Here is a 57,454-nt window from a genome sequence, read left to right on the forward strand (position 1 = left end):
GAATTGGGGGAGAGGTCCGTGGCCGCATGGGCAACCGGGCCGCTGCGCGGCAGGCCGCGGCCGGGACCGGGCCGGACGCTGGCGCGCGTTACACGCCGTGCCCGGCCTTCTCTACTGGATTACAGGTCCAGCAGCAGGCGCTGCGGATCTTCCAGCGCTTCCTTCATGGCGACCAGGCCCAGCACGGCTTCGCGGCCGTCGATGATGCGGTGGTCGTAGGACATGGCCAGGTAGTTGATCGGACGGATCACGATCTGGCCGTTTTCGACGACCGGGCGCTCCTTGGTGGCGTGGATGCCCAGGATGGCCGCTTGCGGCGGGTTGATGATCGGGGTCGAGAGCATCGAGCCGAACACGCCGCCGTTGGAGATCGAGAACGTGCCGCCGGTCATTTCCTCGATGCCCAGCTTGCCTTCGCCTGCGCGCTTGCCGAAATCACCGATGGTCTTCTCGATCTCGGCGATCGACAACTGGTCGGCGTTGCGCAGGATCGGCACGACCAGGCCGCGCGGCGAGCCCACGGCGATACCGATGTCGAAGTAGCCGTGATAGATGATGTCCTTGCCGTCGACCGAAGCGTTCAGCACGGGGTACTTCTTCAGGGCGGCCACGGCGGCCTTCACGAAGAACGACATGAAGCCCAGCTTGACGCCGTGCTCCTTCTCGAACTTCTCCTTGTACTTGTTGCGCAGGTCGATGACGGCCTGCATGTTGACCTCGTTGAACGTGGTCAGGATGGCGTTTTCCGATTGCGACTGCAGCAGGCGCTCGGCGATGCGGGCGCGCAGGCGGCTCATCGGCACGCGCTGTTCCGGACGGCCGTCCAGCGACAGCGTCGGAGGCGCGGCCGGGGCGGCGGCAGCCTTGGCCGGCGCGGCGCCGGCGTTCAGGGCGTCGCCCTTGGTGACGCGGCCATCACGGCCCGAACCCTGCACGTTCGAGGCATCCACGCCCTTCTCGGCCAGGATCTTGGCGGCGGCGGGCGAAGCCACGCCGGCGGCCGAGGTGCTGGCCGGCGCGGCGGCAGCGGCCGGGGCGGCGGCAGCGGGAGCCGAGGCGGCCGGCGTGGCGGCGGGCGCCGTGGCCGGGGCGGCGGCGGCCTTGCCGGCCGTGTCGATGCGGGCGATCAGCTCGCCCGAGGCGACGGTGCTGCCATCGCCCTTGACGATTTCGGACAGCACGCCCGACGCCGGGGCGGGCACTTCCAGCACGACCTTGTCGGTTTCGACCTCGATCAGGATCTCGTCGGCTTCGACCGCGGAGCCAGGCTGCTTCTTCCAGGTCAGCAGGGTGGCTTCCGAAACGGATTCGGACAGTTGGGGAACGACGACGTCAGTGATTGCCATGATGATGAATTCCGTAGATTGAGAGTGTTCTGTGCGCGAGGCTTACTTGGTCAGCATGAAGCCCTTGAACCGGGGAGCGAAGGCCTGCTCGATGAGGGCCTTCTGCTGCTCCTGGTGCTTGGCCAGGTAGCCGACGGCCGGCGAGGCCGAGGCCGCGCGGCCCGCGTAGCCCAGCTTCTGGCCTTCGTTCATGTTCTCGTACAGATGGTGCTGCACGTAGAACCAAGGGCCCTGGTTCTGCGGCTCGTCCTGCACCCAGACCACTTCGGTGGCCTTCGGGTACTTGCGCAGCTCGGTCTCGAAGGACTTGTGCGCGAAGGGATAGAGCTGCTCGACGCGGACGATGGCCACGTTGCTGGCTTCGCGCTCCTTGCGGGCGTTGATCAGGTCGTAGTAGACCTTGCCCGAGCACACCAGCACGCGCTTGACCGAAGCGGCCTTGATCGACTCGTCGACCTCGCCGATGATCGGCTGGAAGCGGCCGCCGGCCAGGTCGGACAGCGGCGAACCGGCGTCCTTGTTGCGCAGCAGCGACTTCGGCGTCAGGATGACCAGCGGCTTGCGGAAGGCGCGGATCATCTGGCGGCGCAGCACGTGGAAGATCTGCGAGGCCGAGGTGGGCTGAACCACCTGCATGTTGTTGTCGGCGCACAGTTGCAGGAAGCGCTCGATGCGGGCCGACGAGTGCTCGGGGCCTTGGCCTTCGTAGCCGTGCGGCAGCATCAGGGTCAGGCCCGACTGGCGGCCCCACTTGGCTTCACCGGCGCTGATGAACTGGTCGATCACGACCTGGGCGCCGTTGACGAAGTCGCCGAACTGGGCTTCCCAGATGGTAAGCGTGTTCGGTTCGGCGCTGGAGTAGCCGTATTCGAAGGCCAGCACGGCCTCTTCGGACAGCACCGAGTCGATCACCGTGAAGGGCGCCTGGCCATCGGAGACGTTCTGCAGCGGGATGTACGTGCCGTCGTTCCAGCGCTCGCGGTTCTGGTCGTGCAGCACGGCGTGGCGGTGCGTGAACGTGCCACGGCCCGAATCCTGGCCGGTGATGCGGATGGCGTAGCCGGACGCCACCAGCGTGGCGAAGGCCAGATGCTCGCCCATGCCCCAATCCAGGTTGAGGTCGCCCTTGGCCATGGCGCGGCGGTCGTTCAGCAGCTTGTTGACCAGCGGGTGCACCGTGAAGCCTTCCGGCACCGTGGTGATGCGCTCGCCGATGCGCTTGAGTTCGGCCAGCGGCACGGCGGTGTCGGCCTGGTCGGTCCACTTGGCGCCCAGGAAGGGCGACCAGTCGATGGCGTACTTGCTCTTGTAGTCGGTCAGCACCGGCTCGATGGTGCGGTGGCCGTCTTCCATCAGCTGGCGGTAGTCCTTCACCAGTTGATCGGCTTCGCCTTCAGCCAGCACGCCCTGCGTGGCCAGCTTGTCGGCGTACAGCTTGCGCGTGCCGCCGTGGTGGCCGATGCGCTTGTACATCAGCGGCTGCGTCAGCGACGGGGTGTCCTGTTCGTTGTGGCCCAGCTTGCGGAAGCACACGATGTCGATCACGACGTCGTGGCGGAACTGCATGCGGTAGTCCAGCGCCAGCTTGGTGGCGTACACGACGGCTTCGGGATCGTCGCCGTTGACGTGGAACACCGGGGCTTCGATCATCTTGACCACGTCGGTGCAATACAGCGTCGAACGCGAGTCGCGCGGGTCCGACGTGGTGAAGCCGATCTGGTTGTTGATGACGATGTGCAGCGTGCCGCCCGTGCCGTAGCCGCGGGTCTGGGCCAGGTTCAGGGTTTCCATCACCACGCCCTGGCCGGCGAAGGCCGCGTCGCCGTGCACCAGCACCGGCAGCACCTGGCGCCCGTCCTGGTCGCCGCGGCGTTCCTGGCGCGCGCGCACGCTGCCTTCGACCACGGGGTTGACGATTTCGAGGTGGGACGGGTTGAACGCCAGCGACAGGTGCACCGGACCGCCACGGCCCGAGATGTCGCTGGAGAAGCCGTTGTGGTACTTCACGTCGCCGTCGGTCAGGCCTTCGGCGTGCTTGCCTTCGAACTCGGCGAACAGGTCGCCGGGCATCTTGCCCATGATGTTGACCAGCAGGTTCAGGCGGCCGCGGTGAGCCATGCCCACCACGATTTCCTGGACGCCGTTCTCGCTGGCGTGATGGATCGTTTCGTCCATCGAGGCGATGAAGCTTTCGCCGCCTTCCAGAGAGAAGCGCTTCTGGCCGACGTACTTGGTGTGCAGGAATCGCTCGAGGCCCTCGGCTTCGGTCAGTTGCTGCAGGATGTGGCGCTTCTGGTCGTTGTTGAACGACGGGGCGCCCAGCGTGCTTTCCAGGCGCTCCTGGATCCAGCGCTTGGCGGCGGGATCGGAGATGTGGGTGTACTCGGCGCCGATCGAGCGGCAGTACGTGTCGCGCAGGGCCTTCAGGATGTCGCGCAGCGTCATGGTGCTGGCGGTCGTGAAGTACGTGTTGGTGGCCGAGTAGGTCTGGTCGAGGTCGGACTCGGTCAGGCCGTAGAACGCGGGATCCAGCTCGGGGATCGCCGGGCGTTCCTGGCGCTTGAGCGGGTCGAGGTCGGCCCAGCGCGAACCCAGCGAACGGTACGAACCGATGAGGGTCTGCACCGACACCTGCTTGCTGGCCACGGACAGGTCGGGCTCGGCCGACCGATGCACGAAGGCATTGGCGCGGGCGCGCTCGGCGAACGACTGGACGATGGGAGCATGGGCCTGGTCTCGCGTGGAGTCCTGGCCGTCGGTGGCGGGGGAGTGCTGCAGCTGGTCGAAGTATTCGCGCCAGTTGTCCGGAACCGAACCGGGATTGTCGAGATAGGCTTCGTAAAGCTCTTCGACGTACGGGGCATTACCCCCGAATAGATAGGAGGTGGAAAGGGACTCTGATTCCGTAGACATAATGACGCTTCACCTAGACGAGTGCTTCACTCGATACGATGCAGGAAAACCTTCCGCGACTCGGGCTTCCCGGTTGGCGGATAGCAGGGGCAGAAGGCAGATGACAGACAAGCCTCGAAAGCCGTATTGGGCAGTATAGCGCCATGAGTGTGGGCAAGTCGTGCGACAGACCGATGACCGCGCTGCGCACAAAATGCGGGCGGCACGAGCTTGGCTGCAACGGCTGCGATGTCGCCGGCTACACGCGGCTAACTGTCTCTATCGGATGTTGCAAAATTTTTATGCGGGATTTGTTGCTGCGGCGCACTAATACGGAATTCGCGGCGCCCGTGCCCGCCCTCCTGCAAAACCGCCTCCCGCAGACCGGTGTTTTTTCAGTTGCGGCTCAGCCCAGCGGCAAGGCGGTCTGGTATTTGACCTGTTTCAGGGCAAAGCCCGAGCGGATATTCTTGACTCCGGGAATGCGCGACAGCCGGCTGACCACGAATTGCTCCAGCCCCTGCATGTCGGGCACCACCACGCGCAGCAGGTAGTCGGCGTCGCCTGTCATCAGGTAGCACTCCATCACCTCGGGGCACTCGGCCATGGCATTCTGGAAGCGTTCGAGCTCGGATTCGATCTGCTTCTCCAGGCTGACCTGGATGAACACGTTCAGGCTCAGGCCCAGTTGCAGCGGGTCTGCCAGCGCCACGTAGCCGCGGATCACGCCGGCGGCCTCCAGCGCCTTCACCCGCGCCAGGCAGGGCGATGGCGACAGGTTCACGCGGCGCGCCAGCTCGACGTTGGTCAGGCTGGCATCGGTCTGCAATTGCTCCAGGATGCGGCGATCGATGGCATCCTGCGGCGCCTTCGGCATGTCGTGCTCCTCATTATGTCTTTCGCAGAATTTTGCACCGTTTCGGGGGCCTTCTGCACGCGGTTTCGAACACTCATGCGCCGGCAACGGCGATAGGATGGAAGGAACGATACCCATGACGACAGCGAGACCACCCATGCGCGACGCCCCCTTCCATCCGGCCGACCCGCCCGCCGCCGACCGCGACCCCGCCGAGACGGCGGAATGGCGCGAGGCCCTGCAATCGCTGGTCCAGGCCGACGGCCCGGCGCGGGCGGCGTATGTGCTGGAACGCCTGCTGGCCCATGCCACGCAGTTGGGCGTGCGCGCCCCGGGCCTGACGCGCACGGCCTACCTGAACACCATTGCGGCGGATGAAGAGCCCCCCTTCCCCGGCAATCTGGCGCTTGAGGAACGCATCGCCTCGATCAACCGCTGGAACGCGCTGGCCATGGTGGTGCGCGCCAACCAGGCGCACGGCGAGCTGGGCGGCCACATCGCCAGCTATGCCTCGGCGGCCGACCTGTTCGAGGTCGGCTTCAACCACTTCTTCCGCGCACGCAACGGCGCGCAAGGCGGCGACCTGGTCTACATGCAGCCGCACTCGGCGCCGGGCGTGTATGCCCGCGCCTTTCTCGAAGGCTTCCTGGACGAATCCGAACTGGCGCTGTTCCGCCAGGAGATCACCGCGCAGGCGGGCGGATTGCGCGGGCTGTCGTCCTATCCGCATCCCTGGCTGATGCCCGACTTCTGGCAGTTTCCCACCGGCTCGATGGGCCTGGGGCCGATCAACGCCATCTACCAGGCGCGCTTCATGCGCTACCTGGAACACCGCTCGCTGGCCGCGCCGTCCGACCGCAAGGTGTGGGGCATCTTCGGCGACGGCGAGATGGACGAACCCGAATCCATCGCCGCGCTGACGCTGGCCGCGCGCGAACGGCTGGACAACCTGATCTTCGTCGTCAATTGCAACCTGCAGCGTCTGGACGGGCCGGTGCGCGGCAACGGCCGCATCATCGACGAGCTGGAAACCCTGTACGCCGGGGCCGGCTGGAACGTGATCAAGCTGGTGTGGGGCAGCGACTGGGACACCCTGCTGCGCCGCGACGCCAACGGCGCGCTGGCCCGCGCCTTCTCGCGGACGGTCGACGGCCAGTTCCAGACTTTCGCCGCCAATGACGGCGCCTACAACCGCGAACACTTCTTCGGCAACGATCCCGAACTGGCGGCGCTGGTGGCCGACTGGTCGGACGAGGCCATCGACCGGCTGCGCCGCGGCGGCCACGACATGGCCAAGATCCATGCGGCCTACCACCGCGCGGTGCGGCATCGCGGCCAGCCCACCGTCATCCTGGCGCAGACCAAGAAAGGGTTCGGCATGGGGTCGGCCGGCCAGGGCAAGATGACCACGCACCAGCAGAAGAAGCTGGACGGCGATGCGCTGCTGGCCTTCCGCGACCGCTTCGCGCTGCCCCTCTCGGATGCCGACTGCCTGGCCTTGAAGTTCTACCGTCCGGCCGCCGACAGCGCGGAGATGCGCCATCTGCAGGCGCGCCGAGCGGCCCTGGGCGGCCACGTGCCGCGCCGCACCGCCCCCGCCATCGCCCTGCGCACCCCGCCCGCCGGGCAATGGGCGCAGTTCGCGCTGGCGGCCGGCGGCAAGGAGATGTCGTCCACCATGGCGCTGGTGCGCATGCTGACCGCGCTGCTGAAGGACGCGGAGGTGGGCCCGCGCATCGTGCCCATCGTGGCCGACGAGGCGCGCACCTTCGGCATGGCCAACCTGTTCCGCCAGATCGGCATCTATTCGGCGCAGGGCCAGTTGTACGAGCCCGAGGACATCGGCTCGGTGCTGTATTACCGCGAGGCGCGCGACGGGCAGATCCTGGAGGAAGGCATCACCGAGGCCGGCGCCATCTCGTCCTGGACGGCGGCGGGCACCAGCTATTCGGTCAACGGCCTGCCCATGCTGCCGTTCTACATCTACTACTCGATGTTCGGCTTCCAGCGCATCGGCGACCTGATCTGGGCCGCGGCCGACCAGCGCACGCGCGGCTTCCTGATCGGCGCCACGTCGGGCCGCACCACGCTGGGCGGCGAAGGCCTGCAGCACCAGGACGGCGCCAGCCACCTGGCCGCGGCCACCGTGCCGAACTGCCGCGCCTACGACCCGGCCTTCGCCTATGAAGTGGCCGTGCTGGTCGAACACGGCATGCGGCGCATGCTGCACGAACAGCGCGACGAGTTCTATTACCTGACCGTCACCAACGAGAACCTGCCGCAGCCCGACCTGCCCGGCGAGGCGGCGCGGCAAGGCATCGTGCGCGGCATGCATCGCGTGCACGCGCCGGCGGGCGCCGCGCAGTTGCGCCTGCTGGCGGCGGGACCGATGGTGGGCGAAGCCCTGAAGGCGGCCGGACGGCTGCTGGCCGACCACGAGATCGCCGCCGAGGTCTGGAGCGTCACCAGCTATTCCGAGCTGGCGCGCGACGCGCGCTATGCGGACCGTGCGCGGCTGCTGGGCTCGGACGGCGCGGAGCCCGCCTGGATCACGCAATGCCTGGGCGACGCGGCGCTGCCCGTGGTGGCCGCCAGCGACTACGTGCGCGCCGTGCCCGAACAGATCCGCGCCTGGATCGATGCGCCGTGCCGCGTGCTGGGCACCGATGGCTTCGGCCGCAGCGACACGCGGGCCAGGCTGCGGGACTTCTTCGAGGTCAGCGCCGACTGGATGGTGCTGCAGGCGCTGGACCTGCTGGCCGACCAGGACCCGCGCCACGCGGCGGCCCGCACGATCGTGCGCGACCGGCTGCTGAACGTGGCGCCGCGCGGCGTGCCGCCCTGGGAGGGGTAACACACGCGGCTATCGGTAATAGTCGTCTTCTCGCTGATGACGCACGGCCAGAACCGTCACGATCTCAGGCGACTCGATCTCGAACAATGCCAGGTAGCCCGTGTTGCCAAACGGGATGATCAGCTCTCTCAGGAAAGGAGAGCCTCCCGTGGTTCTGCGGCAGGTAAAGGGAGAAATACGGAGGATCTGCAGACTGTCCTCGATGGCGGCCAAGGCTCGATCAGCCACGGCCCCAACCGATGATGAATCGCGATCGATGATGAAATCGTAGAGACCTTGCAGATCGCGCTCGGCATGCCACGTGAATCGAACTCGACAGCTCACGCCCGGCGCCGTTTGCCTGAGCGCGCATCCGCCAGCCGTCTGCGCAGCCCATCCACGACATCTTCTGCCGAAACATAGTCGCCAGAAGCGCGAGCACTGTCCCGCGAGGCCAGCGCACGGGCCAGGAACTCGGTTTGGGCCTGGCGGCGCTCGACGGCCTCGCGCACGGATGACTCCACGAAACTCGACAGGCTTTCGTCCGGCCTCAGCACGTCCTGCGCGGCATCCCGTAAAGCGGGTTCAACGCGCAGGGGTGGGATCGTCGCGGTTTTCACCGGCATGGCTCCATGCATTGCATTTGCTATGCATTATTGACTGACGTGCGTAGCCTTGCGTACGCCTGCGGGAAAGCAGGGACTGAAATGTCTCGCTGCGGTGCAGCAAGCACAATGCCCCGCTTTCTGTTGAAATACGCCTTCCTCATATGCTGTCGCGGCGCGTTCCGCGCGCCGCCCGCCTGCTGAACCCTCGCGCGTTCGCGCGCCCGACTTTCTCCGTCACCCTCCCCTGCACCCCATGGACGATAACTTCACCAAGCTGGCGCTGGATTACCACGCCTATCCGACTCCCGGCAAAATCTCCGTCACGCCCACCAAGCCGCTGGCCAACCAGGACGACCTGTCGCTGGCCTACTCGCCCGGCGTGGCCCACGCGTGCATGGCGATCCACGCCGAGGGCACCGATGCCGCGTCGAAGTACACCTCGCGCGGCAATCTGGTCGGCGTGATCACCAACGGCACGGCCGTGCTGGGCCTGGGCAACATCGGCCCGCTGGCCGCCAAGCCGGTCATGGAGGGCAAGGGCTGCCTGTTCAAGAAGTTCGCCGGCATCGACGTGTTCGACATCGAACTGGCCGAGAACGACCCCGACAAGCTGGTCGACATCATCGCGGCGCTCGAACCCACGCTGGGCGGCGTCAACCTGGAAGACATCAAGGCGCCCGAGTGCTTCTACATCGAGAAGAAGCTGCGCGAGCGCATGAAGATCCCCGTCTTCCATGACGACCAGCACGGCACCGCCATCATCTCGTCCGCCGCCATCCTGAACGGCCTGAAGGTCGTCGACAAGAACATCGGCGAAATCAAGCTGGCGTGCTCGGGCGCCGGCGCCGCCGCCATCGCCTGCCTGGACCTGCTGGTGCACCTGGGCGTCAAGCGCGAGAACATCTACGTGGTGGACTCCCGTGGCGTCATCTGGGAAGGCCGCGACGAGAACATGGAGCCCAACAAGAAGCGCTATGCGCAGCGCACCGACGCGCGCACGCTGGCCGACGTGGTCAATGGCGCCGACGTGTTCCTGGGCTGCTCCACCGCCGGCGTGCTGACCGGCGACATGGTCAAGACCATGGCGCGCCAGCCCCTGATCCTGGCCCTGGCCAACCCCGATCCCGAGATCCGTCCGGAAGAGGCCCGCGCGGCCCGTCCCGACTGCATCATCGCCACCGGCCGTTCGGACTACCCGAACCAGGTCAACAACGTGCTGTGCTTCCCCTTCATCTTCCGCGGCGCCATGGATGCCGGCGCCACGCGCATCACCGAAGAGATGAAGCTGGCTTGCGTGAAGGCCATCGCCGAGCTGGCCGAAGCCGAGCAGAACGATGAAGTGGCCCGCGCCTACGCCGGCCAGGAACTGAGCTTCGGTCCGGAATACATCATTCCGAAGCCCTTCGATCCGCGCCTGATCGTGCAGATCGCCCCGGCCGTGGCCCAGGCCGCCGCCGACTCGGGCGTGGCCCTGCGTCCCATCGAGGACATCGAGGCCTACCGCCAGAAGCTGATGGGCTTCGTCTACCACTCGGGCCAACTGATGCGCCCGCTGTTCGCCCAGGCCAAGAAGGCGCCCAAGCGCGTCATCTACGCCGACGGCGAAGACGAGCGCGTGCTGCGCGCCGTGCAGACCGTGGTCGACGAGCGCCTGGCGCAGCCCATCCTGGTGGGCCGCCCGTCCGTCATCGAGATGCGCATCAAGAAATTCGGCCTGCGCCTGGTGGCCGGCCGCGACATCGAGATCGTGGATCCCGAGGACGACAGCCGCTTCAACGAAACCTGGAACGGCTACTACCAGTTGCGCGGCCGCGAGGGCGTGACGCCCGAGATCGCCAAGGCGATGATCCGCAAGCACAACACGCTGATCGCCGCCATGCTGCTGCGCCGCGGCGACGCCGATGCGCTGCTGTGCGGCGTGGCCAGCAAGTACGACAACCAACTGTCCTACATCGACCAGGTCATCGGCCGCAAGGAAGGCCAGACGTACGCCGCGCTGAACGTGCTGATGCTGCCCGAGCAGACCCTGTTCGTGGCCGACACGCACGTCAACGAAAACCCGTCGGCCGAGGAAATCGCCAACATCACCATCCAGGCCGCCGAAGAGATGGTGCGTTTCGGCGTGATCCCGAAGGTGGCGCTGCTGTCGCACTCCAACTTCGGCAGCCGCCCCACGGCGTCGTCGCGCAAGATGGCCGAGGCGCGCGACATCGTGCAGAAGCGCGTCCCGGCCCTGGAGGTCGACGGCGAGATGCACGCCGATGCCGCCCTGTCCGAGAAGATCCGCAAACTGGCCTACCCGGACAGCACGCTGAACGGCCCCGCCAACCTGCTGGTCATGCCGAACCTGGACACCGGCAACATCACGTACAACATGCTGAAGATGACGGGCAGCAACGGCGTGGCCATGGGCCCGATCCTGCTGGGCGCCGCCCGCCCGGTGCACATCCTCACCACCAGCGCCACCGTGCGCCGCATCATCAACATGACTGCCCTGGCGGTAGTCGACGCGCAGCAGGAAAGCGCGCAGGGATGATGGCGGGATAGTCCGCGGCTTGGCCGCGGACTGCCTTGGCAACAGAGGCGGCCTTCGGGCCGTCTTTTTTTATGCCTTGGAAACCGATCAGGCGCCCGTTGCGGCGTGCCTCAGCGCCTCTGCTGTGCGGGGCCAACCGCAGGCATTGTCCATTCTTGCGCTTATTCGCGCGGCGCGGCGCGATCGCCCGCACGCTCCGGTAAAGTAATCCCGCCCCCCTCATCGGGCCCAAGCACCAGGAGAATGCTTTGCAGGACGCCAAACTACGGCTCTACGTCGACGCGCAATACGCCAGCCCCTACGCCATGTCGGCCTTCGTGGCTCTGAAAGAGAAAGCGCTGCCCTTCGATCTCGTGACTCTCGATCTGGGCAAGCAGGAGAACCTGCGCCCCGACTACGCGGACACGTCGCTCACGCGCCGCGTGCCCACCCTGCTGCATGGCGGCTTCTCGCTGTCCGAGTCCTCGGCCATCACCGAATACCTGGAAGACGTCTTCCCCGGCGCCAATCCCGTGTACCCCGCGGACGCGCAGCAGAAGGCCCGCGCCCGCCAGGTGCAGGCCTGGCTGCGCAGCGACCTGATGCCGATCCGCGAGGAACGCACCACCGTGGTCGTGTTCTATCGTCCCGAGAAGAAACCGCTGTCCAGCGCCGCATTGGCCGCCGCGCAGAAGCTGTTCGCCGCCGCGGAATCGCTGCTGGCGCACGGCCAGCCGAACCTGTTTGGGAAGTGGAGCATCGCCGACGCGGATCTGGCGTTGATGCTGAACCGTCTGGTGCTCAATGGCGACACGGTGCCGCAGCGGCTGGTCGAATACGCCAATCGCCAATGGCAGCGTCCGTCCGTGCAGGAATGGGTGGGGATGAAGCGGCCGCCGCTCTGATCAGCCGACGCAATCGCGTTGTCCAAAAACGGGCATGCCTCGCCCGTCAGCGTCCAACTGCCCGAGCTAATCAATCCCCCTCTTGAGCGGCCCGGACTACGTACCGAGGCGGGTTGCAGCCCAAGGCATACCGTACAAGTGGCAGATAGCGAAAAACACTATGCGGGGCGCAGCCGTGCGAGGTCGATGTGGGCGCGCAATTGATCACGAACGGCGAGCAGCCACGCCCTCGCTTCGGCATCGTTCTGGCCAATGATGTACATCGGAACAAATTCCGCATCGAAGGACGCCAGCAGATTTACTGGGTGTTCGCTCACATAGCGATTGATCTGCTCTATTGACCGTTCAACATCATCTCGCCAACTGGTTCGAATGTATTGGTCGACAACTTCGGCCTCCGTACCGTAATCGTCTTCCCAGTATGGGTAAAAATACGCATTAATCAATTTATTCAAGCGGTCGTATTCGGCATTTTTCATGGGTAAACATCAAAAAATAGTCGGATATGCCGAGAAAACATAATAAATCTTGCCATCAATGGCTTTTTTCATCAAAACGATACGAACCTTTGACATAGGTACGTACTCGCCCGTCGCTCGGACAACACCCATTCCTATACGGCTTGGCGCAGCCCATAAAAAATCTTGTGTATCGCCAGGAGTCGCAGTCCGAGCCCATTTAGCAATCACAGAGCGATTGGCTCTCAAGCCCAACGCCACAGCTTTTTCTGCCTCTGCCAACGATGCGAAGGAGGATGCCGCAGGCAAGTTGGGGTACTGGCCAAGTCGGGCCCTAAGTTGTTCTTCAGTAAGTCCGACGTGACGTGCGATCGTATGGCCTCCATAGGCTTCATGTGTGGCCAAGCTGATCCTGCCGGCTCGTATTGTCGCAATCCTTGCCGCCGCCAAGCCGCTAGCAACGACCAATGGGACCACCAGGTCGACGCCGCGTCCGATACGTTCAGCTGTGGCTCGATCCACACCGAGAAGTTCCGCAAGCGCGGTAGCGCCATCGTTCGTCAGCGTATTTGTTTCGAGTCCGGTCCACGCTTGGCGAACCCCGGCCTGAAAAGTGTCGGTACCATGAGCAGTCAACAAGCCCCCGCCGAATTTGGTTAGCGTAGTGGGCTCGGGCATCAGGAGCAATGCGCCACCGCCAAGCACTTCCAACGCCCCGAAGATGGCTCCAGCCGATCCCCAGGCGCGATTGGAGAAAGTCGGTTCTTCGAAAGTTCCATTCGAAAGAACCATAGCCAATTGCGGCGGCGTCAAAACGATAGTCAAGCCATCCTCTTCCACGAGCGCTCCTATGAATCCGAATAGAATCGCTGGAGAAAGTAGCATCTACCGCTATTAAACCAACAGCAACAAACGTATTACATTAATAATTTTTGCAAGAAAATGAACGATATGAGGTTAGCCCGTCCACGCAACAAATCGTAGCGTCTGAAAGGATAACGGGCTGCAACTCCGGAATATGATTACGCCATCATCGACTGGAAATCGGATCAATAAACATACTGCTCCGAGCAAACCCAGAGAGGTTTTCACCCCGCCGACCGCCAGGGCCAATCCAGAGAGGTACCCACGCCTTCCAGGGACGCCCGCCGATACAGCATCCGCGCCACTGTCAAATCCTGTAGCGCGATACCCGTCATGTCGAACACGGTGATCTCGGCCGGGTCCTCGGAACGCCCCGCCTCGGCGCCATCCAGCACCGCGCCGATCTCGACACACGCCGTCTCCGGCGCCCATTGCAGCTCGCCGATCTGGCGCGACTGCACGGCGTCATCCACGAACACCCGTGCACGCGGCAGCAGGCCCTCGGGCAGCTCCCGCTTGCCCTTGGTGTCCGAGCCCACGGCCGTCACGTGCGTGCCTAGCCGCACAGACTCGGCGCGGAACAGCACGCGGGCGCCCGGCGTAGCCGTGATCACCACGTCGCTTTCGGCCACCGCGGCATCGCCATCGACGGCATGCCGCAGATCGACCTGCCCGTCGAAGCGCCGCTCGAACGCCGCGTCCGGCTTGCCGTCGAAGGTCATGTAGCGCACGCGCTTCAGATGCGGCAGCGTGCGCAGCGCAAAGCGCAGCTGGATCGCCGCCTGCACGCCCGCGCCGAACAAGGCCAGCGAGGCGCTGTCCTGCCGCGCCAGCCGGGCCAGGCCCAGGCCGCCGGCAGCTCCGGTGCGCAGCGTGGTGATGGCGTTGCCATCCAGCAGGCAGTACGGCCGGCCCGTCGCGGGATCGAACAGCATCACCGTGGCCTGGTGCGGCTCGCCGCCCTGCTGCCGGTTGCCGGGCCAGAAGCCGGCGGCCTTGTAGCCCAGCAGGTCCTGGCTGGCCACGTCGCCCGCCTTGATGCCGAACACGCCGCCCGTATGCAGCGGCTCGCGGATAACCGGAAACACCCGGCCCTGCGCGCGGCTGTGCAGCACGAAGGCCTCGGTCACGGCCTCGGACACCTCGTCCATGCCCAGCAGCCTGTCCACGGCGTGCATGTCCAGGACCCGCAGCGTGTCTTGCTTGTGCGTCGTCATCACGGCCTCCTTTGCGCTTACCAGCCGCGGAACCGCGTCCAGGTGGCCACGACCTCGGGCGAGTCGCCGCGCACCACCTGATAGGCGTCGTGCTGCGCGCCGGTGGCGCAGGCGTGGTTGGGCAGGATGCGCAGGCGCGTGCCCAGCGGCAGGTCGGTCGGCGCCGCCTTGCTGCCGGGGCGCAGCGTGATGATGCCCTGCTCCTGGTTGGTCTCTTTCAGCACCAGGTCGCCCAGCGGCTGGCCGGCCAGGTCGCAGACCACGCCGTAGTACTGGTCCACCGCCTGCCTGGCCGTGCCGCGGTCGCGCGACATGGCCATCCAGCCGGCGTCCACCAGGATCCAGCCCTTCTCGGCCTGGTGCCCGATCACGGTGGTCAGCACCGAGAGCGCCACGTCCTGCTGCGCGCACACGTTTAGCCCGGCCATCACCAGGTCGAAGAACACGAACACGCCCGCGCGCACTTCCGTCACGCCGTCCAGGTTCTCGGCATACATGGCCGTGGGCGTCGAGCCTACGCTGACCACCGGGCACGGCAGGCCGGCGGCGCGCAGCGCCTCGGCCGCGTCCACGGCGGCGCGGCGTTCCTGCTCGGCCATGGCGCGGATGCCATCCACGTCGGCCGCGTTGTACGACTCGCCCGCGTGCGTCATCACGCCGCGCAGTTCGGCGCCGCCTTCGTGCAGCGCGCGGCCGATGGCCCGCAATGGCTCCGTTTGGTCGGGACGCACGCCGGCGCGGTGGCCGTCGCAGTCGATCTCGATCAGCGCGGGAATGGCCGTGCCCTCGGCACGCGAACGCTCGGCCACGGCCTGCGCGCCGGCCAGGCTGTCGACCACCACCGTCAGGTCCGTGCCGCGCGCCCGCAGCGCCAGCACGCGATCCAGCTTGGATGCCGAGATGCCCACCGCATACAGGATGTCGCGCACGCCCGCCTGCGCGAACTGCTCGGCTTCCTGCAGCGTGGAGACAGTGGCCGGGCCCTGCGGCGACGCCATCACGCGCAGCGCCACCTCGATGGACTTGGGCGTCTTCAGGTGCGGCCGCAGCGTCACGCCCAGGCGCGCCATGCGCGCCTTCAGGCGGTCGATGTTGGCGGCCATGCGCGGCTCGTCCAGCACCAGGCAGGGCGTGTCCAGGGTGTCCAGGGTGGCGGCGCCGGGCGCCTTGGGGGTGGTCATGGTCTATCTCCCGTTCAGTTGGCCGAGTATGCCCCGGCACGATCCGCCTGGTGTTTAATTGAAACTACACCTCCTGTTAAGGCCAGACTAATCATGCTGAACAGCGACGACCTGGGCTTCTTCCTGGTCCTGGCATCGGCCTCCACGCTGGCCGATGCGGCACGCAAACTGGACGTGACGCCCTCGGCCGTCACGCAGCGGCTCGGCGGCCTGGAAAAGCGCCTGGGCATCGGCCTGATCGACCGCTGCGGCCGCCGCATGGCGCTGACCGATGAAGGCGAGTTGCTGGCCGAGCACGCCCGCCGCATCTGCGGCGACATCGGTGGCTTGGCCGACATGCTGGCCAGCCGGCGCGGCCAGGTCTCGGGCCACCTGAAAGTGGTGGCGCCGCTGGGCTTCGGGCAGCATCACGTGGCGCCCGTCATCGCGCGCTTTCGCAAGCAGCATCCGGAAATCACCGCCACCCTGCTGCTGTCCGACCGGCCGGCCAGCCTGGCCGCCGACACCTGGGACGTGATGATCCACATCGGCGAACTGCGCGATTCGGCGCTCGTCATGCACCGCCTGGCGCGCAACCGGCGCATCCTGTGCGCCGCGCCGTCCTATCTGAAGCGGCGCGGCACGCCGCGCCACCCGGACGACCTGCGCCAGCACGACTGTATCGCCCTGCGCGAGAACGACGAGGACGTCACGCTCTGGCGCTTCCATCACGATGAGGGCGGCACGGCGGCGCTGCGCATCGCGCCCGCGCTGGCCTGCAACGACGGCGGCACCGCGCGGCAATGGGCACAGGCGGGCATGGGCCTGCTGGTGCGCTCGGAGTGGGACGTGGCCGACCTGCTGCGGCAGGGCCGGCTGGTGGCGCTGCTGCCGGGCTGGCGGCTGCCCGATGCCGACATCGTCGCCCTGGTGGCGTCGCGCAAGGCGCGTTCGGCGCGCACCGAGCAGTTCCTGAAGCTGCTGCGCGAGATGGGCGACGGCGCGCCCTGGCGATAGGCTGGCCAGACGCGGATGCCGCCTGAGGCACGCAGTTGTGCCGTCGTGAATTGCGCCATCTGGCCTGCGCTGCCGATACCCTCGTGTGGTACAAATCCCCGGCGTGCCGCGCTGGCCGCCAATACACCCGGAGCCCCCATGTTGCTGGACGCCCTGCTCGCCTGGTTTCACTTCCTGACTCTGTTCGTGCTGGTGGTGGTGCTGACCGCCGAAGCAGTGCTGCTGCGGCCCGGCATATCCTCCGACGCCGTGGCCCGCCTGGTGCGATACGACCGCCTGTACGCCATCTCCGCCATCGCCGTGCTGATCACCGGCCTGCTGCGCCTGACGCTGGGCGCGAAAGGCATCGCCTTCTATACGGCCAATCCGTGGTTCCATGCCAAGATGGGCCTGTTCGTGGTGATCGGCCTCTGTTCGATCCCACCGACGCGGCGCTTCCTGCGCTGGCGCAGGCACGCGCAACGGGACCCGGCCTTCGTGCCGGCCCGCGACGACATCCTCGGCGCGCGCCGCTGGGTGATGATCGAATCGCACTTGTTCGTGCTGCTGCCGCTGTGCGCGGTGATGATGGCGCGCGGCGTGGGCCTGTAGGCGCTATCCATCCGCAGACAGGCATGACCGAGCGGCAACGGCTCGCCGACCCCGGGCGGCGGCGCGGCCCCGCGCCCGCGGGCCGCTACCTGGCCGCTTGCGGGCAGTCGACCGGCCCCGGCGTCACCACGCCATCCACTTCCAGCTTGGGATACAGCTCGATCATGAGCTCCTCGTTGGCCACGATGTCCAGGACCGTGCCGTCCAGCCGCTGCAGCACCGACGAACCTGCCTGCACGGCCGCGCCGTCGTCGCGCGTGGCGCTCATGCCGAGATACGGGGTGAAGACCCAGGCGCCAGGCATCCGCCGGTTCAAGGGATAGCGCGGCATCCGCACCTCGGTTTCCGGCGGATAGTGCATCGGTCCCAGGCGTGTCGCGCAGGCCAGCACGCCGTACTCGACGCGCACCAGGCGCCGCCGGGCGTCCAGGTGCAAGGCCGGATGGCCCAGCAGCAGTCCCTGCACCGCCAGCGGCTCGGGACCGTCCACGCTGACTGCCCAGCGCACGGGTTCGGTCTGCATGTCCCCGCCGGCGGAGTCCGAGCGGGCATGCAGTTCCGCGCCCGCCGGCAACACGATGTCGCCCACGCGGTTGCCGTCGGCCAGCAGGCATTTGTCGAAGTCGATGTGCGCGCCCTTGTCCCGGGTGTCGAAATCCATTTTCTTCGAGGCGTCACATCGCCAGCCCGACACGTCCTGCGCGCCCTGGCCCCAGACCGTCACGCTGCTGGGATAACGGTTGGTCTCCTTGTAGTCCTCGTCGTAGTCGGAGGACAGCGTGCGCCGGATGCGCGTGGCCTGCACGCCATAGGCCGATACCGGCGCGTCGAACTCGGCCAGCACGAACGTGTCCAGGCGACCTTCGCGATCCAGCTCCAGGCGCGTGCCCGCCGGCATCTCCACCCCGCCCAGCGTCTGCGCCCGCGGCAAGGTCACGCGCAGCGCCGCCTCGCGCCGCGCGCTTTCGCGGCCGCTGGCGATCAGGATGTACTCGATCGAATAGCCCGGCAACGACAGCACGGCCAGCGCCACCAGGATGCCGATGTTGCGCCGGGGGTTTTTCATCAGCCTCTGGCGCGCGCCCTTGCTGAATGCCAGCCGCACCAGCCAGGAAAACAGCCACAGCCCCAGCACGAAGGACAGCAGGAACAGAAGGATGCCCGTGGCGGATGGAACGGCGATGGGAATCATGCCGGCGATGATATCGCCAATCGGCGCGCCCGCGACGAGCGGACCGTGGCCACGCCAGCGCGGGCTCGCCCGATGTCGTGCCATTGCCGACGCCGCGCAGGGCGTCTGCCTTGGAACAAGCCGACAAAATATAATGCGTCTCGATTCTCTTCCAGGCCCCTCCATGCACGACCCGGCATCCCACGCTCCGTTGCGACAATTGTCCGTCAGCGACCTGCTGGGTTTCGGCGACCGTTTCGGCATCGACTACCACTTTCCCCGGTTGTGCCCCGCCAGCAGCCGCGAGGTGCTGCGCGGCAGCGTGCACGAAGTGACATTCCCGTCGGCGCTGAACTTCACGCACTCCTGCCTGGAAGTGCTGCAGCCCTACGAGTCGCTGTCCACGCGCGCCACCTCGTTCTTCCTGCTGGTGGTGTTGCAAGGCCGGGTCGGGTTGGACATCGCGGGCCGGCACTACGACCTGCAGCCGGGCGTCGCCCTGGTGGCCGACCTGGGCCCGGACAGCGTGCTGCACGCCGTGCACGCGCAGCAGCAGCAATTGGAGACCATCACCCTGGCCCTGGACACGCAGGATGCCGTTGCTCCCGACTCGCTGTCGGGCCTGCTGGCCGGCTGGCAGGAACAGCACGGCGGGCTGCCGCGCCTGTGGCGCCTGCCCGCGGCCTTGTCGCAATCGCTGCGGCAATTGCAGCAGTTGCCCGGCATGAACCCACTGCAGCGGCGCCTGCTGACCGAGGGACTGGCCCTGCAACTGCTGGCGCATGGCATCGGCGAGGCCGGCGGCGCCCGCGCCATGCCCCTGTCGCCCGGTGAACGGAAGCGGATCGAGGCCGTGCGCCGCCAACTGGACCTGGCGCCCCAGCAGGACTACACCGTGGACCAGCTGGCGGCCCAGGCCGCCATGAGTCCCAGCACCTTTCGCAGCAAATTCCGGCTGTGGGTCGGCACGCCGGTCTTCGACTATCTGCGCGATCGCCGCCTGGCGCTGGCGCGCCAATACCTGCTGCAGGGCTATTCCGTGCAGCAGGCCGCGCACATGAGCGGCTACCGCCACGCCACCAATTTCGCCACCGCCTTTCGCAAGCACTACGGCACGCCGCCCCGCGACCTGTGCTGAGCCGCGCCGATCGGCGCGCATACGGAACTGAGCGGGCCGCATAGCTCGCCTGAACCGCAAATAAGAATAATTCCGATTATTTCCAGATCAGAGGGCGTGACGATGTTCCGCAAGACCAAGCTATCCCTGGCGATATCCCTGCTGGCCGCCGTCCCCTGGGCGCAGGCCCAGGCCCAGGCCACTGGCAATGCCGGCACGCAGACGCTGGAGGCCGTCACGGTGACCGCCCAGCAAGGCGCGACCAAATCGCTGACGCCCGTGGTCGAGACGCCGCAGGCCGTGACCGTGATCGACCGCGAACAGATGCAGGCGCAGGGCGCCACCAGCGTACAGCGCGCCACGGCCTATACCGCCGGCGTCTTCAGCAACCAGGTGGGCGCCTCGAACCGTTTCGACTACATCGTGCTGCGCGGCTTCTCCGACGGCAGCCTGGGCAACACCTATCTGAATGGACTGAAGATCCTGGGCGACACCAACTCGCACAGCTCGCTGGTGGTCGATCCGTGGTTCCTGGACAGCGTGGAAGTGATCCGTGGCCCGGCCTCGGTGCTGTACGGCCAGTCCTCGCCCGGCGGCATCGTCGCCCTGCAGACCCGCAAGCCGGCTTTCGACGCCAGCCGCGAGATCGAGCTGGGCTTCGGCGACAAGCACCAGGCATATGCGGCGTTCGACATCAACCAGCCGCTGGAAAGCGGTGATGTGGCCTTCCGCCTGGCCGGCAAGGCGCGCCGCACCGACACGCAGGTCGATCACGTGAAGGAAGAACGCTACGCGCTGATGCCCTCGCTGACCTGGAGGATCACGCCCGACACCATCCTGGACGTGATGGCCTATCTGCATCGCGACCCCGAGGGCGGCTACCACTCGGGCCTGCCGTACGAAGGCACGGTCGTGCCCTACAACGGCCGCAAGCTCTCGCGCGGGTTCTTCGAAGGCGAACCCGATGCGGACAAGTACAAGCGCGACCAGAACCTGGTGGGCTACGGCCTGGAGCATCGCTTCAATGACAGGCTGAGCTTCCGGCAGAATCTGCAGTACCTGGAGTCCGAGGTCGAACTCGGCCAGGTATATGCCTATGGCTGGGCCTCGCCCACCACGCTCAACCGCTATTTCTCGGGCAGCACGGAGAAACTCAACGCCCTGTCGGTGGACAACCAGTTCGAGCTGCGTCTTGCCACCGGCCCGGTCGCGCATACGCTGCTGGCCGGCGTGGACTACCAGTGGCGCGAGAACGACGTCCGTTGGCCCTCGGGCGCCTATCCCGCCATCGATGCCTTCGATCCGTCGTATGGCGCGTCGGCCACGGCCATGTATCCGCCCACGCGCGAGGCGCACAAGCTGAAGCAGACCGGCTTCTACGTGCAGGACATCATGGCATGGGAGAACTGGCGCCTGTCGCTGGGCGGCCGCTACGACGAGGTCGACATCCGCAGCAAGAACCTGGACTCCGGCCTGACCAGCCGGTTGAACGACTCGCAGGTCAGCAGCCGCGCCGGCCTGCTCTACCACTTCGACAGCGGCTTCGCGCCGTACGTCAGCTATTCCACGGCCTTCACGCCGACCAACTTCGTGGACGCGCAGGGCAATCTGCTCGAGCCCATGGAGGGCAGGCAGGTCGAGGCCGGCGTGAAGTACCAGGCGCCGGGCGCCCGCAGCACCTACGCCATCGCCGTGTTCAATATCCGGCAGAAGAACGTGGCCACCAAGAACCAGCCCACGGATCCGTACCGCGCCATCGGCGAGATCGAATCCGAGGGCGTGGAGCTTGAAGCCAATACGTGGCTGACGAGCCAGTTCAATGTGCTGGCCAGCTACACGTACAACGACGCGCGCTACCGCAAGAGCGACGACGGCAACCAGGGCAATCGCGCGGTCTACGCGCCGAAGCACCTGGCCAGCGTGTGGGCCGACTATCACCACACCGGCGCCCTGCAAGGGCTGAACACGGCGTTGGGCGTGCGCTACGCCAACGGCATCGTGTCGGACCGCGCCAATACCCACGTGCTGCCGTCGTACACGCTGCTGGACCTGGCGGTGGGCTACGACTTCAAGGCCCTGGGCGTGCAGGGCCTGAGCGCCCGCCTGAACGTGCAGAACCTGCTGGACAAGAAGTACGTGGCGGCGTGCAACTCGCTGGAGTTCTGCTATTACGGCGCCGAACGCACGGTGACGCTCAGCATGAACTACAAGTTCTGAGCGCGCCAGGCCGTCCCGAAAGCGCAAAGCCCCCGGACATCGGACGCGCGTCCGGCATGCGGGGGCTTTGTTCCACTGCCGGGCCGGACTGAAGCAGCCCGTTCCGGCAGCGCGGCGTCTTAGCGCTGCGTGGGCACGTCGCGGGTGACGTGGCCGGTGAACAGCTGACGCGGGCGGCCGATCTTGTAGTCGGGATCGGACAGCATTTCGTTCCACTGGGCGATCCAGCCCACCGTGCGGGCCAGCGCGAAGATGGCCGTGAACAGCGAGGTGGGAATGCCGATGGCGCGTTGCACGATACCCGAGTAGAAGTCGACGTTCGGGTACAGCTTGCGCTGCACGAAGTACGGATCTTCCAGGGCGATGCGCTCCAGTTCCATGGCCAGCTTGAACAGCGGGTCGTTTTCCAGGCCCAGGGCGGCCAGCACTTCCTTGCAGGTTTCCTGCATCAGCTTGGCGCGCGGGTCGTAGTTCTTGTAGACACGGTGGCCAAAGCCCATCAGGCGCACGCCCGAGTTCTTGTCCTTGACCTTCTCCATGAACTCGCCGACCTTGTCGATGCCGCCGTTGGCTTGCAGCTCTTCGAGCATCTGCAGGCAAGCCTCGTTGGCGCCGCCGTGGGCCGGGCCCCACAGGCAAGCCACGCCGGCCGAGATGGCGGCGAAGGGGTTGGTGCCCGACGAACCGCACAGGCGCACGGTCGAGGTGGAGGCGTTCTGCTCGTGGTCGGCGTGCAGCACGAAGATGCGGTCCAGCGCGCGCTCGACCACTTCATTGACCTTGTAGTCCTCGCACGGCGTGGCGAACATCATGCGCAGGAAGTTGCCGGTGTACGACAGGTCGTTGCGCGGGTAGATGAACGGCTGGCCTTGCGAGTACTTGTACGCCATCGCGACCAGGGTCGGCATCTTGGCGATCAGGCGGATCGCCGAGATGTGACGGTGCTCGGGGTTCGTGATGTCGGTGGAGTCGTGATAGAAGGCCGACAGGGCGCCCACCAGGCCGGTCAGCACGGCCATCGGGTGCGCGTCGCGGCGGAAGCCGCGCAGGAAGAAGTGCAGTTGTTCGTTGACCAGCGTGTGGTGCGTGACCTGCGTGTCGAAGTCCTTCTTCTGCTCGCCGTCGGGCAGTTCGCCGTTCAGGATCAGGTAGCAGATGTCCAGGAAGTCGCAGTTGACGGCCAGTTGCTCGATCGGGTAACCGCGGTACAGCAGTTCGCCCTTGTCGCCATCGATATAGGTGATGCCCGATTCGCACGCCGCGGTCGACATGAAGCCCGGGTCGAACGTGAACATGCCGGTCTGGCCGTACAGCTTGCGGATGTCGACCACATCGGGACCGACAGTGCCCTTGTACACGGGGAACTCGACGGAGGGGCTACCGTCCGAGAAGGACAGGGTGGCTTTTTTGTCAGACAGGTTCATCACAAATATCCTCAAGTTGGATCAGAGCTCGCGCATCCGGCCAATGATGACGCGCAACGCGGGCGTGTCGTACGCGCCCTCGAGTTCCTTGCGCGCCAGCAGCACGTCGAGCAGGTCGTTGTCGCCCATCTCGAAGAGCTGCGTCAGCTCGGTTACGTCTTGGTCGGTAAGCTGGTCCTCGTAGGCATCCAGATACCGGGTAATGATGAGGTCGTTCTCAAGCAGACCGCGACGCGCCCGCCAACGCAGGCGCGCCCTTTGCAACTCGGTCAGGCCGCTCATTTCAATTTCCTCACCTTGTAAAGCATCCTCGGACTAGACCGTCCGGCGAACCATCAGTTCCTTGATCTTGCCGATGGCCTTCGTCGGGTTCAGCCCCTTCGGACAGACGTCCACGCAGTTCATGATGGTGTGGCAGCGGAACAGGCGGTACGGGTCTTCGAGGTTGTCCAGACGCGAACCGGTGGCTTCGTCGCGGCTGTCGGCGATGAAGCGGTAGGCTTGCAGCAGGCCGGCCGGGCCGACGAACTTGTCCGGATTCCACCAGAACGACGGGCAGGACGTCGAGCAGCAGGCGCACAGGATGCACTCGTACAGGCCGTCGAGCTCTTCGCGGGCCTCGGGCGACTGCAGGCGCTCGCGTTCGGGCGGCGGCGTGTCGTTGATGAGGTACGGACGGATCGAGTGGTATTGGTTGAAGAAGTGCGTCATGTCCACGATCAGGTCGCGGATCACGGGCAGGCCGGGCAGCGGCTTCAGGACGATGGGTTCCTTCAGCTCGCGCAGGTTGGTCGTGCAGGCCAGGCCGTTCTTGCCGTTGATGTTCATGGCGTCGGAACCGCACACGCCTTCACGGCACGAGCGGCGCAGGGCCAGGCTGTCATCGACGTCGTTCTTGATGCGCACCAGCGCATCGAGCAGCATCTTGTCGGTAGGCTGGAGTTCGACGTCCAGCTTCTGCATGTACGGACGCTCGTCCTTGTCAGGATCGTAGCGGTAGATTTCGAACTTGACGATACGCTTGTTGCTCATGGTTTTGCTCGGATCCGGACTTTAGAAGGTACGCGCCTTGGGCGGGAAGGACTCGACCGTCATCGGCTTCATCTGCACCGGCTTGTAGTCGAGGCGGCTGCCTTCCGAATACCACAGCGTGTGCTTGAGCCAGTTCTCGTCGTCGCGAGTCGGGTGATCGTCCAGGGCATGGGCGCCACGGCTTTCGGTGCGGGCGGCCGCCGACTTGATGGTGGCGCGAGCCACTTCGGTCATGTTGGCCAGTTCCAGCGCCTCGACGCGGGCGGTGTTGAACACCTTCGACTTGTCCTTGAAGGCGATGTGCTTGGCCTGCTCGGCCAGTTCCTCGATCTGGCCCACGCCTTCGTTCAGCAGTTCCAGCGTGCGGAACACGCCGCAGTGGCGCTGCATCGAGAAGCGGATGGCGTTGGCCACGTCCTGGGTCTTTTCACCCGTGGCGCGGCTTTCCAGTTCGTTGACGCGGTTCAGCGAGAAGTCGAGGGACTCCTTGGGCACCGGCTGGTGCGAGCGCACGCGCTCGGGATGCGAGTTCACGATGTGGTTGCCGGTGGCGCGGCCGAACACGATCAGGTCCAGCAGCGAGTTGGTGCCCAGGCGGTTGGCGCCGTGCACCGACACCGCGGCGCATTCGCCGATGGCGTACAGGCCGTTGACCACGCGGTTCTCGCCGTTGACGTTCTCGAGCACCTGGCCATGGTAGTTGGCCGGAATGCCGCCCATCTGGTAGTGGATGGTGGGAACGACGGGGATCGGTTCCTTGATCGGATCGACGTTGCCGAACTTGATGGCGATCTCGCGGATCGACGGCAGGCGCTTGTTGATCACGTCGGCGCCGAGGTGGTCGAGCTTGAGCACGACGTAGCTGCCGTCCGGACCGCAGCCGCGGCCTTCCTTGATTTCCTGGTCCATCGAGCGCGACACGAAGTCGCGCGGCGCCAGATCCTTCAGCGTGGGCGCGTAGCGCTCCATGAAGCGTTCGCCATCCTTGTTCAGCAGGATGCCGCCTTCGCCGCGCACGCCTTCGGTGATCAGCACGCCCGCGCCGGCCACGCCGGTCGGGTGGAATTGCCAGAATTCCATGTCCTGCAGCGGGATGCCGGCGCGCGCCGCCATGCCCAGGCCGTCGCCGGTGTTGATGAAGGCGTTGGTGGAGGCGGCCCAGATACGGCCCGCGCCGCCGGTGGCCATCACGGTGGTCTTGGCTTCGAGGATGTAGATCTCGCCCGTTTCCATTTCGAGGGCGGTCACGCCCACGACGTCGCCGGCTTCGTTGCGCAGCAGGTCCAGCGCCATCCATTCGACGAAGAACTGGGTGCGGGCCGAGACGTTGCGCTGGTAGAGCGTGTGCAGCAGCGCGTGGCCGGTACGGTCGGCGGCGGCACAGGCGCGCTGCACCGGTTTTTCACCGAAATTCGCGGTGTGTCCACCGAACGGACGCTGGTAGATGGTGCCGTCCGGATTGCGGTCGAACGGCATGCCGAAGTGTTCCATCTCGTACACGGCGCTGGGCGCTTCGCGGCACATGAACTCGATGGCGTCCTGGTCGCCCAGCCAGTCCGACCCCTTGACGGTGTCGTACATGTGCCAGTACCAGTTGTCTTCGCTCATGTTGCCCAGCGAGGCGCTCACGCCGCCCTGCGCCGCGACGGTGTGCGAGCGGGTGGGGAAGACCTTGGACAGGACGGCGACGGACAGGCCGGCCTGGGCCAGTTGCAGCGAACAGCGCATGCCGGCTCCGCCGGCGCCCACGACCACCACATCAAACTGGCGGCGCGGCAGGGATTTGGTGACAGCGACCACGGCTTAGATTCTCCAGAGGATTTGCGCGAAATAGACGACGGAACCGATCAGCCACAGAAGGGTCAGCACCTGCAGCAGCAGACGCACGCCGACCGGCTGCACATAGTCCATCCAGATGTCCCGCACGCCGATCCAGGCGTGATAGGCCAGCGCAAGGAAAGCGAGCGTCGCCAGGATCTGGCCGACGGGCAGCGCGAACACGTGGAACGTGAACAGGGCTTGCCAGTGTTCGAAGGTGAAGGCCGGCATGGCGAGCACACCGACGATCAGCACCAGCGTGTACACGGCCATGATGACCGCGGTGATGCGCTGGACGATGAAATCCTTGGTGCCGTAGTGGGCGCCGACGACCAGGCGCTTGGGGCCGTAATTATTGGCAGCCATTAGAACGCTCCGAACAGTTTGAGGGCGAACACGGCGGTCAGGGCCAGGCTGACGCCGAAGACCACGCCCGCGCTTTTCCTGGCCGACGCTTTGTCGATGCCGATGTGCAGGTCGAGCGCCAGGTAGCGGATGCCGGCACAGAAGTGATGAAGGTAACCCCACACCAGCGCCAGCACGATCAGCTTGACCAGGACGTTGTCGAAATACTGGGCAACCTGCGCGAAGCCCTCGGCCGAAGTCACGCTGGCCGCGAACAGCGGCACGATGACCAACGGAAGACAGAGGAACAACAGCGCGCCACTGACGCGGTGCAGGATGGACAGCTTGCCGGCCAGGGGCAGGCGATAGCTGAGGATTTGCGGAACGCTGATATTGCGAAACTGCGGACGCGGCTTAGCAGCTGAGTCGGACATTGACGGCCTCGATGTTTCGGAACTAGGGAAATCGTGACGGCGAAAGAACGTGGGGGTCGGGTTGGACGCCCCGTCAAGGGCAAACCCCGCTATTTTCGCCCAGAGATAGGCTTGGTATCAAATGGTACGGAAAATAATCATCAATTAAGGCTATTGCGATAGTGATAGTGATCGGTGAGATACAGGCCCCGCCGCACCTCCATGGGGCGGTCCCCATAGGTGTAAGAGATGCGATCGACCTGCAGCAGCGGCATGCCCGCCTGAACCTGCAGCAGTTCCGCGACTTCGGGGGTGGCGGCCACGGCGCGCAGCTTTTCGTCGGCGCGGACCATGCTCACGCCGAACTCGGATTCGAACAGGCCGTACAGGGGCGCCCTGTTGGCCGCCAGCAATTCGAAGGTCAGGCCGCGGAAGGCGCCGCCCGGCACCCAGATGTCGTCCACCAGGATGGGCGACTGGTTCATACAGAGCAGGCGGCGGATGGTGACCACGGTTTCGCCGGCCCGCACGTCCAGGGCGCGGGCGATCTCGGCCGGGGCGCGCACGCGGCGGCATTCCAGCACGCGGCTTTCCGCGCGGCGGGCATCCGCGCGGCCGGCTTCAACGGGTTCGTCGGGGGCCAGGCGCAGGAAGCGGTAGCGCACGCGCGCTTCGTGGTGGGTGGCGACGAACGTGCCCTTGCCCTGGCGGCGCAGCAGCAGGTGTTCGGCGGCCAGTTCATCGACCGCCTTGCGCACCGTGCCCTGGCTGACCTGGAAACGGGCCGCCAGGTCGATTTCGCTGGGGATGAGCTCGCCGGGCTTCCATTCGCCGCGATCCAGGCTTTGCACCAGCAAGGCCTTGATCTGGCGATAAAGCGGACTGAATGCGGCGCCCTCGGCCGCCGGTCGGGCGGCGCGCAAGAGAGGTTGGGGCCGGGAGTCTGCCATGGATATTCGCGTGGATTTCGTGTTCGTCCGCCGGAGGGATGCCAGGCTTCCGAACAAACAGCGCATTGTCGCACAGGCGGCGAACCCCTGTCCAACGTCTTATGTCTTATATAAGATATAAGAGAGATTGACGCTTACGTAAATCCGATCTAGCATGCCGTCCATTCAGAGGCCCCGCGCGCCACGCGCAGGCAGGTCCAGGGATTACACTCATAGGCGCGATTTTTCGCCCTACCCCTTACCGGAGATATGTTCATGTCTAAGCCCGCCATGCGAGTCGCCGTCACCGGCGCCGCCGGCCAGATTGGTTACGCCCTGCTGTTCCGCATCGCCTCCGGCGAGATGCTTGGCAAAGACCAGCCGGTCATCCTGCAACTGCTCGAGATCCCCGACGAAAAGGCCCAGAAGGCGCTCAAGGGCGTCATCATGGAACTGGACGACTGCGCCTTCCCGCTGCTGCAGGAAGTCACCGCGCACAGCGACCCGCGCACCGCGTTCAAGGACGCCGACGTGGCCCTGCTGGTGGGCGCCCGCCCCCGCGGCCCCGGCATGGAGCGCAAGGACCTGCTGACCGTCAACGCCCAGATCTTCACCGCCCAGGGCCGCGCCCTGAACGAAGTCGCCAGCCGCGACGTCAAGGTGCTGGTGGTCGGCAACCCGGCCAACACCAACGCCTACATCGCCATGAAGTCGGCGCCGGACCTGCCGGCCAAGAACTTCACCGCCATGCTGCGCCTGGACCACAACCGCGCCCTGTCGCAACTGGCCGCCAAGTCGGGCAAGGCCGTCGGCGACATCGAGAAGCTGATCGTGTGGGGCAACCACTCGCCCACGATGTACCCGGACACCCGTTTCGCCACCGTCGCCGGCGAAAACCTGGACAAGCTGATCAACGACCAGCAGTGGAACCGCGACACGTTCATCCCCACCGTGGGCAAGCGCGGCGCCGCCATCATCGACGCGCGCGGCCTGTCGTCGGCCGCCTCGGCCGCCAACGCCGCCATCGACCACGTCCGTGACTGGGTCCTGGGCAGCAACGGCAAGTGGGTCACCATGGGCGTGCCCTCGGATGGTTCCTACGGCATCCCCGAAGGCATCGTCTACGGCGTGCCGGTCACCACCGAGAACGGCGAGTACAAGCGTGTCGAGGGCCTGGAAATCGACGCCTTCTCGCGCGAGCGCATGGACTTCACGCTGAAAGAGCTGCTCGAAGAGCGCGACGGCATCAAGGACCTGCTGAAGTAATCAAGTCCGCCGCGGCGGCTCGAAGGCACCTGCCTCACGGGCCCGCCCGGCAACCGGTGGACCGGGACGCACGTCCCGGCACACCGCGCGGATGCCCCGATCCGCGCCGCCCTGGCCGCCTCTCGCGGCGGCAATAAACCTGCCCCTTCGTCCCCAGCGGACCCTGCAAGAGGCAGATTTATTGCCGGCACCGGGAATGCTTCCCGTGCCCGCGACGACCGCGCGCCCTCCCCGCGACGCGCGGCGCACCAAGCGGAGACCCACGCATGTCCAGACCCGAATCCCCCGGCGCCCTGTTCCGCCGCGCGCTTGCCGAAGAAAAGCCCCTGCAGGTCATCGGCGCCATCAACGCCAACCACGCGCTGCTGGCCAGGCGCGCCGGCTACCGCGCCATCTACCTGTCGGGCGGCGGCGTGGCCGCGGGCTCGCTGGGCCTGCCCGACCTGGGCATCAACACGCTGGACGACGTACTGACCGACGTGCGCCGCATCACCGACGTGTGCGACCTGCCCCTGATGGTCGACATCGACACCGGCTTCGGCCCCTCGGCGTTCAACATCGCCCGCACCGTCAAGAGCCTGATCAAGTTCGGCGCGGCCGCCTGCCACATCGAGGACCAGGTCGGCGCCAAGCGCTGCGGCCATCGCCCCGGCAAGGAAATCGTCTCCACCGAAGAGATGGCCGACCGCGTGAAGGCCGCCGCGGACGCGCGCACCGATTCCGACTTCTTCCTGATCGCCCGCACCGACGCCATCGCCTCGCACGGCGTGGATGCCGCCATCGAGCGCGCCCTGGCGTGTGTCGAGGCCGGCGCCGACGCGATCTTCGCCGAAGCCGCCTACGACCTGCCCACCTACGAACGCTTCGTGAAGGAAGTGAACGTGCCGGTGCTGGCCAACATCACCGAATTCGGCAAGACGCCGCTGTTCTCGGTCGAGGAACTGGGCAGCGTGGGCGTGGGCATCGTGCTGTATCCGCTGTCGGCCTTCCGCGCCATGAACAAGGCGGCCGAGGCGGTCTATACCGCCATCCGCCGCGACGGCCACCAGAAGAACGTGGTCGACCTGATGCAGACGCGCGACGAACTGTACGACCGCATCGGCTACCACGCCTTCGAATCGCAGTTGGACAACCTGTTCCAGCAGGGCAAGGCCAAGTAAGGCCGCTTGAAACCGGTCCGGCCCACGCCCCGTGCGGCCGGACCATGACACGTACGCCCCCCGCGTCCAGCCTGCCGCCAGGCCCGCGGGGCCCTGCAAGACCCGCCTGCCCTTACTCCGGGTCCGCCATCGGATACGGCACGAAGCCGGTCCGGTCCTCACGGGTTCCCAATTCCCGGCCGATGTACGGAAACGCGCGCTGCGGACACGCCGGACGTTCGCATACGCGGCATCCCATGCCGATCGGCGTGGGCACGTCGGGATCGCCCAGGTCCAATCCCCTTGCATACACCAGTTGGTGCGCGTGCTCGACGTCGCAGCCCAGCGCCACGGCGAAGTGCTTGCCCGGTTGCCCGAAGCCCGCGGGCTGGCGGGACACCGTGCGCGCGACCCACAGATAGACCCGTCCGTCCGGCATGCGCGCCAGTTGGCGGCGCACGCGGCCCGGATGCGAGAACGCCTCGTAGACGGCCCAGAGCGGACAGGTTCCGCCCACCCGCGAGAAATGGAATTGCGCGGCCGACTGCCGCTTCGAGACATTGCCCGCCCGGTCGACCCGGATGAAGAAGAACGGCACGCCGCGGTCATGCGGCCGCTGCATGGTGCTCAGGCGATGGCAGACGGTCTCGAAACTGACGCCGAAGCGCTGTCCCAGCAATTCGATGTCGTAGCGCAGCGCCTGCGCCGCATCGCGGAACCGCCCGTACGGCAGGATCAGCGCCGCCGCGAAATGGTTGGCCAGCCCGATGCGCACCAGCTTGCGCACGGCCTCGGCGGAGAAGCGCGGCGCGTCGGCCATGCGGTCCAGCGTGGGACGCAATTCCAGGAAGGCCAGTTGCACGGCCATCTGGAAGGCCCGCTGGCCGGGTTCCAGCTGCGGCGACAGGCTCAGCGTCCGGCCGGCGGCATCGTAGCGGCGCTGCCAGGCGGTGCGCTCGGCGGGCGTCTGGACGGTGACGCCATGCTGCGCATGCAGGCGCCGCGCCAGGAGGCCCGGCAGGTCCGCCGGCGCGGCATCGTCCAGGCCCCACGCGGCGTGGCATTGCTCCGCCCGGATATCCAGTTCGGCGAAGTGGCTGTGATGCGTGAAGAAGAAGTCGCGGGCCTCTTCGTAGGGCTGGGCCGGCAGGGCGATGCCGACGCTGCGCGGCGACCGGCTGTCCTGCTCGGGGTACGACACCTCGGCCGCCGCCTCCAGGCGCTCCAGCGCCTCGCGGTGACGCCGGTGCAGCTGGATCAGCGCCCGCCCCACGGCCGGCATGTTGGCCGCGATCTCCTGCATTTCCGCGTGCGAGATGCGGGCCTCCTCGCGCCCGCCCACCGACGAGGCCGGCATGGTGTCGGCCACTTCGCGCAGCGCGGCCACCATGCGGGCCTGCTCGTCGTCGGAGAACGAGCGGGCATCCACGCCCAGCACTTCGCTCATCAGCAGCAGCACGCGCATGGTCAGCGGGCGCTGGTTCTGCTCGATCTGGTTCAGGTAACTGGCCGACAGGCCCAGCATCTTGGCCAGCGCCGCCTGCGTCAGGTTGCGCTCTTCGCGCAGGCGCCGCAGCCGGACGCCCATGAAAATCTTGCGCATCGCCCGGGGCCGCCGTGTTTCATAGGGAAGCCACCATGTTATTCGCAAACTTCGCAAATCAAAAACCCGGCCTTTACCAACCTTCACCGCATTCCGAGTGACAGCCCCTGCACCGTTGCGTAGACTGCGAAGGCATCCTGCCGCCCAGGCGGGCGCCCGCGTACACCTGTTCACAACCGGCGCCTGCGCCGGGCCGCCCGTGACCCGATCATCGCCAAGGAGACTGCACCACCATGAGCACCGCCCCCAAGAAGCCATCGGCCAAGCAAGCAGAGAAGTCCACCGCGAAACCCCAGGCGGCGGACGCCACGGTGGCGGCAGGCGCCGCGCCGGCCGCTGCCGACGCCGCGCCCTCCGGCTTCAAGCCCAAGAAATCCGTGGCGCTGTCCGGCGTGGTCGCGGGCAACACCGCGCTGTGTACCGTCGGCCGCACCGGCAACGACCTGCACTACCGCGGCTACGACATCCTGGACTTCGCCGACGTGGCCGAATTCGAGGAAATCGCTCACCTGCTGGTGCACGGCAAGCTGCCCAACAAGGCCGAACTGAAGGCCTACAAGGAAAAGCTGCGCGCGCTGCGCGGCCTGCCCGCCCAGTTGCAGAACGCGCTGGAAGCCCTGCCCGCCGCCAGCCACCCCATGGACGTGATGCGCACCGCCGTCTCCGTGCTGGGCTGCGTGCTGCCCGAGAAGGACGACCACAACCTGCCCGGCGCGCGCGACATCGCCGACCGCCTGATGGCCAACCTGGGTTCCGCCCTGCTGTACTGGTACCACTACAGCCACAATGGCCGCATCATCGACGTGCAGACCGACGACGACAGCATCGGCGGCCACTTCCTGCACCTGCTGCACGGCAAGAAGCCGTCGGATGACTGGGTGCGCGCCATGCACACCTCGCTGATCCTGTACGCCGAGCACGAATTCAACGCGTCCACGTTCACCAGCCGCGTCATCGCCGGCACGGGCTCGGACATGTATTCGGCCATCACCGGCGGCATCGGCGCGCTGCGCGGCCCCAAGCACGGCGGCGCCAACGAAGTGGCGTTCGAAGTGCAAAGCCGCTACGAGACGCCGGACGAGGCCGAGGCCGACATCCGCCGCCGCGTGGAAAACAAGGAAGTCATCATCGGCTTCGGCCACCCGGTCTACACGATCTCGGATCCGCGCAACAAGGTCATCAAGGAAGTCGCTCGCAAGCTGTCCAAGCAGGCCGGCAGCACCAAGCTGTTCGACATCGCCGAGCGCCTGGAAACCGTGATGTGGGACATCAAGAAGATGTTCCCCAACCTGGACTGGTTCTCGGCCGTCAGCTACCACGTGATGGGCGTGCCCACCGCGATGTTCACGCCGCTGTTCGTCATCGCGCGCACCGCCGGCTGGTCCGCCCACATCATCGAGCAACGCATCGACAACAAGATCATCCGCCCCACGGCCAACTACACCGGCCCGGACGACCTGAAGTACGTGCCCATCGGCAAGCGCCCGTAATCCCGCGCGATTGGGGATTGCAAGCCCCGCCGGCAGGAGATGCCGGCGGGGGCCTTCGATACGCCCGCATCCCATGCATTCCGGCCCGCCGACGGCCCCGGAGACACGCCCGCCATGAACACGAACTACCGCAAACCGCTGCCCGGCACCCCGCTGGACTACTTCGATGCCCGCCAGGCCGTCGAGGACATCCAGGCCGGCGCCTGGGACCGCCTGCCCTACACCTCGCGCGTGCTCGCCGAGAACCTGGTGCGCCGCTGCGATCCCGCCACGCTGACGGACTCGCTGCGCCAGTTGATCGAACGCCGCCGCGACATGGACTTCCCCTGGTATCCGGCGCGCGTGGTCTGCCACGACATCCTGGGCCAGACCGCGCTGGTCGACCTGGCCGGCCTGCGCGACGCCATCGCGGATGCCGGCGGCGATCCCGCGCAGATCAACCCCGTGGTGCCCACGCAGTTGATCGTCGACCACTCGCTGGCCGTGGAATACCCGGGTTTCGACCGCGACGCGTTCGAGAAGAACCGCGCCGTGGAAGACCGCCGCAACGAGGACCGCTTCCACTTCATCAACTGGACCAAGCAGGCCTTCCGGAACGTCGACGTGATCCCGCCGGGCAACGGGATCATGCACCAGATCAATCTGGAGAAGATGTCGCCGGTCGTGCAGGTGCGCGACGGCGTGGCCTTCCCGGACACCTGTGTGGGCACCGACAGCCACACGCCGCACGTGGACGCGCTGGGCGTGATCGCGGTCGGCGTGGGCGGCCTGGAAGCCGAGAACGTGATGCTGGGCCGCGCCTCGTGGATGCGGCTGCCGGACATCGTCGGCGTCGAGCTCACCGGTCGCCCGCAACCCGGCATCACCTGCACGGACATCGTGCTGGCCCTGACCGAATTCCTGCGCCGCGAGAAAGTGGTGGGCGCCTACATCGAGTTCCTGGGCGAAGGCGCAAGCGCGTTGACCATCGGCGACCGCGCCACCATCTCGAACATGACGCCGGAATTCGGCGCCACTGCCGCGATGTTCTACATCGACGGCCAGACCATCGACTACCTGCGCCTGACCGGCCGCGACGACCAGCAGGTCAAGCTGGTCGAGACCTATGCGAAGCAGGCCGGCCTGTGGGCCGGCAGCCTGGCGCACGCCGAGTACGAGCGCATGCTGGGCTTCGACCTGTCCACCGTGGTGCGCAACATGGCCGGCCCGTCCAACCCGCACAAGCGCGTGGCGACCACCGACCTGGCCGAGCGCGGCATTGCCGGCCCCTGGGAAGCGACCCCGGGCCAGATGCCCGACGGCGCGGTCATCATCGCCGCCATCACCAGTTGCACCAACACCAGCAACCCGCGCAACGTCATCGCCGCCGCCCTGCTGGCGCGCAATGCCAACCGCGCGGGCCTTTCGCGCAAGCCCTGGGTGAAGACCTCGCTGGCCCCCGGATCGAAAGCCGTGCAGCTGTACCTGGAGGAATCCGGCCTGCTGCCCGAGCTGGAGCAACTGGGCTTCGGCATCGTGGCCTTCGCCTGCACCACCTGCAACGGCATGAGCGGCGCGCTCGATCCCGCGATCCAGCAGGAGATCATCGACCGCAACCTGTACGCCACCGCCGTGCTGTCGGGCAACCGCAACTTCGACGGACGCATCCATCCGTATGCCAGGCAGGCCTTCCTGGCCTCGCCCCCGCTGGTGATCGCCTACGCCATCGCCGGCACCGTGCGCGTGGACATCGAACGCGACGCGCTGGGCGTCGGCGCGTCGGGCAAACCCGTCACGCTCAAGGACATCTGGCCCAGCGACGCGGAGATCGACGCGGTGGTGGCCGCCAGCGTCAAGCCCGAGCAGTTCCGCAAGGTGTACGAGCCGATGTTCACCTTCGCCACCGAGAACACCACGAAGATCAGCCCGCTTTACGAATGGCGCGCGCAGAGCACCTACATCCGCCGCCCGCCCTACTGGGAAGGCGCGCTGGCGGGCGAGCGCACGCTGTCCGCCATGCGTCCGCTGGCGGTGCTGGGCGACAACATCACCACCGACCACCTGTCGCCGTCCAACGCCATCATGGCCGACAGCGCCGCGGGCGAATACCTGGCGAAGATGGGCCTGCCGGAAGAAGACTTCAACTCGTACGCCACCCATCGCGGCGATCACCTGACCGCGCAGCGCGCCACCTTCGCCAACCCGAAGCTGATCAACGAAATGGCCGTGGTCGATGGCCAGGTCAGGCAGGGGTCGCTGGCGCGCGTGGAGCCCGAAGGCCGGGTCACGCGCATGTGGGAGGCCATCGAGACCTACATGGACCGCAAGCAGCCGCTGATCATCATCGCGGGCGCGGACTACGGGCAGGGTTCGTCGCGCGACTGGGCGGCCAAGGGCGTGCGCCTGGCGGGCGTGGAGGCCATCGTGGCCGAGGGCTTCGAGCGCATCCACCGCACCAACCTGATCGGCATGGGCGTGCTGCCGCTGGAATTCCAGCCCGGCACCGACCGCAAGACGCTGGCCATCGACGGCACCGAGACCTTCGACGTGATCGGCGAGCGCGTGCCGCGCGCCACGCTGGAACTGGTCATCCACCGCCGCGACGGGCAGGACGTGCACGTGCCCGTCACCTGTCGCCTGGACACGGCCGAGGAAGTCTCGATCTACGAGGCCGGCGGCGTGCTGCAGCGGTTTGCCCAGGACTTCCTGGAATCCACGCAGGCGGCTTGAACCTACCTGGCGGCGCCCGCATGGCGCCGCCACAGTCCGCAAGGAATCGACGACATGACATCCCTTCCCCAACTTCGGATCCGCGCCACCTACATGCGCGGCGGCACCAGCAAGGGCGTGTTCTTCCGCCTGCAGGATCTGCCCCCCGCGGCCCGGACCCCCGGCCCCGCGCGCGACGCGCTGCTGCTGCGCGTGATCGGCAGCCCCGATCCGTACGGCAAGCAGATCGACGGCATGGGCGGCGCGACCTCCAGCACCAGCAAGACCGTCATCCTGGACCGCAGCCAGCGGCCCGACCACGACGTCGACTACCTGTTCGGCCAGGTCTCCATCGACAGCGCCTTCGTCGACTGGAGCGGCAACTGCGGCAACCTCAGCGCGGCCGTCGGCGCCTTCGCCATCGAGAACGGCCTGGTCGACAAGTCCCGCGTGCCCGACAACGGCACGGCCATCGTGCGCATCTGGCAGGCCAACATCGGCAAGACCATCCTGGGCCACATCCCCATGGCGAACGGCCAGGTGCAGGAAACCGGCGACTTCGAACTGGACGGCGTGACCTTCCCGGCCGCCGAGGTGCAACTGGAATTCCTGGATCCCGCCGATGAAGGCGAAGGAGACGGCGGCGGCGCGATGTTTCCCACCGGCAACGTGGTGGACACGCTGGAGGTACCCGGCATCGGCGCGCTGCAGGCCACGCTGATCAACGCCGGCATCCCCACCATCTTCGTCAATGCCGAGGCCATCGGCTACACCGGCAGCGAGCTGCAGGACGCCATCAACGGCGATCCCGAGGCGCTGGCCATGTTCGAGACGCTGCGCGCGCACGGCGCGGTGCGCATGGGCCTGATCGCCGACGTTTCCGAAGCCGCGAAACGCCAGCACACGCCCAAGATCGCCTTCGTGGCGCCGCCAGCCGCCTACACCGCCTCCAGCGGCAAGGCGATCGGCGCGGACGACATCGACGTGCGCGTGCGCGCCATGTCCATGGGGAAGCTGCACCACGCCATGATGGGCACGGCGGCGGTCGCCATCGGCACCGCGGCCGCCATCCCGGGCACCCTGGTCAATCTGGCCGCCGGCGGCGGCGAGCGCGAGTCGGTGCGCTTCGGCCACCCCTCGGGCACGCTGCGCGTGGGCGCGCAGGCCCGCCTGGAAGACGGCCAATGGAAGGTCACCAAGGCCATCATGAGCCGCAGCGCGCGCGTGCTGATGGAGGGCCAGGTCCGCGTGCCGGCGGACACGCTTTAAAGGAAACGCCGTCATGTCTCGCGCCGATGCCTCCTCTGCCCAGCGCCCGGCCTGGGACACAGTGCTGACCGACATCGCAGACTACGTCTTCGACTATCGGATCGCCAGCCCGCTGGCCTACGAAACCGCCCGCAACTGCCTGATCGACACGCTGGGCTGCGGGCTGGAAGCGCTGGCGTATCCGGCGTGCCGCAAGCTGCTGGGCCCCCTCGTGCCGGGCACCGTGGTGCCCAACGGCGCCAGGGTGCCCGGCACGCAGTTCCAGCTCGATCCCGTGCAGGCCGCCTTCAACATCGGCGCCATGATCCGCTGGCTGGATTTCAACGACACCTGGCTGGCCGCCGAATGGGGCCATCCCTCCGACAACCTGGGGGGCATCCTGGCCGTGGCCGACTGGCTGTCGCGCACCGCCGTGGCCGCCGGCAAGCCGCCGCTGGCCATGCGCGACGTGCTCACCGGCATGATCAAGGCGCATGAGATCCAGGGCTGCATCGCCCTGGAGAATTCTTTCAACGAGGTCGGCCTGGATCACGTGGTGCTGGTGAAGGTCGCGTCCACCGCCGTGGTGGCGCAACTGCTGGGCCTGACGCGCGAAGAAACCCTCAATGCGATCTCGCTGGCCTGGGTGGACGGACAGAGCCTGCGCACCTACCGCCACGCGCCCAACACCGGCAGCAGGAAAAGCTGGGCCGCGGGCGACGCCACCAGCCGCGCCGTCCGCCTGGCCCTGATCGCGCGTACCGGCGAAATGGGCTATCCCACCGTGCTGACGGCCAGGACGTGGGGCTTCTACGACGTGCTGTTCGAGGGACGACCGTTCGCTTTCCAGCGCCCCTACGGCAGCTACGTGATGGAGAACGTGCTGTTCAAGATCTCGTATCCGGCCGAATTCCATGCGCAGACCGCCGTGGAATGCGCCATGGACCTGCACGGCAGGCTGGCGGCCGCCGGCAAGGGCGCGCACGACATCGAGCGCATCACCATCCGCACGCACGCGGCCTGCATCCGCATCATCGACAAGCAGGGACCGCTGAACAACCCGGCCGACCGCGATCACTGCATCCAGTACATGGTGGCCGTGCCGGTGCTGTTCGGGCGACTGACTGCGGCGGACTACGAAGACGGCATCGCCGGCGATCCGCGCATCGACGCGCTGCGCGGCCGCATCGTGTGTGAAGAAGATCCGGCCTTCACTAAGGACTATCACGATCCGGACAAGCGCTCGATCGCCAACGCCCTGACCGTGCGCTTCAAGGACGGCACGCAATGGGACGAGATCGTGTGCGAATATCCCATCGGCCACAAGCGCCGGCGCGCCGACGGCATCCCGCTGCTGGAAGCCAAGTTCCGCACCAACCTGGCCCGCGTGTTTCCGGCGCGCCAGCAGCAGCGCATCCTGGACGTCTCGCTGAACCTGCAAATGCTGGAAGCGATGCCGGTGCACGAGTACGTGGATCTGTACGTGATCTGACGCCCGCGCGGACAGCGGGACCGGCGCCGTTACAATGACAGATTCTTTACGGAGCGCGCGCCATGCTGTGGGTCAAGGCCTTTCACATCGTCTTCATCGCGTCCTGGTTCGCCGGGCTGTTCTACCTGCCCCGCATCTACGTGAACCTGGCCCAGCAAACCGATCCTGCGGCCCAGTCCTGTCTGCTGGGCATGGCCAGGCGGCTCTACCGCTTCATGACGATCCTGGCCGTCCCCGCCGTGCTGCTGGGCCTGTGGCTGTACGTGGGCTACGGCATCGGCATGGGCCCCGGCAACGGCTGGATGCACGGCAAGCTGCTGCTGGTCCTGCTGATCGTCGGCTACCATCACGCCTGCGGCGTCATGCTGCGCAAATTCGAACAGGGCCGCAACACGCGCCCGCATACCTTCTATCGCTGGTTCAACGAAGTTCCTGTCCTGCTGCTTGTGCTGGTAGTCGTGCTGGTCGTCGTCAAACCCTTTTAATTCCCAGCCTCTGCTAACTCGCATGTCATCCGACGATCAAGACCGTCCGCGCCGAACGCTATCGGTTACCAAGACCGCCCGCCCCGACGCGGACGACGACTCGCCGCGCCGCAAGCGCAGCGGCGCGCGCGCGCGCCAGGCCACCCAGCTGGAACGCGGCCGCGACAAGGATGACCGCCTGCGGCGGGCGCACTCCATGCCCGCGCAGCCGCGCCCAGAACCCAAGCGCTACACGGACCGCGAGATGCGGGACACGCGCCGCGACGAACCGTCCCACCCGCCCGCTGGCGCCGCCTGGGACGACCTGCCCGCCACCGGCGCGGCCTGGGACGATTTGCCTGCCGACGCGCCGCAATGGGACGACGACGATGCGCCCGCGCGCGACACCGAGGCGCACGATGTCTCCGTGCACGTCGCCCCGCGCGAACGCGATCGCCCCGGCCGCGGCCGGGGCCGCTCGCAGCCCGCCGAGATCTTCCAGATCTTCGCGCCCTGCCCCCAGGGCCTGGAAGAAGCCCTGACCGCCGAAATGCAGGCGCTGGGCTTCGAAGACGCCAGGACGGGCCGGGCCGGCTGCAGCTTTTCCGCCGACTGGTCGGGCGTGCAGCGCGCCAATCTGTATTCGCGCCTGGCCACGCGCATCCTGGCCCAGGTGGGACAGGGCGAGATCTCGCACGAGGACGACATCCTCGACCTGGCCTACGGCGTGCCCTGGGAACGCTGGTTCGGCGCGGAACAGACCCTGCGCGTGGACACGTCGGCCATCAAGAGCCCGGTGCGCAGCCTGCAGTACTGCAACCTGCGCGCCAAGGACGGCATCTGCGACCGCCTGCGCGACCGCGAAGGCGCCCGGCCCGACATCGACACCGTGCGTCCCGACGCGCGCGTGCACCTGTTCCTGCTGGGCACCATGGCCACGCTGTACCTGGACACGTCCGGCGAATCCCTGTTCAAGCGCGGCTGGCGCCTGGACAAGGGCGAAGCCCCGCTGCGCGAGAACCTGGCGGCGGGCATGCTGGCGCTGGCCGGCTGGGATCCGGCGGCCCCGCTGCTGGACCCCTTCTGCGGCAGCGGCACCATCCTGATCGAAGCCGCCTGGATCGCCCTGGGCGTGCCGGCCGGCGTGTCCCGGCCCTTCGGCTTCGAGCGGCTGCGCGACTTCGACCAGCGCCGCTGGCGCGACCTGAAGGACGATGCCCGCACCCGCATCCTGACCAGGCTGGACGCCCCGCTGGTGGGCTACGACCTCGATCCGCGCGCCATCGATTTCGCGCGCGCCAACGCCGAGCGCGCCTGGCTGACCGACGAAACCATCCGCTTCGAGATCGGCGACGCGCGCGACATCGACGCGCCCGCCGAGTCCGGCTGGATCGTCACCAATCCGCCTTACGGCGAGCGCATGGAAGAGCACGACGAGACGCTGTGGCGCGACTGGTCGGCCTGCCTGAAGCGCCGTTTCGCCGGCTGGCAGTTGCACGTCATCACCAGCGACATGACCCTGCCACAGCGCCTGCGCCTGAAGCCCCAGCGCCGCATCCCGCTGCACAACGGCTCGCTCGACTGCCGCCTGTTCGGTTTCGAGCTGGCCGCGGGCAGCTACCGCGACGCTTCCTGAGCCCGAGCCCCGTCCTGGTGCCCCTGGCGCCAGGACGAACACCGGCATCGTTGTAAAAGGGCAGCAATCTCGGCTCGCTATCGTGCCTCTATCCGCCACAAGCGCGCTGAATTGGGGCATCATCAGCACCAGGATCGCGCGTCGTGCACCAGGCACTTGCACAATTCCAGGGTTAACCCTAAAATCCGGGTTAACCCTAAACAAAAGACCGCCGTGGGATAAGAACTCCGGCGTGAAGCAAGTGATCAAGATCCCGCACGGCGTCGTCATGAGCGACGAACTCGAACGCCAACTGATGGTGCAAGCCATGCAAGAGCAATTCCGCCCGCACCCGTTGCGCGCCCTGCTCGCCGGCCTGCGCAAACTGATGGCCCGCGCCCAACGTCCGGCGCAGATCAAGACCGCCGCGGCTTCCGCCGCCTGATTCCGCGGCGCTGTAACGATTTCCCCTTGGGGGCTGCATAGCCCCTTTTCCAACCCGCCCTTATCGGCGGGTTTTTTTTGCCGCCGGCCGTCCCAAGATAAAAAATCCCCCTCGGGAGGCAGCAAGCCGAAGGCGCGGCGTGGGGGCATTTCACCGCCGGCCCGCCTGGCAATTCAGGCCGCCGGACAGCGAAACCATCCCGCCGGGTACTGCTCGCACATGAACGCCACGAAGGCCTGCACTTTGGGACTTTGCAACCGGCGGGACGTGTGCAGCACCCAGAGTTCGACGTCGCCACCGGCAACCCCCCAGGAAACCAGTTCGCCGGTCTCCAACTGACGCTCGATCACCGAGCGCGGCAGCATGGCCACGCCCGCCCCGGCACGCGCGGCATCGCGCACCGCCAGCAGCGACGACAGGCGCAGTACCGGCCGCGGCTCGACCACGAGCGCGCCCTCGTCCACCGGCCAGACCTCCGCGTCGCGATGGGTCTGCATGACGACGGCCGGCGCCTCGACAGGCTGGCCGCGCGCGCCCTTCGGCGCCGGCAGGGATGGCGCGGCGGCAAGCACCAGCCTGTCCCGGGCAAAGCATCGGCCCACCAGGGCGCTGTCCTTGCGCGGATTGGCGCGGATGGCGACGTCGAAATGCTCGTCGACCAGGTCGACGAAGCGATCCTCCGCCACCGCCTCGATCCGCACCTCGGGATAACGCGCCAGGAAACGCGCCGCCAATCCGCCCAGGGCCACCTGCGAGAACAGGATGGGCGCGGCGATGCGCAACGTGCCTCGCGGCGTCTCCTGGCCCTCCCGCGCCGCCGTGATCGCATCGGCGACCTCGTGCATCGGTCCCTCCATGCGGGCCAGCAGCAACTGTCCGGCATCGGTCAGCGCCAGGCCGAGGCCCCCGCGCTCGATGAGCCGTACACCCAGCGACGCCTCCAGGTCGGCGACCCGGCGAGACAACGTCGCCTTGGACCGGCCGCTGGCGCGGCTGGCCTTGCCGAAACCGCCGTGTGCGGCCACCAACTGGAAATCCGCCAATGCGTTGAGATCCATGCCGTCTCATTTTCAATACAGGATGTCTATATTTTATGGACTGTGTTTTGAATATGAAACCGCCTATCGTTTGTTCCTGCCCACTCGAAACCCAACCCCAAGGAGCAAACACCATGATCTACTCGACCGCCACCGTCGCCGTGAATCCCGCTGGCGAAACCCCGCTGACCCGTGCCCAGGTCTGGCAGGGCCTGGTCCTGAAGGCCCGCGACGCCCGGCTGTTCCTGCCGCCCGGCCTGTGCACCCAATGCGATGTCCTGCAGGATGATCGGACGCATATCGTGCGCGAGGCCACCATCGCCGGCGCCACACTGCGCGAGCTCATCACGTTCGAGCCGGAGAGCAAAGTCACCTTCTTCCAGGCCACCGGCCCGCGCGAAGGCGCGATCATCAACGAACTGTCCGAGGATGCCGACGGCACGCTGTGGCTGCGCTTCTACTGCTACCTGGGCCTGCGCGGCAAGACGCCGAACGGTCCCGAGGAACAGGCCGAGCAGCAGTGGATGGACGGCGACAAGGGCTACCGCAGCGCGCTGCTCTCGACGCTTGCGCGCACCCGCGAACTGGTGGCGCAAGGCCGGCTCTGATCACCGGGCGAAAGGTGGCGGATGCCTCGCCGCCTTTCAGCGTATTCCCTCGCTTTTGCCGGCGGGCCGCTCATCCGCGCCCGAGCCGCGCCATAATAGGCGCCCATGATCACCGCCCAGGACCTTTCCGCCACGCCCAGCCGCGCCCGGCGCTTCGCCTGCATGATGTATGAAGGCGTGCTGCTGTTCGGCGTCGTGTTCCTGGCCGACTATCTGCTGGATACGCTGACGCAAAGCCGCCACGCCCTGGCGCTGCGGCCGCAACGGCAGGCCTGGCTGTTCGTGGTGATCGGCATCTATCTGGTCCTGTGCTGGCGGCGCGGCGGCCAGACCCTGCCGATGAAGACCTGGCACATCCGCCTGGTCGACCGCGACGGACAGCGGCCCGGGCTGGGCCGCCTGGTCTGGCGCTATGTGCTGATCTGGCCGCCCATGCTGGCCGTCATCGGCCTGATCTCGCTCGGTTCGGGCGCCACGGGTTGGCGCTCGATCGACATGCTGGTCGTCGCCGCGCCCTTCGTATCGTTCCTGTGGACCTGGGTGGATGCCGACGGCCAGTTCCTGCACGACCGCCTGGCCGGCACCCGCCTGCGCAACGCCCCGCCCCGCCAGCGGGCCGTGACCCTGAAGCAAGGATAGGGACACATCCGTCACATAGCAGTCACCGATCTTTCATGCTGACGTCATGCCCGGCTGGTCTCATGCCAAGGCAAGACGGGCTGAACGGAAGACCACGGTGAACGACATCCATCCGACGCGTTGGCGCACATTATGGCTATCCGACATTCATTTGGGTACCAGTGGATGCAAGGCGCAATTCCTGCTTGATTTCCTCGACCACAACGACGCCGATACGCTTTATCTGGTGGGTGACATCGTCGACGGCTGGCAACTGCGCAAGCACTGGCACTGGCCCCGCGCGCACAACGACGTGGTCCAGCGCATCCTGCGCAAGGCCCGCAACGGCACCCGCGTGGTGTTCATCCCCGGCAATCACGACGAATTCGCCCGCGAGTTCATCGGCTACGCCTTCGGCGACATCGAGATCCTCGACGAAGAAGTGCACGTCACCGCAAAGGGCCAGAAGCTGCTGGTGCTGCACGGCGACCAGTTCGACGGGGTCATCCAGCACAGCAAGTGGCTGGCCCACCTGGGCGACTCGCTCTACCAGTTCGCGCTGTGGCTGAACAACCACTACAACCGCCTGCGCCACCGCATGGGCCTGAACTACTGGTCCCTGTCGCAGTACCTGAAGCACAAGGTGAAGAACGCGGTCTCGTTCATCACCAACTTCGAGGAAGCGCTGGCCGGCGAGGCCCGCCGCCGGGGCCTGGACGGCGTGGTCTGCGGCCACATCCACAAGCCCGAACTGCGCGACATCGACGGCGTGCTGTACTGCAACGACGGCGACTGGGTGGAAAGCCTGTCGGCCCTGGCCGAATCCCAGGACGGCGCCCTGCACCTGCTGGATTGGGCCAGCGTGCTGGCGCAACGTGAAAACCCCGCGCGGACGCGCCGCTCGCTGGCGCTGCCCGACCTGCCTTCGGCAGTCGGCCGCACCAGCAAGTAGATACGAGCAAAGCGTCCGTTCGGGGCGCTTTGCCTTGGGGGCGCCGGCTCGCCAAAGAAGTAAGCGTCCGTAAAAACCCGTATATGTCCCCTGTTTGGGACCCGGGCATGTTGCAGTTCACGGCCCTCTAGGTCATGCTTGCGGTTGGGGAGACCGGCGGTCCCCCCCTTTCGTAGCAACCGCGCGCTTACTACATAGGGCCATGAACGACCATTATCAGGCGCTCTACCAATCATTCCGCTGGCTGGTTCCTCCCCAGTTCAATATCGCGGAAGCGTGCTGCCATCGCTGGGCAGCCAGCGCGCCGGAATCGCGTCGCATCGCCATCTACTACGAAGACGAAGCCGGCAACCGCGAGGTATGGACCTACGCCCGCCTGGCCGAGGCCGCCAATCAGTTGGCCAATGGCCTGATCAAGATGGGCGTCGAGCCCGGCGACCGCGTCGGTGTGGTATTGGGACAACGCCCCGAGACCGTCGTGGCCCATATGGCCATCTACAGCGTGGGCGCCGTGGTGCTGCCGCTGTCGTCGCTGTTCGGCCCCGAGGCCCTGCAATCCCGGCTGTGCGATGCCGAGGCCCGCGTGGCCATCGTCGACTATGCTTCCAGCGCGCATCTGCTGGCCGTCAGCGACGACTGTCCGCAATTGCAGCAGATCATCGGCATCGGTTTCGCCGACGAGCGCGTACTGCCCTGGCGCAGCCTGCTGGCCCGCCAGCCATCCGAATTCAAGCGCGTGATGACGCGCGCGTCCGATCCCGCCATCCTGCTCTATACGTCCGGCACCACCGGCGCGCCCAAGGGCGCCCTGCTGCCCCACAGCGTGCTCATCGGCAACCTGCCCGGCTTCGTGGCCTCGCAGGACTGGTTTCCACGCGTGGGCGACGTCTTCTGGTCGCCGGCGGACTGGGCCTGGACCGGCGGCATGATGGACGCCCTGCTGCCCACCCTGTATTTCGGCCATCCCATCGTGGGCACGCGGAGCCGTTTCTCGCCCGAACGCGCCTTCGAGCTGATGGAGCGTTACCAGGTCACCAACACCTTCCTGTTCCCCACCGCCCTCAAGATGATGATGAAGACGGTGCCGCAACCGCGCGAGCGCTATCGGCTGGCGCTGCGCGCCCTGATGAGCGCCGGCGAAAGCGTGGGCGAAACCGTGTTCGCCTGGTGCGAATCCGCGCTGGGCGTGACGCCCAACGAGATGTTCGGCCAGACCGAAATGAACTACGTGGTGGGCAACAGCAGCAAGCGTTGGCCCGCCCGGCCCGGCAGCATGGGCCGTCCCTATCCGGGCCATCGCGTGGCCGTCATCGACGAACTGGGCCAGGAAGCGCCCGTGGGCGAGATCGGCGAGGTCGCGGTCAACCGCACCGACATCGCCGGGCACCCCGACCCCGTCATGTTCCTGGGCTACTGGCGCAACCCCATCGCCACCGAGGGCAAGTTCACGGGCGACTGGTGCCGCACCGGCGACCTGGCCAGCCAGGACGCCGATGGCTACCTCTGGTACGCCGGGCGCGCCGACGACGTCTTCAAGTCGGCCGGCTACCGCATCGGGCCGGGCGAGATCGAGAACTGCCTGCTCGGCCACCCGGCCGTGGCCAACGCCGCCGTGGTGCCCAAGCCCGACGCCGAGCGCGGCGCGCTGGTCAAGGCCTACGTGGTGCTGACCGCCGACTACCTCGGCCGCCCCCCCGAGGAAATCACGCAGGCCTTGCAGGACCACGTGCGCGAGCGCCTGGCGCCGTACGAGTATCCCAAGGAAATCGAATACCTGGACGAACTGCCGATGACCACCACCGGCAAGGTACAGCGCGCGGTGCTGCGGCGCCGCGAAGAAGAGCGCGCAGCGCGCACCGCCCCCGGCGCGGCCTGACCGCCTGCGGCGCGCACCGACGGAGACACCCCCGCATGCCCATCTATCAACTGGACGGCCTCGTCCCGTCCATCGATCCGGACACCTACGTGTCCGACAGCGCCGACCTGATCGGCAACGTCACGCTGCAAGCCGGCGTCAGCATCTGGTCGCACGTTTCCATCCGCGCCGACAACGCACCCATCGTGATCCGCCGCAACAGCAACATCCAGGAATCCACCGTCATGCACGTGGACGAAGGCTGTCCGCTGACGGTTCATGAGAACGTCACGGTCGGCCACCAGGCCATGCTGCACGGCTGCACCATCCTGGAGGGCGCGCTGATCGGCATGCAGGCCATCGTGCTGAACAATGCCGTGGTGGGACGCAACTGCCTGATTGGCGCCGGCGCCATCGTGCCCGAGGGCCGGGTCATTCCCGACAATTCGCTGGTGATCGGCATCGGCAAGATCGTGCGCGAACTGACCGCCGAAGAAATCGCCGGCATGCATGCCGGCAGCGCCCGCTACGCCGAGCGCGGACGGCAGTACAGGACCTCGCTCAAGCGCATCGGCTAGCCCTGTCCCGGGCGGCGGGGCCACCGGAATCGGCTAAGATGCCTGCATGACCGATTCGCTGAAAAAATACCTGCTCGAAGACCGTACGGTGCGCGTGCAGGCTGTGCGTCTGCACGACACCTGGCAGCAGGCCCAGGCGCATCACCAGTACCCGCCGACCGTCAAGCGCCTGCTCGGCGAACTGGTGGCGGCCTCGACCCTGCTGGCCGCCAATATCAAGTTCGAAGGTTCGCTGCTGCTGCAGATCCAGGGCGACGGCCCGATCGCACTGGTGGTGGTCGAGTGCCGCTCCGACCTCAGCCTGCGCGCCACCGTCAAGGTGCGCGATGGCCACGAGGTGCCCGAGGACGGCACCCTGCAGAGCCTGCTGAACACCCGCGGCGAAGGCCGTTTCATGGTCATCCTCGACCCCAAGCGCAAGGTGCCCGGCCAGCAGGCCTACCAGGGCATCGTCCCGCTGGAGGGCGACACGGTGGCCGAGGTCCTGCAGCACTACATGAAGGCGTCCGAGCAACTGGACACGCGCCTGTGGCTGGCCGCCGACGACGCGCACGTCGCGGGCCTGCTGGTGCAGCGCCTGCCCGACCAGGGCGGCCTGCCCCAGGGCAACGCCGATTCCGATACCTGGACGCGCGCCACGCACCTGGCCGGCACGCTGTCCGGCGAGGAACTGCTGCAGACCGACGTGGACACGCTCATCCACCGCCTGTACTGGGAAGAGACCCTCACCGCGTTCGACCCCCTGCCGGTACGCTGGTTCTGCCCGTGCACGCGTGATCGCGTGGCCGGCATGCTGCGTTCACTGGGCGCCGCCGAAGTGCAGGAAATCCTGGCTGAACAGGGCCAGGTCGAAGTCTCCTGCGACTTCTGCGGCAAGCCCTATCTGTTCGATCCCGTCGACTGCGCGGGGCTGTTCGCCGAAAGTACGCCGATGCCGGAACAGGATCCGCCGACGATGCATTGAACCGGTGCGGGGGTAGCGGTCCCGTTGCCTCCCCTCACTGGGCCGAGAACTAGATCAAGCAGAAAATCAATCGGATGCGTCCTACGCGGCTTAGCGTAGATTCCACAATCGACGCATTCGAGAGTGCCGGGCAAACTGCCTGGCACCATGTCCGACCCGCACAGTCTCTCCTACAGCCTTGCTCGCCGCCAACGCGGTGCGGCGCTGATCGAATCCGCCGTTGCGCTGGGTGCGGTGCTGCTGGTCGCGCTGACTGCCGTCGAGGTCATGCACTGGCAGTTGATGCGGCAACTGGCCTACGTCGCGCTGACCGAAGCCGCGCGAGCCGGCGCCACCGGCCACGCCCGCCCCGGCCTCATCGCGCAGGCATTCGAAGCCGCCTTGCTGCCCCGCCATGCCTCGCCCGGCGGGCAGCCGGAAGCCGTGCTGATGATGCAGGCCGCCTTGGCGCGCACGGCGCGGCGCGTGGGCATGCCGGCGTGGCACATCACGATATTGCGGCCAGGCACGGCCGCCTATGCCGATTTCTCCCAACCGGAATTCCGCGTGCCCGCCGCAGCAGGCCTGCTCGCGGTGCGCAACGACTACCAGGCCGAACAGCACGCGGCCTATCGGTCCCGCTGGCCAGGCGGGCTGGGCCCGCGTTCGGGCCTCACCATCTTCCAGGCCAACACGCTGCGCCTGCGGCTGCGCTATCTGGTTGAACCGATCACGCCAATCGGCGGGCTGGCCATGCGGACCATGGCGGTTCTGCCAGGTTCCGCAGCCTGCATCCGGCGAGCCCTGTCGGCCGGCGTACTGCCCCTGTCCATGACCCTGACGATGGACATGCAATCCCACCCTGTGCGGTGGCCCGCGAACGACCATCCGCAAATCAACGAGGACGACAATGCGTGTTGAGAAAAACCACGGCCTGGGCCGCCCAAAGGAAAATCCACGGACAAGCCGTGGATCCCGGTGGCAACGCGTATGGCTACGAACTCGATGGCCCGGCGCCCCGCGCATGGATCAGCGCATGGATCAGCGTGTAAGCGGCGAAGCAGGCCGGGCAGCCGGCTTGGCGCCTGATTTCGGGGGTTCCGGCGGCTTGACCGGAATGGCGGCGCCTGGCGGCAGGATGTGCACGAAGACTTCGCCGTCCTTCATCATGCCCAGCTCTCCACGGGCACGCTCCTCGATCGCCTCGGTACCCGTGGCCAGGTCGTTCACTTCGGCCTGCAGGGCCGCATTGCGGGCTCGCAGGCTGTCGTTCGTCTCACGCTGCTTGGACACCTGCTCTTGCAGTTCCCACACACGAAACCAGCCGCCCTTGCCCATCCACAATGGATATTGGATCAGGCCCACCAGGGCAACCAGCACGATCAGCAGCAGGCGCATACGCGTCCTCGGCAGCGCGGCAAGCGCGTGGGCGCCGCGGGCCTTATGCAGGCAGCGGCGCCGTCACGCGTCAACGCAGGTTGTAGAACGCCTCGATGCCGGGGTAAGACGCAACTTCGGCCAGCTCTTCCTCGATGCGCAGCAACTGGTTGTACTTGGACATGCGGTCCGAACGCGACAGCGAACCCGTCTTGATCTGCATGGCGTTGGTGGCCACGGCGATGTCGGCGATGGTCGAGTCCTCGGTCTCGCCGGAACGGTGCGACACGACGGCGGTATAGCCGGCGCGCTTGGCCATCTCGATGGCCGCGAAGGTCTCGGTCAGCGTGCCGATCTGGTTGATCTTGATCAGGATCGAGTTGGCCACGCCCTTCTGGATGCCTTCGCGCAGGATGCGGGTGTTGGTGACGAACAGGTCGTCGCCCACCAGTTGCACCTTCTTGCCCAGTTGGTCCGTCAACAGCTTCCAGCCGTCCCAGTCGTTCTCGGCCATGCCGTCTTCGATCGAGATGATCGGGTACTTGTCGCACCACGTGGCCAGCAGGTTGGCGAACTCTTGCGAGGACAGCGACACGCCGCCTTCGCCGGCCAGCGTGTACTTGCCGTCACGGAAGAATTCCGAGCTGGCGCAATCCAGGCCCAGGGCGATCTGCGTGCCCGGCTCGTAGCCGGCCTCGGTGATCGCCTTCAGGATCAACTGGATGGCGGCTTCGTGGTTGGCCACGTTGGGGGCGAACCCCCCCTCGTCGCCCACGGCGGTCGACATGCCCTGGTCGTGAATCAGCTTCTTCAGCATGTGGAACACTTCCGCGCCCCAACGCAGCGATTCGCGGAAGCTGGCGGCGCCCACCGGCAGGATCATGAATTCCTGCAGGTCCAGCGTGTTGTTGGCATGCGCGCCGCCGTTGATGACGTTCATCATCGGCACGGGCATGCTCATGGGGCCGCTGCCGCCGAAGTAGCGGTACAGCGACAGGCCGGATTCGTCGGCGGCGGCGCGGGCCACGGCCATGCTGGCGGCCAGCATGGCATTGGCGCCCAGGCGCTGCTTGCTGTCGGTGCCGTCCAGTTCGATCAGGGTGCGGTCGACGAAGGTCTGCTCCTGGGCATCCAGGCCCATCAGCGCTTCGGATATCTCGGTGTTGACGTTCTCGACGGCGCGCAGCACGCCCTTGCCCAGATAGCGGCCCTTGTCGCCATCGCGCAGCTCGATGGCTTCGCGGGTGCCGGTGGACGCACCCGACGGCACCGCGGCGCGGCCCATGGCGCCGGATTCCAGCAGCACGTCGCACTCGACGGTGGGGTTGCCGCGCGAGTCGAGAATCTCGCGGCCGATGATGTCGACGATAGCACTCATGTCTTTATGTTCCCAGAACGATGGTCGGATTCAGAATTGGTTTTCGAGAAAGCCGTTGCGCTTGGTGACGCGGTCGATTTCGACCAGCGAGGCAAGCAATTCGGCCATGCGGTCCAACGGCACGGCGTTGGGGCCGTCCGACATGGCCTTGGCCGGATCGGGGTGGGTTTCCATGAACAGGCCCGCCACGCCCACGGCCACGGCCGCGCGTGCCAGTACCGGCACGAATTCGCGTTGGCCGCCCGACGAAGTGCCCTGGCCGCCGGGCAGTTGCACCGAATGCGTGGCGTCGTACACCACCGGGCAGTCGGTTTCGCGCATGATGGCCAACGAACGCATGTCGGACACCAGGTTGTTGTAGCCGAACGAGGCGCCGCGCTCGCACACCATGACGTTGCTGCCGTCGCCCCCGGCTTCGCGCGCGGCCTCACGGGCCTTGTTCACTACCTGCACCATGTCGTGCGGCGCCAGGAACTGGCCCTTCTTGATGTTGACGGGCTTGAGCGTGGCGGCGCACGCGCGGATGAAGTCGGTCTGGCGGCACAGGAAGGCCGGCGTCTGCAGCACGTCCACCACGGCGGCCACGGGCTCGACCTGCGGCGTGTCGTGCACGTCGGTCAGCACGGGCACGCCAAGCTGGTCGCGCACGTCGGCCAGGATGCGCAGGCCTTCGTCCATGCCCGGTCCGCGGAAAGACGAACCCGAACTGCGGTTGGCCTTGTCGAACGAGCTTTTGTAGATGAAAGGAATGCCCAGCTTGCTGGTGATTTCCTTCAGGCGGCCTGCGGTGTCGAACGCCATCTGGCGCGACTCGATCACACACGGGCCGGAAATCAGGAAAAACGGCTTATCCAGGCCGACTTCGAATCCGCACAGTTGCATCATGCCTCCTTGGTACGACGCGACTTGTTGTCAAGCGCCGCCCGGATGTAGCTGGAGAACAGCGGGTGGCCGTCGCGCGGGGTCGAGGTGAACTCGGGGTGGAACTGCACGCCCACGAACCACGGGTGGTTGGGCAGTTCCATCATTTCGGGCAGGTTTTCGGTGGGCGTGCGCGCACTGATGACCAGGCCGGCCTCTTCCAGGCGCGGCGCATACACGTTGTTGACTTCGTAACGATGGCGGTGACGCTCGTTCACTTCGTTGCCGTAGATGCTTTGCGCGCGCGTGCCGGCCTTGACCGGGCAACGTTGCGCACCCTTGCGCATGGTTCCGCCCAGATCAGACTTGTCGTCACGTTTTTCGACGTTGCCTTCGCGGTCCATCCACTCGCTGATCAGGGCCACCACCGGGTGCGGCGCGGAGGGATCGAACTCGGTGCTGTTGGCGCCGCCCAGGCCGGCGACGTGACGCGCGAATTCGATCACGGCCAGTTGCATGCCCAGGCAGATGCCCAGGTAGGGCACGCCGTTTTCACGGGCGAAGCGGATGGCGGCGATCTTGCCCTCGGTGCCGCGCTTGCCGAAACCGCCCGGCACCAGGATGGCGTCCAGGTGCTTCAGTTGGTCGGTGCCGCGCGTCTCGATGTCTTCCGAGTCGATGTACTCGATGCGCACCTTCGAACGCGTATGGATGCCGGCGTGCACCAGGGCTTCGCTGAGCGACTTGTACGACTCGGTCAGGTCGACGTACTTGCCCACCATGCCGATCAGCACTTCTTCCTGCGGATGCTCGAGCGCGTCGACCAGGTTGTCCCACATGGACAGGTCGGCCGGCGGCGGAGTCAGGCCCAGGGCTTCGCACACGATGTTGTCCACGCCCTGCTTGTGCAGCATGGCGGGAATCTTGTAGATCGAGTCGGCGTCCCACACCGAGATGACGGCATCCAGCGGCACGTTGGAAAACATCGAGATCTTGGCGCGCTCGTCGTCGGGAATGCGGCGGTCGGCGCGGCACAGCAGCGCGTTCGGGTATATGCCGATCTCGCGCAGCTTCTGCACCGAGTGCTGGGTGGGCTTGGTCTTCAGTTCACCGGCCGATGCGATGTACGGCACCAGCGTCAGGTGCACGAAGGCGGCGCTGTTGCGGCCCATGCGCAGGCTCATCTGGCGGGCGGCTTCCAGGAAGGGCAGCGACTCGATGTCGCCGACGGTGCCGCCGATCTCGACGATGGCCACGTCGGTGTTGCCATTCCAGGCGGCGTCCGCGCCGCGCGCGATGAAGTCCTGGATTTCATTGGTGATGTGCGGAATGACCTGGACGGTCTTGCCCAGGTAGTCGCCACGGCGTTCCTTGCGCAGCACCGATTCGTAGATCTGGCCGGTGGTGAAGTTGTTCACCTTGCGCATCTTGGCCGAGATGAAGCGCTCGTAGTGGCCCAGGTCCAGGTCGGTTTCAGCGCCGTCCTCGGTGACGAAGACCTCGCCGTGCTGGAAGGGGCTCATGGTGCCCGGATCGACGTTGATGTACGGATCCAGCTTGAGCATCGTGACCTGCAGGCCGCGGGATTCCAGGATGGCGGCCAACGAGGCGGCGGCGATTCCCTTGCCCAGGGAAGAGACGACGCCGCCGGTGACAAATACGTATTTGGTCATCGTGATGGGCACCCAGCAGGTTTGCATCCCCGCGGGTGCTAGCGGGAAATTTGGATTATACCGAACGTCGGTGAAAATCTACGTAGAAACCCGGGAGGGGTACTGTTGCTTACAACGGTTGGGGGTTCTTCGTAGGGCATCCTTGGTGGGGTGGGGGCAGTGGGCCGGCCAAGTCGTCGGGCTCGGGCGCGCCAGCAGGCGCCCTCGCTCCCGCTGCGCGGGACTGCCCCGCCTCCAATTGGCCGCCCCACTGCCCCCACCCCACCAAGGACTCACAGCAATGGCATGCCCCACGACGCCGGCTTGGCCGCCGGCCCTCGGCGTGGCAATCGGCCCACTTTCTCAAGGAGCACCGTCGGTTCAATCGCGCCTAGGGTCGGGTACAGGGACGTGCGTCGTCGAACGGGGACATTACGGGCGGGCGCGGGTCGGTGGAGCGGAGGTCATCGAGACACACACCGCGAATCGACGCGGGCCGGCGGGAACGGACGCAGGCCAGACGACAACACCGCAAACCGGAGCGGATCGGTGTGGGTCAACGTCGACGGAATGAAGACACCGCGAGCCCGCGCAGGGCAATGGGGCCGAGCCGGCCAATTGGAGAAGGGGCAGTCCCGCGCAGCGGGACCGAGGGCGCCCCGTGGCGCGCCCGAGCCCGCCGACTTGGCCGGCTCGGCCCCATTGCCCTGCGCGGGCGTCTCAAGAACTCAGATTGCCCACAAACCACCCCACCCGCTTACGCAGCCAGCGCTTCCGTCCGCTTGATCAGCCAATCCAGCGCCTCGCCCTGCACCAGCGGCGACACCCGGCGGCGCACCGTGGCGTGGTAGTCGTTGAGCCAGGCGATTTCCTCGGCGTTCAGCAGGGAAAGTTCGATGCAGCGCGTGTCGATCGGGCACAGCGTCAGCGTCTCGAAGCACAGGAATTCGCCGAACTCGCCGTCCAGCCACACCCGGTTGGCCACCAGGTTCTCGATGCGCACGCCCCAGCGCCCCGGACGATAAAGGCCGGGCTCGTTGGAGGTGATCATGCCCGGCTGCATGGCCGTGTGCGGGCCCGGGGCCGCGCGGTACGAGATGACCTGCGGGCCCTCGTGCACGTTCAGGAAGTAGCCCACGCCGTGGCCTGTGCCATGGCCATATTCGGCGCCGCTGGCCCAGATGGGCGCGCGGGCGATGGCGTCCAGCATGGGCGAGGCGATGCCGCTGGGGAAAGCGGCGCGGGACAGCGCGATCATGCCCTTGAGCACCACGGTGAAGTCCGCCTTCTGGTCGGCGGTGGGCGTGCCCACGGCCACCACGCGGGTGATGTCGGTCGTGCCGCCCACGTATTGGCCGCCGGAATCGATCAGCAGCAGGCCGTCGCCCTCGATGACGGCGTGCGACTCGGGCGTGGCGCGATAGTGCGGCATGGCGCCGTTGGCGTTGAAGCCGGCGATGGTGCCGAAGCTGGGACACACGTAACCGGGACGGCGGGCGCGCGCAGCGGTGATGCGCTCGTCCACGGTGATTTCGGTAATGGTTTCGTGGCCCAGCGCGCCTTCGAACCACGCAAAGAACTCGGCCAGCGCGGCGCCGTCCTGCTCCATCGCGGCGCGTACGTGCGAGAGTTCCTCGTCACTCTTGCGCGACTTGAACAGCGTGGAGGGATTGATGCCCTCTGAACGCTGCACCGCGGGATCCATCAGGTGGAACACGCCGCAGGTGACGCGCGCGGGATCGATCAGCAGGGTCTGGTCGGCTTCCAGCGAGCCGAGCGCCTCGGCGGCCTGCTCGTAGGGCAGCACGTCGACCCCATCGGCGGCCAGGGCCGCGCGCAGGGTGTCATCGATCTTGCCCGCGCCGACGAACAGCGCCGCGTAATCATGGCCGATCAGGGCGTGCGCCAGGAACACGGGGTTGTACTCGACATCGGCGCCGCGCAGATTGAAGATCCAGGCAATGTCGTCCACCGTGCACACCAGATGGGCATCCGCGCCATACTGGTCCATGGCGTCGCGCACGCGCGCCAGGCGCTCGGCGCGCGACTCGACGGCCTGCGGCGGCTGGTGCTCGTACACCGGCGCACTCGGCAGGCCGGGACGGTCCGCCCAGATGTCTTCCAGCAGGTCGGCCTGGATGTCCAGGGCGATGCCCGCCGGGGCCAGCGCGGCGGACAGCCCGCGCCAGGCCGCCAGGCCCAGCACCTGGCCATCGACGCCCACCGTCTGGCCGGCGCGCAGGTTGGCCGCCAGCCAGGCGACGTGGCCGGGCTGGTTGGCCGCGGCGATCTTCATCAGCTCGATGCCCGTGCCGGCCAATTGGGCCTCGGCCTGCACCCAGTAGCGGCTGTCCACCCACAGACCCGCGAACTGCTCGGTGACCACCAGCGTGGCCACCGAGCCGGTGAAGCCCGACAGCCAGCGCCGGCCCTGCCAACGCTCGGGCAGGTACTCGGACAGGTGCGGATCGGCGGACGGCACGATGCAGGCGTCCAGCCCGCGGCGGCGCATGGCCTGTCGCAGGTCGGCAAGACGGGTCGGGATGGATGACATGGAGAATCCTCAGCGCAACATGAAGGACATGGCCGCCAGGCTATTGAGCGTGCGGATCGCGGCCTGCACGCTGTCGACCGTGAAGCGCAGCGTGACGCCGTCGACGCGCTCGAGCGTCGGCCACATGCAGAACAGGTCGGCCAGCGCCGAACCCTGGGTCTGCAGACGGCATTCTATCGGGCCGGGGATGCGGAAAGGAACCGCCTGGCCGGCGCCGCCCAGGGCCTCGCGCACCGCGGCCTCGGCCGCCTGGGCGATGGCCCGGCGCGACGCGGTGGGCGACAGCGTGACGCCGCTGCCCTGCCCGTGCGCCACCTTGGTCTGCACCCACCGGGCGCCCGGAAACAGCGGCGTGGTCTCCTCGATGAAGACGTTGTCGCCCGTGGCCAGCAGCACCGGCACGCCCAGTTCGCCGGCCAACGCGCCATACAGGCCGGCCTCGCCCAGCTCCATGCCGTTCAGGAACACGCGCGCGAAGGCGAAGCTGTTGATGGTGTGCGCCAGCACGCCACGGCCTTGCGCGCGGCTGTGATAGCCGATCATGAAGACGGCATCGCACTGCTCTTCGAGGCCGCCCATCATGCCCAGGTAGCGGGGCTTGCCCAGCACCAGGCGGGCGCGCTCGTCGATCTGGTCGGGCAGCAGGTTGCGGAAGCCGCCGTGCGAATCATTGACCAGCACCTCGGTGGCGCCGCCCGCGAAGGCGCCCTGCACGGCCGCGTTGGCCTCGCCCGTCATCCAGGCGCGCGCGCGTTCGTACTCGCCGTTGCCGGCGCGGATCTGCTCGCCGTGGAAGACGCCGGCGACGCCTTCGATGTCGGTGGAAATCAGGATTTTCATGAGGGACTCGGTAGTAGGTATTTGCTTGCGGCGCGCCCTGCCCCGGCGCCGCGGCCAACTTTCAAAGCTGCGTATCCGCCAGCCAGCGGCGCCACTCGGGCGCCACTTCGCGGATCGCGCGGCGCGTATGGCCGTCGCGGCCCGTCACGCTTTCCGCATGCCACAGCGCGGCGACGATGGCCTGTTCGCTGGCCTCGGCCGCCGCCTCGAACAGCGGATCGATGCGGGTCTCGTGCAGCATCGGCACCGTCGGCATGCCACGCTCGGCCAGATGCGGCACCGTATAGGCCGTGCCGAAGGCCAGCGCGATGTCGCCGCTGCCGTGGCCGAACACCGAGCCGGTACGGGCCAGGCCGGCGCCGGCGCGCAGCGACAGGCGGCGCAACTGGCGCGCGTCCAGCGGCGCGTCGGTGGCGATCAGCAGGATGATCGAGCCCTTCTCCGGTTCGGGCATGGCCGCGGGCGCGGCGGTCTGGCGGTCCATGCGCTCGGCCAGCAGGCGGCCGAATGGCCGGCCCGCCACGGTCAGGTTGGGCAGGCGGCCATAGTTGGACAACACCAGCGCCCCCACCGTATAGCGCTGGCCCGGATGCACCTCGGCCACGCGCGAGGCCGAGCCGATGCCGCCCTTCATCGAGAAACTGGACATGCCGCGGCCGGCGCCCACGGCGCCCTGCGCGAATTCGGCCGACGCGGCGGCCAGCGCCTGGCGGTAATGCGCTTCGGTAACGGCCAGCGCCTGGATGTCGTTCAGGTAGCCGTCGTTGCACTCGAACACCAGCGGGTTCACCGTGGGCAGGCCGCGGCCGATCTCGGGGTTGGCGGCCACGGCGTGGCGGATCTGCGCATTGGCGACCGTGCCCACGCCGAAGGTATTGGTCAGGGCGATGTCGGTTTCCAGCACGCCCAGCTCGGCCACCTGGACCAGGCCGGTGGTCTTGCCGAAACCGTTCAGGATGGTCGCGGCGGCCGGCACCTTGTCGCGGTAGGGATCGCCCGCGTGCGGACGCACCACGGTCACGC

49 protein-coding genes (1 of these 49 only partly in view) are annotated in these 57,454 nt (G+C 66.9%); 23 read left to right on the forward strand and 26 right to left on the reverse strand.

The features are described from left to right. Window positions 1-119: 119 nt before the first annotated feature. From odhB to A6745_RS09605, 3 genes are all read right to left on the reverse strand, one after another. On the reverse strand, window positions 120-1,346 hold the full coding sequence (gene odhB, locus A6745_RS09595) for a 2-oxoglutarate dehydrogenase complex dihydrolipoyllysine-residue succinyltransferase (RefSeq protein WP_066126285.1): 1,227 nt from the start codon (window positions 1,344-1,346) through the stop codon (window positions 120-122). A 42-nt stretch (window positions 1,347-1,388) separates the two neighbouring features. Next, complete coding sequence (locus A6745_RS09600) at window positions 1,389-4,259, reverse strand: 2-oxoglutarate dehydrogenase E1 component (RefSeq protein ID WP_066126288.1); 2,871 nt, start codon at window positions 4,257-4,259, stop codon at window positions 1,389-1,391. Between the two features lie 385 nt (window positions 4,260-4,644). Further along, window positions 4,645-5,115 (reverse strand): Lrp/AsnC family transcriptional regulator, encoded by a 471-nt coding sequence (locus A6745_RS09605; protein ID WP_066126291.1) that lies wholly within the window; start codon window positions 5,113-5,115, stop codon window positions 4,645-4,647. 136 nt (window positions 5,116-5,251) lie between these two features. On the opposite strand from A6745_RS09605, the gene mdeB reads away from it, so the two are divergent. Further along, complete coding sequence (gene mdeB, locus A6745_RS09610) at window positions 5,252-7,948, forward strand: alpha-ketoglutarate dehydrogenase (protein WP_066126292.1); 2,697 nt, start codon at window positions 5,252-5,254, stop codon at window positions 7,946-7,948. A 9-nt stretch (window positions 7,949-7,957) separates the two neighbouring features. Here mdeB and A6745_RS09615 read toward each other — a convergent pair whose 3' ends face one another. After that, the gene (locus A6745_RS09615; protein ID WP_066126294.1) at window positions 7,958-8,272 is read right to left on the reverse strand and encodes a type II toxin-antitoxin system RelE/ParE family toxin; all 315 of its coding nucleotides are present in this window, start codon (window positions 8,270-8,272) and stop codon (window positions 7,958-7,960) included. Next, the gene (locus A6745_RS09620; RefSeq protein ID WP_330999999.1) at window positions 8,269-8,553 is read right to left on the reverse strand and encodes a YlcI/YnfO family protein; all 285 of its coding nucleotides are present in this window, start codon (window positions 8,551-8,553) and stop codon (window positions 8,269-8,271) included. Before A6745_RS09620 ends, A6745_RS09615 begins: the two co-directional genes overlap by 4 nt. Before the next feature lie 235 nt (window positions 8,554-8,788). Here A6745_RS09620 and A6745_RS09625 point away from each other — a divergent pair, with 235 nt between their 5' ends. Both A6745_RS09625 and yfcF read left to right on the forward strand, forming a co-directional pair. Then, window positions 8,789-11,071, forward strand: coding sequence for an NADP-dependent malic enzyme (locus A6745_RS09625; protein ID WP_066126297.1), 2,283 nt, complete (start codon window positions 8,789-8,791; stop codon window positions 11,069-11,071). Window positions 11,072-11,319: 248 nt separating this feature from the next. Then, entirely contained in the window at window positions 11,320-11,955 is a 636-nt protein-coding gene (gene yfcF, locus A6745_RS09630; protein ID WP_066126300.1) for a glutathione transferase, read from the forward strand. 158 nt (window positions 11,956-12,113) lie between these two features. Here yfcF and A6745_RS09635 read toward each other — a convergent pair whose 3' ends face one another. The 4 genes from A6745_RS09635 to A6745_RS09645 all read right to left on the reverse strand — a co-directional run bounded on the left by A6745_RS09635 (window position 12,114) and on the right by A6745_RS09645 (window position 15,675). Further along, the gene (locus A6745_RS09635; protein WP_156513339.1) at window positions 12,114-12,434 is read right to left on the reverse strand and encodes a contact-dependent growth inhibition system immunity protein; all 321 of its coding nucleotides are present in this window, start codon (window positions 12,432-12,434) and stop codon (window positions 12,114-12,116) included. A 9-nt stretch (window positions 12,435-12,443) separates the two neighbouring features. Continuing rightward, window positions 12,444-13,253, reverse strand: a complete 810-nt coding sequence (locus tag A6745_RS28650) for an RNase A-like domain-containing protein (protein WP_156513340.1) — start codon at window positions 13,251-13,253, stop codon at window positions 12,444-12,446. A 248-nt stretch (window positions 13,254-13,501) separates the two neighbouring features. Then, a complete protein-coding gene (locus tag A6745_RS09640; protein WP_066126303.1) occupies window positions 13,502-14,494 on the reverse strand; it encodes an ornithine cyclodeaminase family protein in 993 nt (330 codons plus the stop codon). 17 nt (window positions 14,495-14,511) lie between these two features. Then, entirely contained in the window at window positions 14,512-15,675 is a 1,164-nt protein-coding gene (locus A6745_RS09645; protein ID WP_066126305.1) for a DSD1 family PLP-dependent enzyme, read from the reverse strand. 93 nt (window positions 15,676-15,768) lie between these two features. On the opposite strand from A6745_RS09645, the gene A6745_RS09650 reads away from it, so the two are divergent. After that, window positions 15,769-16,671: a LysR substrate-binding domain-containing protein gene (locus A6745_RS09650; protein ID WP_066126308.1), complete on the forward strand. Its 903-nt coding sequence runs from the start codon at window positions 15,769-15,771 to the stop codon at window positions 16,669-16,671. Window positions 16,672-16,809: 138 nt separating this feature from the next. After that, entirely contained in the window at window positions 16,810-17,262 is a 453-nt protein-coding gene (locus A6745_RS09655; protein WP_066126310.1) for a DUF2214 family protein, read from the forward strand. An 85-nt stretch (window positions 17,263-17,347) separates the two neighbouring features. Here the strand turns inward: A6745_RS09655 and A6745_RS09660 are convergent, their stop codons facing one another. Then, window positions 17,348-18,454 (reverse strand): hypothetical protein, encoded by a 1,107-nt coding sequence (locus A6745_RS09660; protein ID WP_066126312.1) that lies wholly within the window; start codon window positions 18,452-18,454, stop codon window positions 17,348-17,350. A 163-nt stretch (window positions 18,455-18,617) separates the two neighbouring features. Here A6745_RS09660 and A6745_RS09665 point away from each other — a divergent pair, with 163 nt between their 5' ends. Together A6745_RS09665 and A6745_RS09670 are read left to right on the forward strand one after the other, a co-directional pair. Beyond that, window positions 18,618-19,571, forward strand: a complete 954-nt coding sequence (locus A6745_RS09665) for a helix-turn-helix transcriptional regulator (RefSeq protein ID WP_066126313.1) — start codon at window positions 18,618-18,620, stop codon at window positions 19,569-19,571. 102 nt (window positions 19,572-19,673) lie between these two features. Continuing rightward, window positions 19,674-21,767: a TonB-dependent siderophore receptor gene (locus A6745_RS09670; RefSeq protein WP_066126315.1), complete on the forward strand. Its 2,094-nt coding sequence runs from the start codon at window positions 19,674-19,676 to the stop codon at window positions 21,765-21,767. A 119-nt stretch (window positions 21,768-21,886) separates the two neighbouring features. On the opposite strand, the gene gltA is transcribed toward A6745_RS09670, so the two are convergent. The 7 genes from gltA to A6745_RS09705 form a co-directional block, all read right to left on the reverse strand. Further along, window positions 21,887-23,191, reverse strand: a complete 1,305-nt coding sequence (gene gltA, locus A6745_RS09675; protein WP_066126317.1) for a citrate synthase — start codon at window positions 23,189-23,191, stop codon at window positions 21,887-21,889. Window positions 23,192-23,212: 21 nt separating this feature from the next. After that, window positions 23,213-23,473: an FAD assembly factor SdhE gene (locus tag A6745_RS09680; protein WP_066126320.1), complete on the reverse strand. Its 261-nt coding sequence runs from the start codon at window positions 23,471-23,473 to the stop codon at window positions 23,213-23,215. Between the two features lie 33 nt (window positions 23,474-23,506). Next, the gene (locus tag A6745_RS09685) at window positions 23,507-24,223 is read right to left on the reverse strand and encodes a succinate dehydrogenase iron-sulfur subunit (RefSeq protein WP_066126321.1); all 717 of its coding nucleotides are present in this window, start codon (window positions 24,221-24,223) and stop codon (window positions 23,507-23,509) included. Window positions 24,224-24,244: 21 nt separating this feature from the next. Further along, window positions 24,245-26,023 (reverse strand): succinate dehydrogenase flavoprotein subunit, encoded by a 1,779-nt coding sequence (gene sdhA / locus A6745_RS09690; RefSeq protein ID WP_066126323.1) that lies wholly within the window; start codon window positions 26,021-26,023, stop codon window positions 24,245-24,247. Between the two features lie 3 nt (window positions 26,024-26,026). Further along, entirely contained in the window at window positions 26,027-26,407 is a 381-nt protein-coding gene (gene sdhD / locus A6745_RS09695) for a succinate dehydrogenase, hydrophobic membrane anchor protein (RefSeq protein WP_066126326.1), read from the reverse strand. Next, complete coding sequence (sdhC, locus tag A6745_RS09700) at window positions 26,407-26,820, reverse strand: succinate dehydrogenase, cytochrome b556 subunit (protein WP_066126328.1); 414 nt, start codon at window positions 26,818-26,820, stop codon at window positions 26,407-26,409. The genes sdhD and sdhC overlap by 1 nt, the downstream gene beginning before the upstream one ends. Before the next feature lie 140 nt (window positions 26,821-26,960). Further along, window positions 26,961-27,749, reverse strand: a complete 789-nt coding sequence (locus A6745_RS09705) for a GntR family transcriptional regulator (RefSeq protein WP_066126330.1) — start codon at window positions 27,747-27,749, stop codon at window positions 26,961-26,963. A 255-nt stretch (window positions 27,750-28,004) separates the two neighbouring features. On the opposite strand from A6745_RS09705, the gene A6745_RS09710 reads away from it, so the two are divergent. Further along, the gene (locus tag A6745_RS09710; protein WP_066126488.1) at window positions 28,005-28,994 is read left to right on the forward strand and encodes a malate dehydrogenase; all 990 of its coding nucleotides are present in this window, start codon (window positions 28,005-28,007) and stop codon (window positions 28,992-28,994) included. A gap of 266 nt (window positions 28,995-29,260) precedes the next feature. Next, window positions 29,261-30,154, forward strand: coding sequence for a methylisocitrate lyase (prpB, locus tag A6745_RS09715; protein WP_066126332.1), 894 nt, complete (start codon window positions 29,261-29,263; stop codon window positions 30,152-30,154). Window positions 30,155-30,266: 112 nt separating this feature from the next. Here the strand turns inward: prpB and A6745_RS09720 are convergent, their stop codons facing one another. Continuing rightward, window positions 30,267-31,736, reverse strand: a complete 1,470-nt coding sequence (locus A6745_RS09720) for a short-chain fatty acyl-CoA regulator family protein (RefSeq protein ID WP_066126335.1) — start codon at window positions 31,734-31,736, stop codon at window positions 30,267-30,269. 233 nt (window positions 31,737-31,969) lie between these two features. On the opposite strand from A6745_RS09720, the gene prpC reads away from it, so the two are divergent. The 7 genes from prpC to A6745_RS09755 all read left to right on the forward strand — a co-directional run bounded on the left by prpC (window position 31,970) and on the right by A6745_RS09755 (window position 41,178). After that, entirely contained in the window at window positions 31,970-33,226 is a 1,257-nt protein-coding gene (gene prpC, locus A6745_RS09725) for a bifunctional 2-methylcitrate synthase/citrate synthase (RefSeq protein ID WP_082852995.1), read from the forward strand. A gap of 114 nt (window positions 33,227-33,340) precedes the next feature. Beyond that, window positions 33,341-35,935 (forward strand): Fe/S-dependent 2-methylisocitrate dehydratase AcnD, encoded by a 2,595-nt coding sequence (acnD, locus tag A6745_RS09730; RefSeq protein WP_066126337.1) that lies wholly within the window; start codon window positions 33,341-33,343, stop codon window positions 35,933-35,935. A gap of 54 nt (window positions 35,936-35,989) precedes the next feature. Next, window positions 35,990-37,183, forward strand: a complete 1,194-nt coding sequence (prpF, locus tag A6745_RS09735; protein ID WP_066126338.1) for a 2-methylaconitate cis-trans isomerase PrpF — start codon at window positions 35,990-35,992, stop codon at window positions 37,181-37,183. Between the two features lie 13 nt (window positions 37,184-37,196). Further along, window positions 37,197-38,654, forward strand: a complete 1,458-nt coding sequence (locus A6745_RS09740; RefSeq protein WP_066126341.1) for a bifunctional 2-methylcitrate dehydratase/aconitate hydratase — start codon at window positions 37,197-37,199, stop codon at window positions 38,652-38,654. Between the two features lie 62 nt (window positions 38,655-38,716). Further along, window positions 38,717-39,139 (forward strand): CopD family protein, encoded by a 423-nt coding sequence (locus A6745_RS09745; RefSeq protein ID WP_066126343.1) that lies wholly within the window; start codon window positions 38,717-38,719, stop codon window positions 39,137-39,139. A gap of 22 nt (window positions 39,140-39,161) precedes the next feature. Continuing rightward, on the forward strand, window positions 39,162-40,754 hold the full coding sequence (locus A6745_RS09750) for a THUMP domain-containing class I SAM-dependent RNA methyltransferase (protein ID WP_066126346.1): 1,593 nt from the start codon (window positions 39,162-39,164) through the stop codon (window positions 40,752-40,754). Between the two features lie 232 nt (window positions 40,755-40,986). Beyond that, entirely contained in the window at window positions 40,987-41,178 is a 192-nt protein-coding gene (locus A6745_RS09755; protein WP_082852996.1) for a hypothetical protein, read from the forward strand. Between the two features lie 173 nt (window positions 41,179-41,351). On the opposite strand, the gene A6745_RS09760 is transcribed toward A6745_RS09755, so the two are convergent. Further along, complete coding sequence (locus tag A6745_RS09760) at window positions 41,352-42,236, reverse strand: LysR family transcriptional regulator (protein WP_066126349.1); 885 nt, start codon at window positions 42,234-42,236, stop codon at window positions 41,352-41,354. A 113-nt stretch (window positions 42,237-42,349) separates the two neighbouring features. On the opposite strand from A6745_RS09760, the gene A6745_RS09765 reads away from it, so the two are divergent. The 7 genes from A6745_RS09765 (at window position 42,350) to A6745_RS09795 (ending at window position 48,690) form a co-directional block, all read left to right on the forward strand. Then, complete coding sequence (locus A6745_RS09765; RefSeq protein WP_066126352.1) at window positions 42,350-42,823, forward strand: AtaL-like protein; 474 nt, start codon at window positions 42,350-42,352, stop codon at window positions 42,821-42,823. 105 nt (window positions 42,824-42,928) lie between these two features. Next, a complete protein-coding gene (locus A6745_RS09770; protein WP_066126354.1) occupies window positions 42,929-43,462 on the forward strand; it encodes an RDD family protein in 534 nt (177 codons plus the stop codon). A gap of 46 nt (window positions 43,463-43,508) precedes the next feature. After that, complete coding sequence (locus A6745_RS09775; protein ID WP_156513341.1) at window positions 43,509-44,393, forward strand: UDP-2,3-diacylglucosamine diphosphatase; 885 nt, start codon at window positions 43,509-43,511, stop codon at window positions 44,391-44,393. Between the two features lie 202 nt (window positions 44,394-44,595). After that, on the forward strand, window positions 44,596-46,269 hold the full coding sequence (locus A6745_RS09780) for an acyl-CoA synthetase (protein ID WP_066126359.1): 1,674 nt from the start codon (window positions 44,596-44,598) through the stop codon (window positions 46,267-46,269). Between the two features lie 35 nt (window positions 46,270-46,304). Continuing rightward, window positions 46,305-46,826: a gamma carbonic anhydrase family protein gene (locus tag A6745_RS09785; RefSeq protein WP_066126362.1), complete on the forward strand. Its 522-nt coding sequence runs from the start codon at window positions 46,305-46,307 to the stop codon at window positions 46,824-46,826. A 46-nt stretch (window positions 46,827-46,872) separates the two neighbouring features. Continuing rightward, window positions 46,873-47,790 carry an Hsp33 family molecular chaperone HslO gene (gene hslO / locus A6745_RS09790; protein WP_066126365.1) on the forward strand — a complete coding sequence of 306 codons (918 nt, stop codon included), beginning with the start codon at window positions 46,873-46,875 and terminating at the stop codon, window positions 47,788-47,790. A 147-nt stretch (window positions 47,791-47,937) separates the two neighbouring features. Further along, window positions 47,938-48,690 (forward strand): TadE/TadG family type IV pilus assembly protein, encoded by a 753-nt coding sequence (locus tag A6745_RS09795; RefSeq protein WP_066126496.1) that lies wholly within the window; start codon window positions 47,938-47,940, stop codon window positions 48,688-48,690. A 120-nt stretch (window positions 48,691-48,810) separates the two neighbouring features. On the opposite strand, the gene ftsB is transcribed toward A6745_RS09795, so the two are convergent. The 7 genes from ftsB to A6745_RS09830 all read right to left on the reverse strand — a co-directional run. Next, complete coding sequence (ftsB, locus tag A6745_RS09800; protein WP_066126369.1) at window positions 48,811-49,167, reverse strand: cell division protein FtsB; 357 nt, start codon at window positions 49,165-49,167, stop codon at window positions 48,811-48,813. A 70-nt stretch (window positions 49,168-49,237) separates the two neighbouring features. Beyond that, the gene (gene eno / locus A6745_RS09805) at window positions 49,238-50,524 is read right to left on the reverse strand and encodes a phosphopyruvate hydratase (protein WP_066126371.1); all 1,287 of its coding nucleotides are present in this window, start codon (window positions 50,522-50,524) and stop codon (window positions 49,238-49,240) included. Between the two features lie 30 nt (window positions 50,525-50,554). Further along, entirely contained in the window at window positions 50,555-51,409 is an 855-nt protein-coding gene (gene kdsA, locus A6745_RS09810) for a 3-deoxy-8-phosphooctulonate synthase (protein ID WP_082852998.1), read from the reverse strand. Next, window positions 51,406-53,058, reverse strand: coding sequence for a CTP synthase (locus A6745_RS09815; RefSeq protein WP_066126374.1), 1,653 nt, complete (start codon window positions 53,056-53,058; stop codon window positions 51,406-51,408). Before A6745_RS09815 ends, kdsA begins: the two co-directional genes overlap by 4 nt. A 736-nt stretch (window positions 53,059-53,794) precedes the next feature. After that, window positions 53,795-55,591 carry an aminopeptidase P family protein gene (locus A6745_RS09820; protein WP_066126379.1) on the reverse strand — a complete coding sequence of 599 codons (1,797 nt, stop codon included), beginning with the start codon at window positions 55,589-55,591 and terminating at the stop codon, window positions 53,795-53,797. Between the two features lie 9 nt (window positions 55,592-55,600). Continuing rightward, the gene (locus A6745_RS09825) at window positions 55,601-56,431 is read right to left on the reverse strand and encodes a M55 family metallopeptidase (protein WP_066126383.1); all 831 of its coding nucleotides are present in this window, start codon (window positions 56,429-56,431) and stop codon (window positions 55,601-55,603) included. 61 nt (window positions 56,432-56,492) lie between these two features. Continuing rightward, window positions 56,493-57,454 carry the 3' portion of a DmpA family aminopeptidase gene (locus A6745_RS09830; protein ID WP_066126385.1) on the reverse strand. 127 nt of this gene lie beyond the right edge of the window, so 962 of the gene's 1,089 nt are visible here — the last part of the coding sequence; the start codon falls outside the window, past its right edge; it ends in the stop codon at window positions 56,493-56,495.

It is taken from the genome of Bordetella ansorpii (genome assembly GCF_900078705.1).
In the GTDB taxonomy this organism is placed as follows: domain Bacteria; phylum Pseudomonadota; class Gammaproteobacteria; order Burkholderiales; family Burkholderiaceae_B; genus Bordetella; species Bordetella ansorpii_A.

Bases quoted from the DNA above. Each gene is read 5' to 3' on its own strand.
- A6745_RS09765 (WP_066126352.1), top strand. From the start codon at position 42,350: ATGATCTACTCGACCGCCACCGTCGCCGTGAATCCCGCTGGCGAAACC.
- hslO (WP_066126365.1), top strand. From the start codon at position 46,873: ATGACCGATTCGCTGAAAAAATACCTGCTCGAAGACCGTACGGTGCGC.
- A6745_RS09680 (WP_066126320.1), bottom strand. From the start codon at position 23,473: ATGAGCGGCCTGACCGAGTTGCAAAGGGCGCGCCTGCGTTGGCGGGCG.
- A6745_RS09625 (WP_066126297.1), top strand. From the start codon at position 8,789: ATGGACGATAACTTCACCAAGCTGGCGCTGGATTACCACGCCTATCCG.
- A6745_RS09645 (WP_066126305.1), bottom strand. From the start codon at position 15,675: ATGACCACCCCCAAGGCGCCCGGCGCCGCCACCCTGGACACCCTGGAC.
- odhB (WP_066126285.1), bottom strand. From the start codon at position 1,346: ATGGCAATCACTGACGTCGTCGTTCCCCAACTGTCCGAATCCGTTTCG.
- A6745_RS09750 (WP_066126346.1), top strand. From the start codon at position 39,162: ATGTCATCCGACGATCAAGACCGTCCGCGCCGAACGCTATCGGTTACC.
- A6745_RS09820 (WP_066126379.1), bottom strand. From the start codon at position 55,591: ATGTCATCCATCCCGACCCGTCTTGCCGACCTGCGACAGGCCATGCGC.
- A6745_RS09815 (WP_066126374.1), bottom strand. From the start codon at position 53,058: ATGACCAAATACGTATTTGTCACCGGCGGCGTCGTCTCTTCCCTGGGC.
- A6745_RS09795 (WP_066126496.1), top strand. From the start codon at position 47,938: ATGTCCGACCCGCACAGTCTCTCCTACAGCCTTGCTCGCCGCCAACGC.
- A6745_RS09775 (WP_156513341.1), top strand. From the start codon at position 43,509: ATGCCCGGCTGGTCTCATGCCAAGGCAAGACGGGCTGAACGGAAGACC.
- A6745_RS09720 (WP_066126335.1), bottom strand. From the start codon at position 31,736: ATGCGCAAGATTTTCATGGGCGTCCGGCTGCGGCGCCTGCGCGAAGAG.
- eno (WP_066126371.1), bottom strand. From the start codon at position 50,524: ATGAGTGCTATCGTCGACATCATCGGCCGCGAGATTCTCGACTCGCGC.
- A6745_RS09760 (WP_066126349.1), bottom strand. From the start codon at position 42,236: ATGGATCTCAACGCATTGGCGGATTTCCAGTTGGTGGCCGCACACGGC.
- A6745_RS09770 (WP_066126354.1), top strand. From the start codon at position 42,929: ATGATCACCGCCCAGGACCTTTCCGCCACGCCCAGCCGCGCCCGGCGC.
- A6745_RS09670 (WP_066126315.1), top strand. From the start codon at position 19,674: ATGTTCCGCAAGACCAAGCTATCCCTGGCGATATCCCTGCTGGCCGCC.
- gltA (WP_066126317.1), bottom strand. From the start codon at position 23,191: ATGAACCTGTCTGACAAAAAAGCCACCCTGTCCTTCTCGGACGGTAGC.
- mdeB (WP_066126292.1), top strand. From the start codon at position 5,252: ATGCGCGACGCCCCCTTCCATCCGGCCGACCCGCCCGCCGCCGACCGC.
- kdsA (WP_082852998.1), bottom strand. From the start codon at position 51,409: ATGATGCAACTGTGCGGATTCGAAGTCGGCCTGGATAAGCCGTTTTTC.
- A6745_RS09620 (WP_330999999.1), bottom strand. From the start codon at position 8,553: ATGCCGGTGAAAACCGCGACGATCCCACCCCTGCGCGTTGAACCCGCT.
- sdhC (WP_066126328.1), bottom strand. From the start codon at position 26,820: ATGTCCGACTCAGCTGCTAAGCCGCGTCCGCAGTTTCGCAATATCAGC.
- sdhD (WP_066126326.1), bottom strand. From the start codon at position 26,407: ATGGCTGCCAATAATTACGGCCCCAAGCGCCTGGTCGTCGGCGCCCAC.
- A6745_RS09710 (WP_066126488.1), top strand. From the start codon at position 28,005: ATGTCTAAGCCCGCCATGCGAGTCGCCGTCACCGGCGCCGCCGGCCAG.
- acnD (WP_066126337.1), top strand. From the start codon at position 33,341: ATGAACACGAACTACCGCAAACCGCTGCCCGGCACCCCGCTGGACTAC.
- A6745_RS09685 (WP_066126321.1), bottom strand. From the start codon at position 24,223: ATGAGCAACAAGCGTATCGTCAAGTTCGAAATCTACCGCTACGATCCT.
- A6745_RS09660 (WP_066126312.1), bottom strand. From the start codon at position 18,454: ATGATTCCCATCGCCGTTCCATCCGCCACGGGCATCCTTCTGTTCCTG.
- prpF (WP_066126338.1), top strand. From the start codon at position 35,990: ATGACATCCCTTCCCCAACTTCGGATCCGCGCCACCTACATGCGCGGC.
- A6745_RS09635 (WP_156513339.1), bottom strand. From the start codon at position 12,434: ATGAAAAATGCCGAATACGACCGCTTGAATAAATTGATTAATGCGTAT.
- ftsB (WP_066126369.1), bottom strand. From the start codon at position 49,167: ATGCGCCTGCTGCTGATCGTGCTGGTTGCCCTGGTGGGCCTGATCCAA.
- A6745_RS09825 (WP_066126383.1), bottom strand. From the start codon at position 56,431: ATGAAAATCCTGATTTCCACCGACATCGAAGGCGTCGCCGGCGTCTTC.
- A6745_RS09740 (WP_066126341.1), top strand. From the start codon at position 37,197: ATGTCTCGCGCCGATGCCTCCTCTGCCCAGCGCCCGGCCTGGGACACA.
- A6745_RS09780 (WP_066126359.1), top strand. From the start codon at position 44,596: ATGAACGACCATTATCAGGCGCTCTACCAATCATTCCGCTGGCTGGTT.
- A6745_RS09640 (WP_066126303.1), bottom strand. From the start codon at position 14,494: ATGACGACGCACAAGCAAGACACGCTGCGGGTCCTGGACATGCACGCC.
- prpC (WP_082852995.1), top strand. From the start codon at position 31,970: ATGAGCACCGCCCCCAAGAAGCCATCGGCCAAGCAAGCAGAGAAGTCC.
- A6745_RS09650 (WP_066126308.1), top strand. From the start codon at position 15,769: ATGCTGAACAGCGACGACCTGGGCTTCTTCCTGGTCCTGGCATCGGCC.
- A6745_RS09655 (WP_066126310.1), top strand. From the start codon at position 16,810: ATGTTGCTGGACGCCCTGCTCGCCTGGTTTCACTTCCTGACTCTGTTC.
- A6745_RS09745 (WP_066126343.1), top strand. From the start codon at position 38,717: ATGCTGTGGGTCAAGGCCTTTCACATCGTCTTCATCGCGTCCTGGTTC.
- A6745_RS09605 (WP_066126291.1), bottom strand. From the start codon at position 5,115: ATGCCGAAGGCGCCGCAGGATGCCATCGATCGCCGCATCCTGGAGCAA.
- prpB (WP_066126332.1), top strand. From the start codon at position 29,261: ATGTCCAGACCCGAATCCCCCGGCGCCCTGTTCCGCCGCGCGCTTGCC.
- A6745_RS09785 (WP_066126362.1), top strand. From the start codon at position 46,305: ATGCCCATCTATCAACTGGACGGCCTCGTCCCGTCCATCGATCCGGAC.
- A6745_RS09705 (WP_066126330.1), bottom strand. From the start codon at position 27,749: ATGGCAGACTCCCGGCCCCAACCTCTCTTGCGCGCCGCCCGACCGGCG.
- A6745_RS09600 (WP_066126288.1), bottom strand. From the start codon at position 4,259: ATGTCTACGGAATCAGAGTCCCTTTCCACCTCCTATCTATTCGGGGGT.
- A6745_RS09665 (WP_066126313.1), top strand. From the start codon at position 18,618: ATGCACGACCCGGCATCCCACGCTCCGTTGCGACAATTGTCCGTCAGC.